Raw genomic sequence first — 55,641 nt, forward strand, 5'->3', positions numbered from 1 at the left:
ATGCTATCGGGCGAGAATGTTCATAACGTCATGATTGGCCCGCTCGGATATATCACGTAGCTGCCAATGGCCATGATTTTCTCCTTGTTCGGGGATGTCGAGATTCAAAAACGCTATTCCGTCATACCCGATCAATCGTCCGGCGCCGTACAGCTTGGCCCCCACATCCAACAATTGCTGTGCGGCCGCATTCCACTTTTCTTCTAGGGCGTAATGAGCCACATGCAAGGCAGAGCGTTCAAGTTTCTTGTACTCCTCTTCAGTTTCAATAACGTGTTTGTCCACTGTCACCAGTTCCTCTTCAAGCGCAGTGATCATCAGTTGCTGCCGCCGATTATGTTCAGTAGCTGCCACGAGGTTTTTTGCGGCTTTCTGCGCATCATCATTCGCATTCTTTTCACCCTCTTCATCACCCCAGGCGACCGCCCGCGCATAAGCTGATGCGGCCTCTGTTTCGGCTTGTCGGGCCTTGCCCATATCCTCCAGAGCTTTCTTGCTGACCTGCTCCAATCGGACGCTCAGACTCTCGCGTTTGGCGAGAAGCTCTTCCTTATCGGCCTTCCAGTTTTCCATGCCAGAGATGTACTCGGCTATCCGAGCGTCCTGCTCAGCAACGGCCTCTCGGCGATGCAGCTTCTGATCGATTCGAAAGATCTCGAACTTGATCGAATCGATTCGGCGCTTGCGCGCATTGAACTCGTCTCTGATCGCCCTTTCCTGATCGCGATCTATACCTTCGGGAATTTCCAGCGCGGCTTCAAAAGGGAGCAATTCTGACTCCAGCTTTTCCAACTCAGGGCACAGGGCTTCACGCTGATCTTTGAGTTCTTGAATACCATTCATGATTGCTCTTTCCTGATCGTGGTCTATGGCTTCGGGACTTTCCAGCGCGGCCTCAAAAGGGAGCGATTCTGCTATCGGTTTTTCCAATTCAGGAAGCAGGGCTTGGCGTTTATCTTTGAGTTCTTGATTACCGTTCATGTGTTTTTATCCTGCGTGATTTGATTGTCTGATTGGGATAGGGCTGGCGAGGCCGGGATTCAGCCGGCATTACCTCCGAAGGCCGATCGCTAGGCCGCCTGTGCCTCGCCTTCATCCGTCCCCGGTACCGTCTTCACCACATAGCAACGCTGAGTGCCCAGGCCGGGCAAGCGGACGGCGCAGGAGGCTTTACCGTCCGTCCCGGGCTCAAGAACACCTCGGCGTATCAGCTCCTTGTTCACGGCGTTGATGTTCATGCCTTTGAACACCTCGGAGCGCCAAGCCTCCGGCAACACGTAGTAGGTGTTGGTGGTGTGCAACGCGTCACCGAGGCCATGCTCCAGCGTCTTGCGAAACCCCAGACGGTCAATGGTGCGTGGACCGTGCTCATCGATCTTCGCGGCGGCCGACTCCCAGCGGGTGAAACGGCTTTCACCGAAGCGTTCGATGACCTGACGCAACCGCGCCAAGATCGCGTCCCCTTCCAAGTTGCCAGCACCGCCGCGCTCATTCATCCAGGCACTGAGGCACACCCGAGCTGCGGTGGTGGCGGCGCCATCGGGCCAGCCGGTAATCCCCATCGCGGTGGCCAGTTCGCCGGCTGCTGCGGCCAGACCGAAACGGGCCGCCGCACGATGCGCCTGACCGCTGGCCGAGGCAGGTAGCGCCTTGGCGATGAACCCCTCCAAGGTGTGGCGCAGGATCGCCGACCAGCCATGTCGCTTACCGGGTTCACAGAGGGCCGACAGGAAGGCGGTGAGCGGTGTGCCGTAGTACTTGGCCACTCGTGCCTTGAGTGCATCGGAGAGGGCGGCGGCGTCATCAAAGCCGTTCAGAACGTCGAACATACCGAGGCCTTTGCTGGCGTCTGCCGGCACGGCGAGCATGCGTACTTCCATACCGGCTTTCAGTTCCTTGTTGGCTTCGGCCATGTGCTGCGCCAAGGTTTTCTCGCCAGTTGAGAGAAACAGCAAGCGCCACTCCTGCACCTGGCGGCCTGCTTGTCCACGATCATTGGCGCGAGCCTTCCCGGTGCCGTTGCCGAGCATGTACACCGTTTCGCCAATGATGCGTGGGTCGCACATGCCGATTTCATCCAGCACGAGGAGCCCGTCCGAATGCGCGGCTGCGATGGATTCCAAGGCGTTATCCGTCGAGCGCCAAGAGCGCACCAAACGCGGCCCGCCATAGATCGATGCGGCCACTTGCAGGTGGGTGGTCTTGCCGCCCGAGCTGTCACCGTAGAGGTGAAAGCCACCGGACTCATGGCCGAGCATGTGCAGCAGCGGACCGGCAAACGCCACGCTGACCACAAACGCCAAGCGGTGATTGCCGATGCACAAGGCACCGATTTGCTCTTGCCACTGTTCCAGAGTGCCGGCTTCGCTGATCGGTGGGAGTTGTGCGCCGGCCTCGTAGAAGTGCAGGTGTTCGGCGTGCGAACCGACCTGCTGCTCGGGCAGCAGGAAGGCGCTGTCATGCCAGCCTAGACGGGTGACTAGCCGTGCCCTTTGAGCGCTGTCGAATCCGCCGAGATAACTCTGCAGGTCGTTGCGGGCATTGCGACCGGAGCGACTGCCGGCCAGACGCAAGCCCATGTCCACCAATGGGCCGAGCACGTCCTTGCCAAAGTCGCCGGTCATGGTCCGCGCTGGGATGTTCCAACGTTTTTTCGCCCCGTCGGGATCGTCGAATTCAACCAACAAGCCCCAGTTTTGCCCCTGTGCATCACGAGTGCGCGCCAGGATCTCCAGCGGTGAACACACCGGGCGTGCCTCGCCATCGTCACCGGAATAAAACACGCCTTCGGAAGTCAGGCGGAAGCCGCCGGGCAGCAGATCGTTTTTAGGTTTTGCGGCGCGCTTTGTCGTTGGTTTGGTTTTAACTTCGGGTGGTTCGGCCGGTGATTTTTCCGGCTCAACACCGAACAGTTCGCCGCTGCGTTCCAGCTCGGCAAAATGCACCGTCGTCCAGCCTTTAGCTTGGGCATCGGCCGCGTCGTCACCGTCATCCCATTGACCACCCTTGGTGTAGGTCGGCTGGTCATTCTTGAGCGTGGGTTTGCGTTTGAAGACGTCCAAGACGATTACGCGCACCGAAGCGGCGCCGATCTGTTGCAGTTGTTCGGCGACGGCGTCCATGCAGTTCTTGCCACTGGCGTCGTTGTCGGGCCACAACACCACGGACCGACCTTTCAGCGGTGTCAGGTCAGCTTTGTGCCAGGAGTTCGAGCCGTTCGGCCAGCACGTGGCCACGTAGTTGGGCAGTAGCTCCGCCGCGGCGTCGGCAGCCTTTTCTCCTTCGCACAGAATGACCGGAGCCTCTGCGCGTTGCGCCAGTTCATTCAGGCGCAGCAGAGGACGCGGCTCCGACAGACCTTGCCAACGCCATTGCTGAATTTGGCCGTCGGCTCGTTGGCACCAGGTCAAGGGGGCAAACACTTTGCGCGGTTTGCCGTCTTCGTCCGGGCCCAAATCGAAACGATAGAGCGCCATGACCGGTTGGCCTTGAGCGTCGCGATACATCCAGACTTTGGACGGTACACCGTGTTGCCGGTGCTTGGCCGGGCACTTGTTAATGGCCTCGGTCGGGATCGGCCGAATTGCCAGCCATTCCGGTGTTTTGCTTTTGCTGGGGGTCGGTTTCGATTGAGCTGCCCCAGCGGTAACGTGGAGCAGATCGGCCAGCTTGTTGCAGGCCTCGACGTCGGTGCCGCCATCCAGATAGCGCACCAGATCAATTAGGTCGCCACCTTTGTCTCCGGTGGCAAAATCCGCCCAGGTGCCTTTGCTCAGGTTGACCTTGAGAGAGCCGGCGCGCTTGTCAGCGCGAGTTGGATTGGCGGCGGTGTATTCCTTGCCGCCGTCCACACGTTTGCCGTTGGGTAGCCAATGGGCCAGTACCCGGTCGATCTCTTTCAGAGAGACCGCTTTCACGTCGGCGAAGCTGGGGCGTTTCGCGTTATTAGTCATGGCCAGCCTCCACTCGTAGGAGGGAGCTGGTTACATCGTCGATCACGGCTTTGCCCATTTCGCTGAGGTAATGAGCGGCCATCGCGCATTGCTCAGTGTTGTCGCCGTGGGTGGCCAGAAGTGTCATGCGATTCGCGCAGCTCAGCAGGTCAGAGGCGTATTCAAGTGCGTCAGATACCGGCACGCCGGAACTGAGCCGAAACAGCGTTTGATTGGGTTGCCCGCATTGCGCAAAAGTAGTCGCGCCTTGGGTGGTGATGCTGGCTTGAATGCTCATTGCGCACCCCCGGTTTTAGCCCGAGGAAGAGAAGTCGCATCGCCGTGCAGGGTCAGGGTTTTGATCAGGCCCAGTGTTCCGCGCACGTCCCAAATAACGGCCGCCAGTACGTGATTAGCCAAGCGAGGTCTGTCACCTTCGCTTTCAAAGTGATCTTCAAGTAACGTCAGCACCGAGTCGGCGCGGGCAATGGCACAGGTGATGGCGTCAATCGGAATGCCAGCTTCGACATTGTTGCTGACGTCGAGCAGGTCTTCAGGCAGGCAGAAACTCAGGGCGTTGTTCATTGGGTACCGCCTGCGGCTTCTAGCGCGCGGGCTTTGGTCATATGGGCGTTGTAGCGGGTGAGGCGTGTGGCGAGGCTGGAGTTGGCGTGTAAAGCGGCGAGGGCCATCGCACGATGGGCAGCGGCGCGATTTTTGGACGGATTGAGGGCATGATTCATGCTGTGAGGCTCCTAACGTTGAGGAACCGCCACGACTTGCTGCAAAACAAGATTGGGTGGCGGCTGTACGCAGGTTTGCAGACCGGGACGTTAGGCACCCGGCGCGCTCGAAAGCGCCCCACGCACAGCCACCATAAAACGAAGTTGCAGGCATGAAAAAAGCGCCAGCTTTCGGAACGGTGGCGCTCATGCGCCTAACGATGTTCGGGCTGCAAAACCCGGTCGCTGAATTTGCAGCGACGAACGAAGAGTAACGTCCGTTTTTTGAAAGTGCAACTGTGGTCATAGCTTGCGGATTTTTTTGATGCGGCATAAATTGATCAGGCATGTAGATTTACCTCAACGCCTCCGGTTGCCGCCGGGGGCGTTTTCATTTCAGGCATGGACTTCCCAGCTCAGGGAAACAAAGGGCAAGAAGTCGCTATCTAGGCAGGCGCGTGCATCCTCGTAGGCGTCGATTTGTTGGCCTTGGTCGACAATGATTGCTTGAGGGGCTTGGCAGGGAACTGACAATGCGCACCAGATGCCATCGGCCCATCGCATCACCATCACGTCCCGATTCAGGCGTTTTTGCTCTGTGCGGTAGCGCTCAAAACGCTGCATACCTCGTGATGAGAAACCCACTTTTCTGAGTACAGAAAAGGGCTGCAAGATGGCCCTATTGGCAACACGACTTTTCATGCTGCCACCTGATCGCGGGCTGCGATGCGTGCCCGTGTCCATGCCTGAACTTCCCCCAATACCCACGCAACCGGAGCGCTTCGGGCATTGCTGTTACTCAGCTTTACCGGCAACGGGAATCCGCTTTCAGGTTGACGCATCAGCTTGTAGATAGTCGGGCGTGCGAGCCCTACGATTGAAATGACCTCGGGCATGCGGATGAGGGTCATTGAGGGATCATGCGAGGGAATTGCTTTTAATACGGTAGACATAGCGAGCTAACCCTTTGTTAATTGAGACAACGGGTCATACGCTACGCAGGGGAGGGGGAGTGGACTGTGTCTACTCCCTTTTATTTCAGAGGTCTAAGGCCTAGAGCGGTCAAATGCTCTCGAATGGTTTTTTTTGTTCCGTTGCCCGCCTGATCGAAAAGCAGATTGGTCAGTTCAGCATCGGTGATACTGCGCTTTTCATTTTTCCGACCACTGATGATTTGCTCTGCGGCTGCCTTGATTTTCGCTCGCCTATCCATAGCGGCGGTTTTTATCGCTGAGCTGGGATTGCGGTTCCCATTGCCTGCTTCCTGGCCCCTCTTCGTCGCCTTCGTCGAAAATGCGTCGTCGAGAACTCGATGCATCAGGCTTGATGTATTGAAGCCTTTTTTAAACACATCCATCTGCTCCACTTGGCGATAAAGACTCGCCATCAGCAGCGCTTGATTCGCCTCGCCTAGTAAGGTCGCGAATTCTTCTCGTGCCCTGATCTCATTCCCGCTGCTGCGGTCCCGCTCTTTTTCGATCAGAGCAAGGTACTGGCGGGGTGAGTCATGTCTCAGTTGCTCTATCAGGTCTGCATCAATGTCGTAGGTCGCGAGTTCAAGGTCGAATAGCCAATTTGCGAGCGTCTCAACGGCCTGCGTTCCAAGTACCAGGGCGTAGGTAGCCACGAGCTGTGAATCTGCTGCGGAACAGCTGACCCGAAGGAGCCATCGAATCACGCTTGGCAATGAGCCTGCTTCCCCAGAGTCGGCATGGTCGTAGATGGCATCACGTAGGGAGTAAAGGGTTCGTGTGATCAATTCTGCACCTGGGGAGTAGGAACCCTCCTCAAGCCAGAACGATGTGGCGGTGTTGATTAGATCGAAGGCACCTTTGAAGTGTTCTTTGAACTGCGGAAACAGCGCAAGACTGCGAACGGCTGCCTCAACGTCGTCCTGATCCCATACCAGGCACGTTACATCGAAGCCTGCGATTTCGAGCTCAAGCTCTTCTGCATCGATGTCCTGCTCAAAGTCCATTTAGATCTCCCCGCCGCCCCGAAGGCGATAGGCCGTTACAGCGATTCGCAAACGGAAACGCCGATGCCAGCAGGGTTGCAGGTGTGGCTTTTCTGTAACACGACTGCTCGATGTAACACGTGGCGCTCAGAAGCTTTGCAGTGCGTGTAACGCTAAATATATTCAATAAATACAATGGGTTATTGGTTGTTGTAACACGCGTAACACCCGTAACACGACTTTTGACGGGGTGTAGGTTTAACGACTTCATACAACCTTCCCTAATTGACCTTGCACCACATTTCCTGCTTCTAGGGAATCGAGATGGTCGGCGTACCATTGCATCATCTGTGTGCGCTGCTCAAGGTACTGAGCCTTGTTGTAAATCCCTCGAACACCTTGTGCCTTGTGGCTGAGTTGGGCCTCGATATGGTCAGCAGGATAGCCATGCTCGTTGAGGATTGTGCTGGCGATGTGGCGGAAGCCATGACCTGTCTGGCGGCCTTCGTAACCAAGGCGCCGGAGTGCCATAAGAAAAACGGTATCACTTCGGGGTTTGGTGCGGTCGCTTCTACCTGGAAACAGGAGTGGGTAAGCGCCGGTTAGTTGCCGAAGCTCTATCAGTGCTTCCACTGCTTGAGTGCAGAGTGGCACCAGATGCTCACGACCTTTCTTGCGACCCTTGCGCTCGACTGGAACGGTCCACAGTCTTTTGTCGAAATCGAACTCTACCCATTGTGCCTCTCGGAGTTCGCTGGGGCGTACAGCCATCAAAGTCAACAGCCTCAGGCCGAGCTGAACATCTTTGGCGTGGGGGTAGGAGCGTATCGCTCGGAGTAACCCTGGAAGCTCATCGGGGGATACATGGGCATAGTTCTCTGCCTTTCCCGAGGACAGAAATTTATGCACACCCTCCAAAGGGTTGTTGACGGCTCTGCCCGTCACGCGAGCCAAGTCATAAATATCTTTGCAGTAAGCCCTCACACGGCTCATCTGTTCAAGAATCCCCTGACGCTCAAGCCCTCTCAATAGCTCCATCCACTCCATCGACATGATAGAGGTGTAGGGGCGTTTACCGAGCGAGGGGAATACATGGCGTTCGAGTGCGCCAAGTATCCTTTTGGCCGTACCAGCATCCCAGCCGCTCAGGCGAGACGTGTGCCACTCCCTTGCCAATGCTTCAAAGGTGTCGTTGGCCGCATCGATCTCGGCGGCTTGGCGAGCTTTCTTGGAGGTGATCGGGTTCTTACCTTCCGATGCGTCTGCGCGTAGATCAGCTGCTTTCTGCCGAGCGAAAGCGCCGCCTACTTCCGGGTAGCCGCCAAGACCAAGCCATGACCATTTGCCGTCTGGCTTCTTGTAGCGTAACTCCCAGGACTTTTGACCGTTTGGCTTGACCCTGAAATACAGCCCTGGGCTGTCTAGTTCGCGGTATGCCCCGGCCTCAGGCTCCAGGCTGGAAAGTGTAGTGTCAGCGAGAGGGCGCCGCTTGATATCGGTACGTTTCATCCTTGTATGCCTTCAGTTCAATTATTTATGAAGCATACACGTGGGCATACACGGTGGGGAAGGATAGGGGTAGATAGAGGTGGACAGCCAGAAACAAGAAAGCCCGCACTAGGCGGGCTTCTTGAGGTGATTCATAGACTGCTGTAGACATCTATGGATCGGTACTTGGTGGCTACACAGGGACTTGAACCCCGGACCCCAGCATTATGAATGCTATGCTCTAACCAACTGAGCTATGTAGCCAAGTGGCGCGCATTATTCGCGTAGAACGGGAATGCGTCAAGCGCTTTTTTTGAAAATTTATCTACGCTATCAACTGTTTAACGGAAAGCAGTGGGTAAGGCGACGAGTGGCTTGGGGTTTTTCACCGTTCTCAACATCACAAAATCTTCTGTGGGAGCTGGCTTGCCTGCGATACAGGCGCCTCGGTGTATCAGTGATACCGGGTTGATGTCATCGCAGGCAAGCCAGCTCCCACATTTGATCGGTGTTAGCCGTTAGGTTTTACGCGGATGCAGGCACTCTATCGAGCGGTCGACCATGGCCTTGGCGATTTCCAGCAGGTGCCACACGGCGAGCACTTTGGCGCGTTCGGGGCTTTGCAGGTGTTCGCCGCAGTCGAGCGCGGTGGCCGAGGCGCTGTGCAGCAGGTCGGCGGTGTAGAGCAAGGAGTCTTCGAAGCTGATGTCGTCGCTGATGGCGTAGAAGTGGGTCGACGGTTGCGGTGGGTCGGTCGGCAAATAATGGTCGAGCGCACGGTGGAAGGCGGCGCGGTCTTTGGTTTTATCACGGGGTGGATCGGGGACGATCTTGAACATGGTGTAGCTCCTGATTAACTTGGAGCCGGTCCGCTCGCGACTAAACGAAGGGTGGCGGCTGTACGCAGGTTAGTCGACCGGCTAATCAGGAAAACCCGGCGCACCCGAAGGTGCCCTGCGCACAGCCACCATGAAACCTCATGAGAACATGCGCCTGATATAAGTCCGGGCGACTAAACCCGATCACTGAAAACCAGTGACGGACCGAAGACTAGTCACCGACTCCCCCAGGCACAAGGCCGAAAGATTCTCTAGGAAACGTCCCTCAAATTAAAGGGATTCATCTTGCTGGCCCTTTACAAACCATGACCACCGCATCGACTTACCTACTCGTTAGCCTCCTAAGGGTATGGCCTTCCTGCCCCCAAAAGTGGCACATTGTCGCACCTGCACCTGTGCATCCATCTGTTGTACGGAAATCCTCTCCATGGCTCTTAGCAATTCCCAGCCCTCTGTGGCTACGGCGCCTGCTGCCGGGCAAACCAGCCCGTTGGTCATGCGTGTCATCGGTGCGGTAGCGCTGGCGCATTTGATCAATGACCTGATCCAGTCGGTACTGCCGTCGATCTACCCGATGCTCAAGGCCAACTATGGCCTCACATTCACCCAGGTCGGGCTGATTACCCTGACGTTCCAGCTGACGGCGTCCCTGCTGCAGCCGTGGGTGGGTTATTACACCGACCGTCATCCCAAGCCGTACCTTTTGCCGTGCGGGATGATCTGTACGCTGGTGGGTATTTTGATGATGTCCCAGGTGGGCAGCTTCCCGCTGATTCTGCTGGCGGCGGCGCTGATTGGGGTGGGTTCCTCGACCTTTCATCCGGAAGCATCCCGCGTGGCACGCCTGGCATCGGGTGGGCGCTATGGCCTGGCACAGTCGACGTTCCAGGTAGGCGGTAACGCCGGCTCGGCCTTTGGCCCATTGCTGGCGGCGGCGATCATCATTCCTTTCGGCCAGGGCAATGTGGCCTGGTTCGGTCTGTTCGCGGTGTTTGCCTTGTTTGTGCTGTATGCCATCAGCCGCTGGTACAGCCACCACTTGAACCTGTTCAAACTCAAGCAAGGTCAGGCGGCAACTCATGGCCTGTCTAAACGCCGGGTGCTGAGTGCGTTGGTGGTGCTGGGACTGCTGGTGTTTTCCAAGTACTTCTACATGGCCAGTTTCACCAGTTACTTCACCTTCTACCTGATCGAGAAGTTCGACCTGTCGGTGGCCAGCTCCCAGTTGCATCTGTTCCTGTTCCTCGGAGCGGTGGCGGCAGGCACGTTCTTCGGTGGGCCGATTGGCGACAAGATCGGCCGTAAGGCGGTGATCTGGTTTTCGATCCTCGGTGTTGCGCCATTCACCTTGCTGTTGCCCCATGTCGACCTGTTCTGGACCAGCGTGCTCAGTGTGGTGATCGGCTTTATCCTGGCCTCGGCGTTCTCGGCGATTGTGGTGTACGCGCAAGAGTTGGTGCCGGGAAATGTGGGGATGATCGCCGGGGTGTTCTTCGGTCTGATGTTTGGGTTTGGCGGGATTGGTGCGGCGCTCCTGGGGCACCTGGCAGACATCCATGGCATCGAGTACGTGTACACGCTGTGCTCGTTCCTGCCTCTGTTCGGCGTGTTGGCAATCTTGTTGCCGCGCTCCAAAAAGGCTTGATCTCAAGTCGATCAGGTCGGGCAGATATCCTTGCTGCCCAACGCGTGCGATCAAAGGTTAAATCGAGTGCTCCTGCGATGGGCCTCGGCGTAATGCCGGGGGCCCCGATTTACGGATGCAGCGGGTGGTGGGTGGCCCGTTTGAGCTGTTCGCGTGCACGGGATAGGCGCGAGCGAACAGTGCCAATGGGGATTTCCAGTACGTCGGCGGTGTCCTGGTAACTGCCATCGGTTTGCAGTGAGGCATACAGCGTTTTGCGCATTTCCACTGGCAGGTGCTTGATCGCTCTCAGGGTTCTTTCAAGCCTGCGGTTGACCTCGAACTCCCAATCCAGATTGTTGTTTTCTTCCTGGCCATGCCACAGCGCTTCATCGAATTCGCAATGCACAGGTTTGGCGTACAGGCGCCGAAAGTGATTGCGGATCAAGTTCTGTGCGATGCCGCACATCCAGGTGCTGAGCGTTGCCTGCCCACTGAAACGATCCTTGTTGCGCCAGGCCTCCAAATACGTCAACTGCAGAAGATCGTCCGCATCTTCCGGGTTCAGTACACGTTTATGAATGAATCTACGGAGTTTTTTATGGTGGTCGTCCGACAGATCGAGGATGGATTGGGGCGAGTCAGGGGGAAGGTGTCCCTTTCTGAAATCGATACCTGCGGTTGTTGCCGGCCCCCAGGAAGATGAACTTCGGCTGTCGCTTCACGGTGACCCTGGGGGCTTCGAGGGTCGTGGGTTACCTGTGGCTGGCTCCCGAGAGCCTGCTGGCGTTATACGAGGCCGGCCCTTGGCAACCGACAGCGGGCCCGCTGCCGGCTTCGTTTCGGTGGGCAATGGCGGTGACCCTGGGGCGGCTGCAATTGTCGATCACGCAGTTGCGCAGCGTACGTGCCGGTGATGTGCTGATGCTCGAACAACCCTTTTTCGATGTGCAAGGCAGTGGTCACTTGCACATGGGCAGGCATCGGCTGCACGGGCGTATTGACGATGAATCCGGGCCGTTGTGCCTGACGCTTATTTCGATCGAGGAAACGTCTGTGGACGAAGATTTGGCAACACAACAGTACCCAGGGCATGAGGATGATCAACCCGTGGTGGATGTCTTCGGCCATGAACCTTTTGATGAGTTGAGCATGGCCCTGACGGTGCGCTGTGGAACCCTGAACCTGACCCTGGGTGAACTGCGCAATCTTGCCCCCGGCGCGGTATTGGGCATCGCCGGGTACGCTCCCGGCATGGCCGGGCTCTATTACGGCGACCGGCCGATTGGCCAGGGGCAGTTGGTGGAAGTCGACGGGCGCCTTGGGCTGCAGTTGTCCCGTGTGATTTTCGCTAGATGATACTCCAGGGGATTGACCCCCTTGTCCTGGCGTTGTTTCTCGGCTCATTGTCGTTGATGCCGATGCTGTTGATCATCTGCACGTCTTTCTTGAAGATCGTGATTGTGCTGATGATCACCCGCAACGCCATCGGCGTGCAGCAAGTGCCGCCGAGCATGGCCATCAATGGTATAGCGCTGGCCGCGACGCTGTTTATCATGGCGCCCGTGGGCTATGAGATTGCCCAAAACATCAAGGCTTCGCCCGTGGATACGAGCAGCGTACAGAGGCTGCTGGATACCGGGCTTGAGGCCATACAGCCGTTGCGCGCGTTCATGCTGCGCAACACTGATCCGGATGTGTTGACTCACCTGCTGGAAAACAGTGCGCGGATGCCCTTTGGCATCAAGCTGGTTGCGGTGGGCATCACGCTGGTATTAACGGGCCGCTGGATCGGCCTGGAGTTGATTCAACTGATCAACCTGATGTTCGACATGATCGCCCGTTCGGCACTGAACTGAGGGAATGCGCGTGCTGCTGTATCTTGAATTTCTGCCAAGCCTGCTGGTTGCCATGGCGCGTATTTATCCTTGTGCCTTTTTGGTGCCGGCGTTCAGTTTCCAGCATATACGCGGCATGCCCCGACATATCATCGTGATGGTCATGGCCTTGATTCCTGCTCCCGGCATTCACGCCGTACTGGCTGGCCAGGATTATTCCGCGCTGATGATCAGCGGGCTACTGATCAAGGAGGCTGCCTTGGGTTTTTTGCTGGGCATCTTGTTAGCCATGCCGTTCTGGATGTTCGAGTCAGTGGGTGCGCTGCTGGATAACCAGCGCGGCGCCCTGGCGGGTGGCCAGCTCAACCCTTCGCTGGGGCCGGACGCTACTCCCATCGGGCATCTGTTCAAACAGTTGGTGATTTACCTGCTGATCGCCGTCCTGGGTCTGAGCGTCCTGACCCAGGTGATCTGGGACAGCTACCTGATCTGGCCGGCCACCGCCTGGCTGCCGCTACCGGCAGTCAATGGCTTCAGTGTTTTCCTCGGTATACTCGGCGATACCTTTACCCACATGATGCTCTACGCTGCGCCCTTTATTGCGGTGCTGTTGTTTCTGGAGTTCGGCTTCGCCGTGCTGGGACTGTACAGTCCGCAACTGCAAGTCTCTACTTTGGCGACGCCGGTAAAGAGCCTGGTGGGGCTGGGGATTCTGCTGCTTTACTTTCCGCTGTTGCAGGACTTGATCGTCACACGCCTGGCGTTTTTGGGGGACCTCAAGCATTCCCTCGCACTGATGTTCAGGGTTTCGACACCATGAGTGATTCGGGGGAGAAAAAACACGCCGCCACGCCCAAGAAGCTCAAGGATCAGCGCAAGAAGGGCCAGGTCGCCCAAAGTCAGGACATCGGCAAATTGCTCGTACTGACCACCCTGAGCGAAATCGCCTTGTTCACCGCCGAAACCAGCATGCAGCGCTTTCAGCAATTGATGGTGATGCCCATGTCACGCATGGGGCAGCCCTTTGTGCGGGCATTGGAAGAAGTGCTCATGGAGAGCCTGATGGTGTTTTTCTCGTTCGCGCTGCTGATGGCCGGGTTGGCGATTACCGTGAAGCTGATCAGCGGCTGGATGCAGTTCGGATTTCTGTTTGCGCCGGAAAGCCTGAAGCTGGACTTTAACCGCCTCAATCCCCTCAATCAGGTCAAGCAGATGTTCTCTGCCAAGTCGGTGATGAACCTGTTGATGGGGTTGGCCAAGGCGTTGCTCCTTGGCGTGATTTTGTATGTCGTGATCGGCCCGTCACTGGGCGCCTTGATCAACCTGGCCACCAGTGATCTGCAGAGCTATATCCTCGCGTTGATCATCTTGTTCCGCTATCTGCTGCACGCTTGCCTGGGTCTGTTGCTGGTCTTGGCGCTTATCGACATGGCGTTGCAAAAACACTTCTTTGCCAAGAGCATGCGGATGACTCAGGTGGAGGTCATCAAGGAGTACAAGGACATGGAGGGCGACCCTCACGTCAAGGGACAGCGCCGTGCCCTGGCTCAGCAGTTGGCCCAAGAGGAGCCGAAGGTCAAGCTGCCCAAGCTCGAAGAGTCCGACATGCTGGTGGTTAACCCGACGCACTATGCCGTCGCGCTGTACTACCGGCCGGGTAAAACGCCGCTGCCGCTATTGGTAGACAAGGGCACGGACGCCGACGCCCGCAAACTGATCGATAGGGCCAAGGCAGCCGACGTACCCGTCATCCAGTGCGTATGGCTGGCACGTATGCTGTATGAGAAAAAGCTTGGGGCGAACATTCCTAGGGAGACGCTACAAGCGGTAGCGTTCATCTATCGCACCCTGCGTGAGCTCGACGATGAAGCTAAGCGCGAGACCCTTGAGCTGCCGGAGTTGGAGCGGCGCTAAGGACGCTACGACGTTAGCTATTTCGGTGTGTATCCAGTGCTTCAAGGGTGGCCAGTGACAGCATCCGGCTGATGATGTCATTGAGCCTATTGGTGTCAGCCACCAGCGCGTGCCAGATCACCAGGGCGCCCTTGGCATCGAGATAGACAAAGCAGCCATCGAACGCCAGCGCTTGTTCAAAACGCCGCTCCAGCACGCGCTCCAACTGTCCGGTCTGCAACGCCTCTGGTTGGATCTGCAAGGCCAGCCCCGGTTGGACGCCGGCTTTCAATGGGCACAGGCCAATACCCGGAATAAGAGGCAGGTGGGCGTCATTGCCACCCACCAGGTTGTCCAGGAATACCTGGCGATGCGGATCATCGTCTGGCAATCCCATGGCCTTCATCGCTCCAGTGAAACTGTCTGGTAATCCGCCCGCTCCCCGGCCGGGCCGGGTTCAGCGCGCATCTGCGGTGGCCACCAGACCACCAGCTTATCGGCGCCCGATTGCGGGCGAGAACAGGAGTCGCCCTTGCACGTTGGCGTGCAACCGACAATGAGCAGGGCCAGGCCGACCAGGGTGATGCAGGACAGTCTATGGTTCATTGGGCGTTGTTCCGGGCAGGAGTGAGCAGGGAGGGACGGGGCACGCTGATGTGTTCATCTTTGATCACCGGACGCATGGCAATGAAGACTTCGGCTTCTTCACCCGGCTTGAGCCAGGCACGCGGCCAAACGCTGACCGCCAGGGTCTGCGAATTGCTGCATTCTTTTTCATCGATACGCACGTTGCGGTTGAATTGATTGCGCAGCACCACCACGGCCACGTTGAACTGCGGGCCGGCATACCATTGGCTGCGTTCGGTGTTCAGCGCCAACAGGTCTCGGGTGGCGCACAAGGTGTCCAGGCCCAGTGGCATCGGTGCAGCCTTGAAGGCCTTGGGTACTTGCCCGGTGACGAGGTGAGCCAGGGTGCTGGTGATGTCGCTGCGCTTGACCACCGGTTGGTGTTCGGCATAACGCCTGGCCAATGGTTTGAGTGCGGCCTGCAGTTCCACCTGATCTTCCTGCGGCAAGTAACGTGAAGGGTCTGCCTGATCACCGATAACGCGGGGAGTCAGGATAAACAGACGTTCGCGCCGATTGTTCTGGCGTTCGGTGGAGGAGAACAGGGCCTTGCCCAGTAACGGGATATCGCCCAGCAAGGGGATCTTGCTTTGCTTGTCAGTGCTTTCAGTGACATGGAACCCACCCACCACCAGCGAGCGTTTTTCCGCCATCACTGCCTGGGTGCTGACCTTGCCCCGGCGTACATCGGGGCCGATACGCTCGGGGTTGGACTCGTCGAAGTTGCCGTCCTCAATATCCACCACCAGATGGATCTGGTGCTGGCCCCGGGTGGTGATCACTCTGGGCACTACCTGGAAACTGGTGCCGACGGTAATCGGCAAAATCGTTGCGTTTTCTGTTCCGGCTGTCAGGTACTGGGTGCGGTTGAAATCAATCACCGCGGGTTGGTTTTCCAGGGTGAGCACCGATGGGTTGGAAACCATAGTGGCCAGGCCGCGTTGTTCCAACGCCCGTACATCGGCATAGAAACGGTCGCGGTGTTCAATCGACAGTTGCGATGAGGTGCCGGGTGCCATGTTCACACCGCCACGGAAGCGGCTGTTTTGAAAGCCCCAGTTGACCCCGAATTCGCGCAGTTGAGTGCGTTCGATATCGAGGATGATCGCGTCGATTTCTACCAGCTTGCGCGCTACGTCGAGCTGGGCGATCAGCTCGCGGTACATCGCCTGGCGTTCCGGCAGGTCATAGATCAGCACGGCATTGTTGCGCACGTCGGCCTCGACGCGGATTTTGCTTGTGGAAACCGGTGCCCGCGGGGGGAGCGGAAGGCCGGTGTCCAACTGCCCAGGGTTCATCCCCTGGCCGAGCATTTGCCCCAGCATCGGATTGCTCAGACGGGGAAAGGCTGAGGTTATGGGGGAGGGTTGTGATGAGGCGACGGGGCGTTGGCTCATCCCCGAAAGCGTTGAGGCCGTGCGAGGTTCCAGCAACCCCCGCAACATGCTGGCAACGCCTGGGATGGTTAGGTTTTCGCCGCGATAATCAATCTGGCGGTCCGCCGCGTTGGCAAATTTCAGTGGGTAGGTCAGCACGCTCTGCTTTTCATCGGGAGATTTGCGCTGGCTGCTGAACTGCTTGATCTGTTCGATATAGCGCTTGGGACCTGACACCAGCACGACACCATCCTCGGACAGCTCGCCCCAGCCGAAACGGCTATCCAACAGGCCAATATCGGTCAGCGCCTGCTTGAGGTCGGCGATGGTTTCGGATGAAACCTCCAGGCGTGCGGACTCTTGCTGGTCCAGGGTGCTGATGTACAGGGTGTTGTTGTACAGATACCACTGGAACCGGTGCTCTACGCCCAGCCTGTCCAGCAGCGACTGTGGGGTATTAGCGCGTATCTTGCCGTTGACGTTGCCTTCCAGAAGGCCATCGATTTGCAGTTGGGTACCGAAGGTCTGGGCGAAATCCTCCAGCACATCCCGCAGGGGCTTATGCTCGGCTTCATAGGCATAGGCGGTGTTTTTCCATTCGGTGGGGACGGCGGCGAGGGTGCTTTCCAACGGGGTCAGCAACCAGGGCATGAGGATCAGGCAGCGCCAACGGGCTCGTTGTACGGTGACTGCAGGCGAGTTGGGGGGCAAGCGGGTGTGCTTGTCGATCTTGTTAGACATGGAGAGTTCTCTGATTAGTGCGGCAGCGAGCGTAGCGAAGTGGGCGTGAGTTTCTGGGTGGGCCTGGCTAGGCGTACGGCCATGGCGCGCCAGGTATCACGCTGGTTGAGCAGGGTTTCGAGTTTGGTGACCAAGTGGGTCAGGGCACCATCACTGGGGAGTTTTTGAAGCAGCCAGAGATGGCCATTTATTGCTTCTTGCGCCAAGGCTCCCTGGAAATGTCTCAGGCTTGCTTGTCCAAGGCGCATCCACGCCTCCAAGGTCTTTTTGTCTACGCGATGGTGAGTTAGTTGAGCGCTGATCAACAAAATTTGTTGGTCGCGCTGCACCTTGATTTCGTCATCATCTTCAAACAACGTGATCTGCGGTTCGTTGCTACTCAACCAACGACCTAATAACTCGTCCACTCACTGTATGCCTTCGATAACGGTTTTGGCTGTTTCACTCATGTAATTGGTGTAGGTTGAACTGGCCGATAAAGTGGCAGCGAGGAAGATTTTTTCGTCGTTCATTGCTGCCATGGCTTCGTCATCGTCCAATCCGTCTCGTTCTATCTTTTCAAAGCGTTTTTGCGAATTTTCCAGTTTCCTATAGAGGTCTGCTTGCAGGCGATGATCAAAGCTCATTGGTTTTGCTCCAGAGGATGTTACGTTCTGTGTGGCACGACTTGTGATTCCAGTTCCATGAGTGTTTCGTTAAAAATCAATCCTCGCTGAACCGCAGCCTATCCCCGTTATTTCGTTGAACCTGCCTCCTCGGCATTCAATAAGGTTTCCACCATCGAGACCCAGTCGATACGAAATCCACCTTCGGCCGTTTCCAGAACGAGCATTTGAGGTGCGATATTCTCCTCGGAGCGCAGGGTCCAGGGGAGCCCGGTGTGTTTGTTCAGCCACTGGTCTACGTTTTTACGGTCCAGTGGATTGCAGATGAGTGTGGCTTCGATTCGCGGGACTTGGGTGGCCAGTAATTGTTTGAGCAGGGCACTTAGGCGTTGGGGCGAGGCTGTTTCCTCGAGCAGACTACGAATGGCCAGGCTTGTGATGGAGGCGGCAATGGGTTCAATGTTGTCGCAGATTGTCTGGCGCTCAATCTCCCAGCGTTGCAGTTGAGCGTTGGCGCGCTTCCAGAACTCACGGCTGGCATTTGTGTGTAGTGTGGCGCACTGCTCCTCGGCTTGGCGCAGTAGTTCAATCGCCTCGGCTTTGGCGTTAGTCAGTAATGTGCCCGCTTGAGCACAGTCAATCAGCGTCTCTCGGGCGATCAGGGTTTGTGGCAGGCCTTGGCCTTTAGTCAGCTCAATTTTGTGTCGGCATAACATGCAGATTGTTTTCTCTTGGTTAGGGCCACGCGCCATCGTTCGTCATGGCGGTCGCTCGCCAGATGACGGCTTGCCACAGGGTGTTCAACCGACCATGACTGTCGGGCAGGTTGGAGTATTTCTCCAGGCCGAGTACTCGCTGATTCGCAAAGCCAATCCGTAGGCGTTGCCATACGGCAGGCTCAACCCAGGCGCGCAAGTACTGCAGCGGATCGTCTATGTTCAGCATCAATGAATCCGGTGGGAGCGCTTTGGCAAGGCGCTGACACCAGAGGTATTCATTCTCTTCCAGTGAATTGTCGCGTACAGCCTGGCAGACACTGCCGATCAGCGTCAGCATGCGGTCACGTTGTCGTGGGGAGGCCTGTACCAGATGCAGCAAGGCTGGGGAGGGTGAAGGTGGCAGGCAGGGCTTTATAGCTAAGGCGGTGCTCACGCGCTCATGCTGGCTGCGACATAGATCGGTCGATGTGACGTACGGGCCGAGGACCTCCCAGTCACACTCAGACATCGCCCACGGGCAGGCCCACCATCGAACCCACTCCAGGTGATTACTCATGAGCGGAAGGATTTAGTGGTGCGTGAGCCGATACGGCAGATGAGTTTTGTTGCAGATGTATCCCCCGTTTGCGCCAGAGAACCGCGCCAACCCCTGCGAGTGCTAATAGCATGAGCAATAGCGTAAGACTTATACGCCAGAAACCGAGATCGCTATCTTGAACCAGGAACGGACCAAAATAGGTCAGGCGCTGTCGCTCCAGATAGGCCGCAGCAGGCACAAAGACTACAGTTAGCTTTTGAGTATTTTCTACAGCGGCTGCCATGCCGGGGATACTACTGGCCACCATCCTGCGCACTCGGGGCCGAATATTATCAGGCTCAAGTCGCGGATCATGTTTGATGAATACCGAGGCTGATGCTGGTTGTACGGGTTCACCCGGTGCAACCCGTTCGGGGAGCACGACATGGACTCGAGCGACGATGACCCCGTCGATGTTCGACAAGGTTGCCTCTAACTCCTGAGACAGTGCATAGATGTAACGGGCACGTTCCTCCAGTGGTGTGGAGATAACGCCTTCTTTGCGAAATATATCACCCAGTGTTGACCGGGCTAATTTCGGCAGGCCGGCAGCTTCGAGCGTTCGGACCGCCCTGCTGATGTCCGTCGCGGTAACACGCACAATAACGCCGTCTTTGGTCGGCACTTTTTGGGCCCGGATTTGTTTATCCGCAAGCTCTGCAACAACCTCATTAGCCTCTTGTTCCGACAGTCGGCTATGGAGTTCTACTTTTTCACCGCAGCCTCCGAGCAGCAATGCCAATGATAAAACCAACGGGGTGGTGATACAGCGGAGCATGATTTACCTACTGTAGGTTGGTTATTTTCTCGCAACATTGCACGGTTTTGCTGATCACCTTGACTGACATGGACAACTCTCGATGAGCGTCTGAAAGTGACTTGGCAATTTCGTGCATGTCTTGTGATTTTTTGTTAATGCTCAGGTCGCGCAAACCTTTGGTCGCACGTTTTGATAGCTTTGTTAAGTGAGCTGATTGTTCGGATAACGCATTCGTACCGACTGTGGCATTTTGGCTCCATGGGGAAGGAGCGGTATCATCCAGTCTGGCTTGAAAAAAATTCATGTCGGAAGCAGCGGGAGTAACGCCCGGCGATTCAACGGCTCGTGGAACCAGGCGGTCTGTGAAACTATCAGCGAGCACACGCATGTAGGCCTCCGGCAAGACGTTATGAACGTTCTTGTTGGTTTGTGAATGTTCTGTATAGCGGGAAAGGTAAGCAGCTTCCTCTATGTTTAATAGAGGAAGCTATAGTTTAAAATCTAAGTTTGCTAATGTTTTCTAGTTCTTTTGTCATTATTTCGTTTTTAATCTCCTCTTTCTTTAGTCGACGCATTTCAGCTTTTTTCGCAGCGTCAAGATCGGCGTTTTCGCCGCCACCAATACCGCTACCGCTAGAACGAGAGGGGCTGGAAGAACCAATAGAACTCATAACATCACCTTTGGGTTTCTTGATTTACATGTTGTGTGCGCTTTTAAACGCCGACGTATAGCCAGAAACATAGATCGATCGCTGCCTATCCGGTGTTTAAATAATACACATAGCATCACCGTTGCATTGAGGCTTGATCGACAGCGTTGATGATCATGTAGGTGGCCCTTCCTTGAGTGGTTAAATGAAGAGTTCGGTTCCAGAAACCTTAATAATGCTTCAACGTTTTTTGGAAAGAGCTTCTTGTTCGCGTACGCTAACCCGGTGCTTGGTATTGGCGATCTCCCTGTCCTGCGTTCAATCGGTACCGCTCAGTGATATTTCCAGTTGTTTCATCCTGTAGTACAGCGTGCGCTTGGCAACCCCCAATTTAACTGCCACCACATCCACATTGCGCCGGTGCCGGCGCAACGACTCTTCAATCAGTGATTTCTCGATTTGCTGCAGCCGCTCCTTGAGGCCGATTTCGATATCTTGATGGTCCATTATCGACTCTGAAAGCAGCGGAAGGTCCAACACAAAACGCTTGGCTGTCGAACGCAGTTCACGGACGTTGCCTTGCCAGGGATGGCACAGCAACTGTTGCAGCAGCGAGCTGGATGCCAGGGGAGCCGGGCGCTTAAAGTGCTCGGCTTCTTGGTCGACCATATTCAGGAACAACGGAATAATCCGCTCCCGACGTTCGCGCAAGGGAGGAAGCTTGATGCTGACTACGTTCAGGCGAAAATACAGGTCGCGCCTGAATGCTCCTTGCTCGACCATTTCATGCAGTGACTGCTGGGCAGACGCGATAACGCGCATGTCCACCGGGATAAACCGGGTTGAGCCCAGGCGTTCAACGCCTCTGGACTCCAGCACCCGCAGCAGCTTGGCTTGCAGGGTAAGTGGCATGCTGTCTATTTCGTCAAGGTACAACGTCCCCAAGTGAGCCGCCTCGACAAAACCTGCCCGTGATTGCATCGCACCGGTATAGGCGCCGCTGTTGACACCGAATAGCTGGCTTTCCGCAAGGGTTTCCGGAATAGCGGCGCAGTTGACGGCAACGAAATTTCCCCGTCGGCCAGACAAACGATGGACGCGTTGAGCCAGGGTATCTTTGCCGGTACCGGTTTCCCCCAACAAAAGGATATCGATGTTCAATGCCGCTGTGTTGTTGATGGTGCTTTCAATGGTCAGGCATTCAGTGAGCGGATCATCCGTTTCAAATTCGTTCTGATAGGACGCCGACATATTGCTGTTGCTCCTATTATGTGTCGCGGCACTTTACTGGACATGGGTGTCCTTCTGAATATTGTTAAGTAGATCGGACTTTCTCTGGTTTGTCATTGTGTTGAGGAGTGCGAAGTGGATACTTGTGAAGTGTGAAATGTTTAAGTTGATTGTGTTAAGAAATATTCAAGTGCTTGCGACTTGTAATTGTCTTTTTATCTGTCGGAATAATCTTAAAGAGTTCGCGATTTTCGTAAGCTTGCCGTGTTTGCGTATGAGTAGATGTGTTTTGTGTTTTTATGGGTGTGAGTATAAAACTTTAGTGGATATTTCATGGTGCAAATATTGTTATTACACAGAAACATCGCCCACAAAAAAGCCGATGCAATGCATCGGCTTTTTGTTTTACGGCGTGGGCCGCAGGTAGCGCTTACACGTTAAAACGGAAGTGCATCACGTCGCCATCCTTGACGATGTATTCCTTGCCTTCCAGGCGCCATTTACCGGCTTCCTTGGTACCAGCTTCACCCTTGAACTGAATGAAGTCGTTATAGGCGATGACTTCGGCGCGGATAAAGCCTTTTTCGAAGTCGGTGTGGATAACGCCAGCGGCTTGTGGTGCGGTAGCACCGACCTTGACGGTCCAGGCACGGACTTCTTCAACACCTGCGGTGAAGTAGGTCTGCAGGTGCAGCATTTCATAGCCCGCACGGATCACGCGGTTCAGGCCTGGCTCTTCCAGGCCCAGGGCCTCGAGGAACATGTCTTTCTCTTCGCCGTCTTCCAGCTCGGCGATTTCCGCTTCGATCTTGTTGCAGACCGGTACGACCATCGCGCCTTCTTCTTCGGCAATGGCCATGACCACGTCGAGCAACGGGTTGTTTTCGAAACCGTCTTCAGCCACGTTGGCGATGTACATCACCGGCTTAGTGGTCAGCAGGTGGAAGCCCTTGATCACCGCTTTTTCGTCGGTGCTCATGCTCTTCATCAGGCTGCGTGCCGGCTTACCCAAGGTGAAGTGAGCGATCAACTGCTCAAGCAAGGCTTTCTGGACTACTGCGTCTTTGTCGCCGCCCTTGGCGTTGCGCGTGACCTTTTGCAGTTGCTTCTCGCAGCTGTCCAGGTCAGCGAAGATCAGTTCCAGGTCGATGATCTCGATGTCGCGTTTCGGGTCGACGCTGTTGGAGACGTGAATCACGTTCTCGTCTTCGAAGCAGCGGACCACGTGGGCGATGGCATCGGTCTCGCGGATGTTGGCGAGGAATTTGTTGCCCAGGCCTTCACCTTTCGACGCACCAGCCACCAGGCCTGCGATGTCGACGAACTCCATGGTGGTTGGCAGGATGCGCTTGGGATTGACGATGGCCGCCAGTGCCTCCAGACGTGGGTCTGGCATTGGCACGATACCGGTGTTCGGTTCGATGGTGCAGAAGGGGAAGTTCTCCGCCGCAATACCGGACTTGGTCAGGGCGTTGAACAGGGTGGACTTGCCGACGTTAGGTAGGCCGACGATGCCGCAATTGAATCCCATGGTGTTTCCCCTCGGGTAAAGAGTCAGGCCTTCTGGCTGTGCAGGTTTTTCATCGCACGGTTCCATTCACCGGCGAAGATATCCGGCAGCACGCCGAGGGCAAAATCGATGCTGGCATCGAGTTTTTCCTGTTCGGCGCGTGGCGCACGACCCAGGACGAAATTTGAAACCATACTGGCAACGCCCGGGTGACCAATGCCAAGCCTCAGGCGGTAAAACGTATTCTGATTGCCCAACTGCGCGATGATGTCCCGCAGGCCATTATGACCGCCATGCCCGCCGCCTTGCTTGAGCTTGGCAACGCCGGGTGGCAGGTCCAGTTCGTCATGGGCCACCAGAATTTCTTCGGGTTTGATCCGGAAGAAGCCCGCAAGCGCCGCGACAGCCTGGCCGCTGCGGTTCATGTAGGTGGTGGGAATCAGTAGACGAACATCCTGACCCTGATGCAAGAAGCGTCCGGTCAGGCCAAAATATTTGCGATCGGCCACAAGATTGACGCCTTGGGCGTGGGCGATACGCTCAACAAAAAGGGCCCCCGCGTTATGCCGGGTCTGTTCGTATTCGGCGCCTGGATTTCCCAGGCCAACGATCAGTTTAATGGCAGTCACGACAGGGGCCCTTCCTTTGGAGTTGTGGATAACATCGCCGCAACCTGGGTGCGGCGAAAGTGGACGACAAGAGCTAACTTATCCAGAGATAAACTTCGCGTTGTCGCCCGCTTTCTCGCTACGTTCCGGTCCGCGATGTTTCCTCAAGCTCCGGCATTACAGAGTGAATTACTCTGCAGCGCCTTCTTCAGCTTCTGGAGCAACACGTGGAGCGTGGACGTTGGCAACAGCCTTGTCATCACCGTGAGCCAGAGCAACAAACTCAACGCCTTTAGGCGCTTTGAGGTCGGACAAGTGAATGATCGAACCGACTTCAGCGTTGCTCAGGTCGACTTCGATGAACTCAGGCAGGTCCTTCGGCAGGCAGGTTACTTCGATCTCGGCAACAACGTGCGAAACTTCGCCGCCTTTCTTGATCGGAGCCGCTTCGCCAACGAAGTGCACAGGCACGATAGCGGTCAGTTTCTGACCGGCGACTACGCGTACGAAGTCAGCGTGCAGCACGTGGCCTTTAGCTGGGTGACGTTGCAGTGCCTTGATGATGACGTTCTGCTTGGAACCACCAACGTTCAGCTCGATGATGTGGCTGTAAGCCGCTTCGTTTTCGAGCAGTTTGGCGATTTCCTTGGCCAGCATGCTGATGGATTCAGGGGCTTTTTCGCCACCGTAAACTACAGCTGGAACCAGGCTAGCGAGACGACGCAGGCGGCGGCTCGCACCTTTCCCCAGGTCGGAACGCAGTTCAGCATTCAAAGTAAAATCGTTCATGTTGTATCTCCAAAATAACCACATTCGCCCCAGCGTTTGCGACCAGCGCTAAAGGCGATATGGGCAAAAAAGCCCCGCCCCAACAGAATGCTGGGGCGGGGCGCTTTTCGTCAGTGAGATGCTCCGAAGGTTTGACCCTTAGCGGAACATCGCGCTGATCGATTCTTCATTGCTGATGCGGCGAACCGCTTCGGCAACTACCGGTGCGATATCCAGTTGACGGATACGCGAACAGGCTTGAGCAGCAGCGGACAACGGGATGGTGTTGGTCACCACCAGTTCGTCCAGCATTGAGTTCTCGATGTTCTCGATCGCTCGGCCTGACAGCACAGGGTGTGTGCAGTAGGCGAAGACTTTTGCTGCACCGTGCTCTTTCAGGGCTTTCGCCGCGTGGCACAGGGTGCCGGCGGTGTCGACCATGTCATCAACCAGAATACAGGTGCGCCCTTCGACATCACCGATGATATGCATCACTTCAGAGTGATTGGCTTTCTCACGGCGTTTGTCGATGATCCCGAGATCAACACCCAGGGATTTGGCAACAGCCCGTGCACGCACGACGCCACCAATGTCCGGGGACACGATCATCAGGTTTTCAAAGCGCTGATCTTCAATGTCATCCACCAGAACGGGGGAGCCGTAGATGTTATCTACTGGAATATCGAAGAACCCCTGGATTTGGTCAGCGTGCAGGTCAACCGTGAGAACACGATCGATACCTACCACGGTCAGCATGTCAGCAACGACTTTCGCGCTGATAGCTACACGTGCGGAACGCGGACGGCGATCCTGACGGGCATAACCAAAGTAAGGGATTACAGCTGTGATTCGAGTCGCTGAGGAGCGGCGGAAGGCATCAGCCATCACGACGAGTTCCATCAGGTTATCGTTGGTCGGAGCGCAAGTCGGCTGAATAATGAAGACGTCTTTACCGCGGACGTTTTCATTGATCTCGGCGGTAATTTCGCCGTCGGAGAATTTACCGACAGAGATGTCACCGAGAGGGATATGCAGCTGACGTACAACACGCCGAGCCAGATCGGGGTTAGCATTCCCCGTAAAGACCATCATCTTGGACACGCGCAGTACCTAGAGGCTGAGGGTAACCTGGATGAGTATAGAAAATGGCAGGGGCGGCTGGATTCGAACCAACGCATGGCAGGATCAAAACCTGCTGCCTTACCGCTTGGCGACGCCCCTGTATCTGTTGCAACGAGTACCCAGTACTCGGTTCCTTTTAGAGCAGACTTTGCAGCTTGCGATGCAACATCGAAACGTTGCTTCCCTTTGCTACAAACCCTGTAAGGGTCTCTGTCAGAAGGGCCGAGACTTTATCAGCTTCAGCTTTGCTTGGGAAGCCCCCAAACACACAACTTCCAGTGCCGGTTAATTTTGCTTCGGTAAATTTACCTAACAAATTCAAAGCGTTACGTACCTCTGGATAACGCCTTGCTACAACCGGTAAGCAGTCATTTCGACTGTTTCCCTTGGGAACGGGGCGCACTTTAATGGGAGGAGAGTTACGTGTCAACAGTGGATCTGAAAAAATTTCTGCTGTACTTACAGATACTTGCGGAACAAGCACGACATACCACGGCTCTTCGGGGTCTACAGGGGTGAGTTTTTCGCCCACGCCCTCGGCAAAAGCCGCGTGCCCACGCACGAAAACCGGGACGTCGGCGCCCAGTGTCAGGCCCAGCGTGGCCAGGCGATCCTCGTCCCAGCCCAGCTGCCACAAGTGATTCAGGCCGAGCAGGGTAGTGGCGGCATTCGAGCTGCCGCCACCGATTCCACCGCCCATGGGCAGGATCTTGTCGATCCAGATATCGATGCCCAGCGAGCAACCGGATTGCTCCTGAAGTTTTTTCGCAGCCTTCACGATCAGATTGCTGTCGTGAGGCACACCTTCAAATTCTGTGTGCAGTTGAATCACGCCATCGTCGCGAACCGCGAAGGTCAATTCATCGCCATAGTCGAGAAATTGAAACAGCGTCTGCAGCTCGTGATAGCCATCTTTACGGCGACCGAGGATATGCAACATCAGATTGAGTTTGGCCGGGGAGGGCAGGGTCAGGCGTTGCGCAGTCATCTCATTGCCCCAGCTTGCGAGGTTGCCAATCCTTGATCACCAGCGTGACGTCAAGGTCGGTGCCGTGCAGCTTGATGCGCTCGGGCAGCCAATAACCGTTCTGTTGCACATAGCTCAAGTACTCGACCTGCCAACCGTCCTGTTCCAGCGATGCCAGGCGGCTGTCGCCATTGAGGCTCAGGCGACTCTTGCTGTCAGGCGCAGGCAAGCCGCGAACCCACCAGACCAAATGCGAGACCGGTAACTTCCAGCCCATTTGTTCTTCCAGCAGGGCTTCCGGTGTTGGCGCTTCATAGCGGCCCTGATTGGCCACTTCCAGGCTCACTTGCCCAGGTCGGCCGGTCAGGCGCGCGGCACCACGGCCCAACGGCCCGGAGAGACGAATGTCGTAATAGTCCTGGCGTTGCAGCCAGAACAAGGTGCCGCTGCCTGAGTCCTTCGGGGCGCGAATACCGACCTTGCCTTCAATTTGCCAGCCGTCGAGGCTACTCAGTTGGTCCTTGTGCTGTTTCCATTGCGCCGGATTGCCCTGGCCTTCAACGGACTCGCGAGCGCCAAAGCCCGCGCAACCGGCGAGCAGGGCGATAAAGCTGAAAACGATAACGTGGCGCAAAAACATAAGCTTAAAGGGTCTCGGATCCGGTCAGGCGCTTGATGGTGCTGCGCAGGATAGGGCTGTCGGGTTGTTCCTTGAGGAACTTGCCCCAGATTTGTTTGGCTTCGCGTTGTTTGCCTTGGGCCCAGAGCACTTCGCCCAGGTGAGCGGCGACTTCCTGGTCGGGAAAGCGCTCAAGGGCTTGGCGCAACAGACGCTCGGCTTCATCCAGGTTACCCAGGCGGTAATTCACCCAGCCCAGGCTGTCGAGGACGGCCGGGTCTTCCGGGTTGAGCTGGTGGGCCTGTTCGATCAGGGTCTTGGCCTCGGCGTAGCGTGTTGTACGGTCGGACAAGGTGTAGCCCAGGGCGTTCAGTGCCATGGCGTTGTCCGGGTCGCGCTTGATGATCAGGCGCAGGTCCTTTTCCATCTGCGCCAGGTCATTGCGTTTTTCCGCTTGCATGGCGCGGGTGTACAGCAGGTTCAAGTCGTCCGGGTATTGCAGCAACGCTTGTTGCAACAGTTTCCAGGCACGATCGCCCTGCTTGTTGGCCGACAGGGTTTCGGCCTGGATCAGGTAAAGCTGGATGGCGTAGTCCGGCTCGGCATCCCGGGCCGCAGCCAGACGCTTTTCTGCTTCGTCGGTGCGGCCATTGCTCATCAGGATGTCGGCTTGGCGCAACTGGGCGGGCAAGTAATCATTGCCGGGACCGACTTGGGCGTACTCGACCAACGCACCTTGCGGGTCATTGCGCTCCTCGGCAATGCGACCCAGGTTCAGGTGCGCCGAGTCGACGTGACTTTCACGGGTAATCAGGTCTTCAAGGTAACCCTTGGCCTCGTCCCAGGCCTTGGCTTCCAGGCATACCAGTGCCAGGGAATAACGCAGCTCGTCATCGTCCGGGTATTGCTGGACCAAATTGGCGAATTGCACCTTGGCGTCTTCCATGCGGTCTTGTTCAACCAGCATGCGGGCGTAGGTCAGGCGCAGGCGCTTGTCATCCGGGTACTTCTTGATGTTTTTTTCCAGCAGCGGCAAAGCTTCTTTGCCACGGTTGAGGTTCTGCAGCAGTCGCGCGCGCAGCAGCAGCGGGGCGATTTCACCGTCTTCCGGCGGGTTCTGCTCCAGCAGCGTCAAGGCCGCTTGTGCTTCATCATCTTGTTGCAGCAACAAGGCCTTGCCAAAAATCAGCTGGCCATTGTTCGGGTGTTTTTGCAGCAGGCGGTCGAAACCTTTCATCAGGCCATTGCGGGTGTCCTGATCGGTGTCGGCCGCCGACAGTGCGAGGAAGTCGAAATGAGTATCGCCCTTGCCTTGCAGGACTTTCTCCATATAGACCATGGAGTCGTCATAGCGCCCGGCGCGGGCCAGTTGTATGGCCGCCGCCCGCTGGGCTTCAAGATCGTCCGGTGCGTTTTTCGCCCAGATCAGCGAGCTATCCAGCGCCGCCTGATCGGCCCCCAGGTACTCGGCGATGCGAAACGCCCGCTCGGAAATCCCTGGATCCTGAGTGTTGATGGCCTGGGTCACGTAGTTATCCAGGGCAATGTCGAAACGATTGCGCTGGCCAGCCAGCTCCGCACTCAGCAAGCTGAAGACCGTCTCTTCACTGAACGAGGAATAAACTTTGGGCTTTTCAGGGGCGGGAGTGCTGTCTTCGACCGGCGACGAATCGTCCGGAGACACGGGTGCCATGGCCTGGCAGCCGCTGAGGAAGACAAAAGCAAGGAGCAACGCGGAAGATCTATTCATATAGGAAGAGGACGACTAACCTGCGGTCGGATCATCATGACACAAGCCTTCGGCCAAACATAACCGAGTCTCAATTGATGCCTTTATAGGCGTAAGGCATTAGGACAATAGACTACGGTGGTTGTTCTGGATCAGACGAAGTAGGACAATTGTCGGCTTCTCGACATCATCAGCGATATTGAATGGCCTTCCTTGCACTCGGTATTAACCACAAGACTGCTTCCGTAGACGTGCGCGAGCGCGTGGCGTTTACGCCCGAGCAGTTGGTTGAGGCCTTGCAGCAGCTCTGCCGGCTCACCGACAGCCGCGAAGCTGCGATCCTTTCAACCTGCAATCGCAGCGAGCTCTATATAGAGCAGGAACATCTGTCAGCGGATGTGGTGCTGCGCTGGCTGGCCGATTACCACCATTTGAACCTCGATGACCTGCGTGCCAGCGCTTATGTGCATGAAGAAGATGCGGCAGTTCGTCACATGATGCGCGTCGCCTCAGGGCTCGACTCTCTGGTATTGGGTGAGCCGCAGATTCTTGGTCAGATGAAATCGGCCTACGCCGTGGCCCGCGAGGCCGGTACCATCGGCCCGTTGCTGGGACGCCTGTTCCAGGCCACGTTCAACTCGGCCAAACAGGTGCGCACCGACACGGCCATCGGTGAAAACCCGGTGTCCGTGGCATTTGCCGCCGTCAGTCTGGCCAAACAAATTTTCAGTGACCTGCAACGCAGCCAGGCTCTGCTGATCGGCGCCGGTGAAACCATTACCCTGGTCGCCCGCCATTTGCATGAATTGGGGGTCAAGCGGATCGTTGTTGCCAACCGCACCCTGGAGCGCGCCAGTATCCTTGCCGAGCAGTTCGGCGCCCACGCGGTGCTGCTTTCGGACATTCCCGCAGAACTGGTGCGTAGCGACATCGTCATCAGTTCCACCGCCAGCCAGTTGCCGATTCTCGGTAAAGGTGCGGTGGAAAGCGCCTTGAAACTGCGCAAGCACAAGCCGATCTTCATGGTGGACATCGCTGTTCCCAGGGATATCGAACCGGAAGTCGGCGAGTTGGACGACGTTTACCTCTACAGCGTCGACGATCTGCACGAAGTGGTCGCCGAAAACCTCAAGAGCCGCCAGGGCGCAGCCCAGGCCGCCGAGGAAATGGTCAGCACCGGCGCCGATGACTTCATGGTGCGTCTGCGTGAATTGGCGGCGGTGGATGTGCTCAAGGCCTATCGTCAACAAGGCGAACGCCTGCGGGATGAGGAATTGATCAAGGCCCAGCGTATGCTTGCCAATGGCAGCAGCGCCGAAGACGTGCTGATGCAACTGGCCCGTGGCCTGACTAACAAACTGCTGCATGCCCCGAGCGTACAGCTTAAAAAACTGACTGCCGAAGGCCGCCTCGATGCGCTGGCCATGGCCCAGGAACTCTTTGCCCTCGGTGAGGGCGCGTCAGATAGCTCTTCGGATAAAAAACCGCAATGAAAGCGTCACTGCTCAATAAGCTGGATATTCTCCAGGATCGTTTCGAGGAACTGACCGCCTTGCTTGGCGATGGCGAAGTCATCTCCGATCAAAACAAGTTCCGCACCTATTCCAAGGAATACGCGGAAGTTGAACCCATTGTGGCCACCTATAAACACCTGCTCAAGGTTCAGGCCGATCTGGACGGCGCCCAGGCGCTGCTCAAGGACAGCGACCCGGACATGCGCGAAATGGCCGTGGAAGAAGTCCGTGAAGCCAAGGAAAAGCTGGTTGAACTGGAAGGCGACCTGCAACGCATGTTGCTGCCCAAGGACCCCAACGACGGGCGCAACGTATTCCTGGAAATCCGTGCCGGCACCGGCGGTGACGAAGCGGCAATTTTTTCCGGCGACCTGTTCCGCATGTATTCACGGTATGCCGAGCGGCGCGGCTGGCGTGTCGAGATTCTCTCGGAGAACGAGGGTGAGCACGGCGGCTATAAAGAAGTCATCGCGCGGGTCGAAGGCGACAATGTCTACGGCAAGCTGAAATTCGAGTCTGGCGCGCACCGCGTGCAGCGGGTGCCGGCCACTGAATCCCAGGGCCGTATCCATACCTCGGCGTGCACCGTGGCGGTATTGCCCGAGCCGGACGAGCAGGAAACCATCGAGATCAACCCAGCGGACTTGCGGGTCGACACCTATCGCTCATCGGGCGCGGGTGGCCAGCACGTCAACAAGACCGACTCGGCGATCCGCATCACTCACTTGCCCTCCGGCATTGTGGTGGAGTGCCAGGAAGAACGCTCCCAGCACAAGAACCGGGCGCGGGCGATGTCCTGGCTGTCGGCCAAGCTCAACGACCAGCAAACCAGCGCCGCCGCCAACGCGATTGCCAGCGAGCGCAAACTGCTGGTGGGCTCGGGCGATCGCTCCGAGCGCATCCGTACCTACAACTTTGCCCAGGGCCGGGTCACCGACCACCGGGTCAACCTGACCCTGTACTCCCTGGATGAAATCCTCGCCGGTGGCGTTGACGCAGTGATCGAGCCCTTGCTGGCCGAGTACCAGGCCGACCAACTGGCGGCGATAGGTGAATAAATGACCATTATTGCCAGCCTGTTACGCGCCGCCGACCTGCCGGACTCGCCCACTGCGCGTCTGGATGTGGAGTTACTGTTGGCCGCCGCATTGGGCAAGTCCCGTAGTTACTTGCACACCTGGCCGGAGAAAATCGTCAGCAGCGAAGACGCGCTGACCTTTGCCGATTACCTGCAACGGCGCCGCACGGGTGAGCCCGTGGCCTATATTCTCGGCCAGCAGGGTTTCTGGAAGCTGGACCTGGAAGTCGCGCCCCATACGTTGATCCCTCGTCCGGAAACCGAGATGCTGGTGGAAGCCGCCCTGGAATTGCTGCCCGCCACCCCCGCCAAGGTCCTCGACCTGGGCACCGGCAGCGGTGCGATTGCCCTGGCCCTGGCCAGCGAGCGCCCAGCGTGGAACGTCACTGCCGTCGACCGGGTGCTGGAAGCCGTAGCTCTGGCCGAGCGCAATCGCCAGCGTTTGCACCTGGAGAACGCCACGGTACTGAGCAGTCATTGGTTCAGCGCCCTGCAAGGCCACACTTACAACCTGATTATCAGTAATCCGCCATACATTGCTGACACCGATCCGCATCTGGTGGCCGGCGATGTGCGTTTCGAACCGGCCAGCGCATTGGTGGCGGGCCATGACGGATTGGACGACCTTCGCCTGATCATCGCCCAGGCTCCAGTGCATCTCGACGCCGGTGGCTGGTTGCTGCTGGAACACGGTTACGACCAGGCCCTGGCCGTGCGCGACTTGCTGCTGAACCAGGGCTTTGAGGAGGTGCACAGCCGCATCGATCTCGGTGGCCATGAGCGGATCAGCCTGGGGCGCCGGCCATGCTGAATGACCAGGAGCTGTTGCGCTATAGCCGACAGATTCTGTTGCAGCATGTCGACATCGAAGGCCAGTTGCGCCTGAAAAACAGCCGCGTGCTGATCGTGGGCCTCGGTGGCTTGGGCGCGCCGGTGGCGTTATACCTGGCGGCGGCCGGTGTGGGCGAGTTGCATCTGGCGGACTTCGATACCGTCGACCTGACCAACCTGCAGCGCCAGATCATCCATGACACTCACAGTGTCGGCCTGGCCAAGGTTGACTCGGCCATGGGCCGACTGACGGCCATCAACCCTGAGGTCCTGTTGGTCGCCCATCGCACCGCGCTGGACGCCGATTCCCTGGCGCAGGCGGTAGGTGCGGTGGACCTGGTCCTCGATTGCAGCGATAACTTCTCCACCCGCGAAGCGGTGAATGCCGCCTGTGTCGCCGCCGGCAAACCTTTGGTCAGCGGCGCGGCGATTCGTCTGGAAGGGCAACTCTCGGTCTTCGACCCGCGTCGTCCCGAAAGCCCTTGCTACCACTGTTTATACGGGCACGGCAGCGAAGCCGAACTGACCTGCAGCGAAGCCGGGGTTGTCGGCCCGCTGGTGGGGTTGGTGGGCAGTTTGCAAGCCCTGGAAGCATTGAAGCTGCTGGTCGGTTTCGGTGAACCACTGGTAGGGCGCTTGTTGTTGATCGATGCCTTGACCACTCGCTTTCGGGAGCTGCGGGTCAAGCGTGACCCAGCCTGCAGCGTGTGTGGCGCCGCCCATGGTTAAGGACGCGCCGATTGGAGTATTCGACTCCGGTGTTGGCGGCCTGTCGGTGCTGGCCGAAATCCAACTGCTGTTACCTCATGAGTCCTTGCTGTATGTGGCGGATGGCGGGCACATCCCTTACGGCGAGAAAACCCCGGAGTTCATCCGCGAACGTTCTCGGCGGGTTGCCGGATTTTTCCGCGAACAGGGTGCCAAGGCTTTTGTGATCGCCTGTAATACGGCGACAGTGGCTGCTGTCGCTGATTTGCGCCGGGATTATCCCGACTGGCCGCTGGTGGGTATGGAGCCCGCCGTAAAACCGGCCGCAGCAGCGACCCGCAGCGGCGTGGTCGGTGTACTGGCGACTACCGGCACATTACAAAGCGCCAAATTTGCGGCGTTGCTCGACCGTTTCGCGACCGACGTGCGGGTCATTACTCAGCCGTGCCCGGGTCTGGTGGAGTTGATCGAAACCGGCGACCTGGACAGTCCGGCCCTGCGCCTGTTGCTACAAGGTTATGTCGACCCGCTGATCGCTGCCGGTTGTGACACCATCATCCTGGGCTGCACACACTACCCCTTCCTCAAGCCATTGCTGGCGCAGATGCTACCGGCGACGGTCATCTTGATCGATACCGGAGCCGCGGTGGCGCGTCAGTTGCAGCGCCTGCTGGGCGAGCGTGAATTACTGGCCGAGGGCACTCCTCAAGCCACCCGGTTCTGGACCAGTGGCGATACCGAGCACCTTAGAAGCATCCTGCACACACTATGGACATCGTCTGGAGTTGTGCAAAGTTTTGACGTGTGACACGGCCAGCCCCAACGAGCTCCGTGTTCAACGTCAGCGATACACCGTGGTAATCCCCTGACGTTCCTCGATGCACTCCGGCGCGCCCATCTCGAACTCCCGACAGATCAGCGGCCGTTTCTCATAAATAGTGCACATCATCGTGTTGCGATCCAGGGCCGCGCACCAGCCGTCGTCCAGGCGCAGCATCACTTCACCGCCCCAATCGTCAGTGTCGATAAAGCGATCGGGAACGCCGGTGTCGGTAATCAGCATGACTTCCAGCTGGCAGCAGCACGCGGCGCAGCTAGAGCAGGTGACGGCGGGTTCGGCAATTTGGGTGTGGGGGATGTTGGTCATAGGCGCGCAGTGTAAGGCAACGCGGGTGTGTGCGTGTGAAAGGTCTGACGGGCGTTATTCAATGCAACTGATCGGGTGACCACTATGCAACCACGCATGGGTAAACCTGGTAATGCAGCTGCCGATAATCGTAATTGTTATAGGTCATTCTTGCGTGGCGGAGGGTTGCGCAGCATATGTTTGTCGAGGGGCTGCTGTGGAGTGGCCGGTAGTGTCGGCAACGGCCACAGGACGGCTAGAGACAGCGCCGGGAAAGCAATTTCTGATGGGCGACCTTGCAGCTTGGCGACAATATGCCGAGCAGCCTTGTGGGCTGACCAGTTCAAGGGCATCGGGAAATCATTGTCCTCGGTCAGTGGCGTATCGACAAACCCCGGGCTGACCACGGTGATATCCATATTTTTGGATGACTGGTCAGCGCGCAGGGATTCGAACAGATGGCGCAGGCTGGCCTTGGATTCGGTCAAGGGCATTGGCAAATAGGTCACAGCACTGGCAATGCCCACCAGATGGGGTGTTCGGCCGGGCCGCAATAGCGGCAATGCCGCTTCGATGCAGTAACTGCTGGCAAGCAGGTTGGTGCGCGCCACGCACTCGATGATCGAGGAGTCGAACTGCTTGGCGTCCACGTATTCACAGGTGCCGGCGTTGAGGATAACGGTATCCAGCGCCCCCCAGGCCTGGGCAATCTGCTCGCCGATTTCGCGTACGGTCTGGCTGTTGGTCAGGTCGCCCGCCATCACCAGTACCTGACCTGGATACTGTTGCGCAAATTGCTCCAGTGGCTCCCGAAAGCGAGAGCTGAGTGCTACGTGAGCGCCGCTTTTGAGCAGTTCTTCGGCCAACGCAGCGCCGATCCCGTTGCTGGCACCGGTCAGCCAGTAACGGCGTGCAGGCGTAAGGTTCATCCGACTCTCCCAGAGGGCAGGCTGCGGAAGGCGGCGAGGGCGCGATCCCGGGATTTTTTCAGATCGACAATGGGGCGTGGGTAATCGGTGACGCCAAACAAGTCGCCTGCTGTTTCTGGATGGTGTACTTCTTTTTTACTTAGTGTCGACAATTCAGGTAGCCAGTGTTTGATGAAGCGCCCATCGCCGTCAAACTTTTCTGACTGACTCAAGGGGCTGAAAATCCGAAAGTACGGTGCCGAGTCGGTGCCGGTGGAGGAACTCCACTGCCAGCCACCGTTATTGGCTGCCAGATCACCGTCGATCAAGTGGCGCATGAAAAAGCGTTCGCCTTCACGCCAGTCGATCAACAGGTTCTTGGTGAGGAACATCGCCACGACCATGCGCAGGCGGTTGTGCATCCAGCCGGTTTCGAGCAATTGGCGCATGGCTGCATCAATGATTGGCAACCCGGTGCGGGCTTCTTGCCAGGCGACCAAGTCCTCGGGAGCGTTGCGCCAGGGGACGGCTTCGGTTTCTGGACGAAAGGCCCGGTGGCGGGAGACCCGTGGGTAGCCCACCAGAATGTGCTTGTAGAACTCGCGCCAAAGCAGCTCGTTGATCCAGGTGATGGCGCCGATATCACCGCTTTCGAATTCGCCCTGATTGCTTTGCAAGGCCGCATGCAGGCACTGGCGCGGCGAGATGACACCAGCGGCCAGGTAGGCCGACAACTGACTGGTGCCGGGTTTGGCGGGGAAATCACGCTCATTCTTGTAGTCACTGATTTGCTCATCGGCAAACTGTTCAAGGCGACGCCGGGCTTCGTCTTCTCCTGCTGGCCAAAGGGCCCGCAAGCTTTCATCCGGCGTGGCGAAGCCGCTGATGTGTTGGGGGATCAGGTCGCTTTCCACCGCCAGCGCCGCCTGAGCTTTGGGCGTCTCCACCAGGCGCGGCAGGGCTGCGTGCAGGCGTGTGTAGCAAACCTTACGGAACTGACTGAAGACCTGAAAGTAGGTGCCGGTCTTGGTCAGGACGCTGCCGGGCTGGAACAGCAGTTGATCCAGATAATGATGGAAACTGACGTTCCCAGCCTCCAGCGCACTGGCCACGGCGGCATCGCGGCGGCTTTCATGGATGCCGTATTCGTCATTGACGTGGACCGCCTCGATCGACAGTTCTCGGCACAACTGCGCCAAAGCTTGCGGTGCCTGATCCCAGGTGGCGGCATGACGAATCAGCAACGGAACGTTCAGATCCCCCAGCGCCCGGCTCAACTTGCTCAGGTTACGCAACCAGAAATCCACCTTGCACGGCGCATCGTCGTGGGCCAGCCATTGCCCGGGCGTGATCAGGTAAACAGCCACCGTGGGGCCGCGCTGGGCAGCGGCGGCGAGGGCAGTGTTGTCATGTAGGCGCAGGTCACTGCGCAGCCAGATCAATTGCCTGTTCATTACTTATATGAGTCCGTGCTGGATCAGCGTCTGATGAGCCGATAGGGGATTTTCGGCCAAGAGCAAATCAGGGATTTCATGGGTTAATACGGATAACTCGGCCTGGTGGATGGATACCGTTGGCCCGGCGATCAATTTTGGGCAACTGACGCCGCTCAGAAGTTTTGTTAACGCCTGCACGTTGATCGCCTTGCTCGAATACAGCAGCACCCCACGGGGTTGCAAATGCTCCACTGCCAAGGCTAGTTCGCCGGCGGGCAATGGCCAGTCGAAGACCTCCACCGGACAGTTGGCGTTGCTGACCAGCCAGGCGGTGAGCCACAGGTGAGGCTCCAGGGGCAGGTCTGACTGGTTGATCAGCAACAGCGGCGTGCCATTGAGCTGGCGATTGTTGTGATAGATCCGTGCGCCGAACTTGCTGCGCAACCAGGAATGGAAAAACACCCGCTCCATTTGTGCACCAAATTGGCCCTGCCAGCGCTGTTCAAGGTCTTCGAGCAGCGGCAGTAGCAGTTGCTCGCACAAGGTGCGCGGTGGATACAGTGCCATGGCTTGGTTGAAGGCCGCGTCGACCCGACGTTCGGCCAGTTCGCTGATGGCTTGCAGCAGGTTCTGGCGCAGGCTGTGCCATTCGCTTGGGGTTTCGTCGTTGCTGGTTGGTGCGGTGTCGATCAGTTTTTTAACTTGGCTGACCGGTACGCCACGGTTGAGCCAGGTGAGGATGGAATGGACGCGCTGCACATGTTCGAGGCTAAACAGGCGGTGCCCCTTGGGCGTGCGTTGGGGCACGATCAGGCCGTAGCGCCGCTCCCAGGCCCGCAAAGTCACGGCGTTGACGCCGGTCTGGCGCGCCACTTCGCGGATTGGCAACCAGCCTTGTTCCAGGGCTTGGGCGAAGTCGTTGCCGACATCGATATCGTCTTGCACAGAAGTACTCATGGTTTAAATCGCATTACGCAGGCCGAGGTTTTCCGGATGCGGTTGCAGGTAGGCCTGCTGCGCGATGTAACGGTCCGGGTGTAGGCGAAAGTGGTGTTTGAGCAGGGTCAGCGGCACCACGAGCGGCACGACGCCTTGGTGATATTGGCTGATGACGGTCTGCATTTCCTGTTTGTCTTCGGCGCTGATGGCCTGCTTGAGGTAACCGCTGATGTGTTGCAGCACGTTGGTGTGGGTGCCACGGGTGGCGCTTTTTTTCAGGGCGGTCATCAGTTCGCTGAAATAGCTGGCGGCCAGCAGGTCGAGGTCGTCACCCTTGGTCATGCTGCCCAGCAGGTTGCCCAGGCTTTTGTAGTGAGCCGGGCTGTGGGCCATCAGCAGGTATTTGTAGCGCGCGTGGAATTCCAGCAGGCGATGGCGAGTCAGGCCTTCGGTGAGCAGTTGTTGCCAGGAGGAATAGATGAAAGACCGGGTCAGAAAGTTTTCCTGAAGCATGGGGTCATTGGGCCGAGTCTCTTCTTGCGCCGCCAGATTCGGGTGGCGGACGCAAAACGGGCAGGCACTGCTGGCGATGTTTGGTTTGCGGGTGACGGACGGGGTGCTGGACATGGCCAAACCTCTACAAAATTCCTGTACAGATCCATATTTTTGTACAACTAAACCTCATCATAGGTTTGATGCTGTACAAGTCAAATATTCTGTATAGGTATTTGCGGCGAGATGGCGACTCAGGACATACCCCCGTAGTTGTCGAGCGCCAGCGAGGCTATGTATCCCGCACCACCATTACAGCCCAGACTACGTACGGGTGCCAAGGCCGTTCCTGATGAGTTTCGATGGAACCCGACAGTGCTACAGATGCGCGATCAATCGCCGTGCCGCTTCCTGGCCACTGAGCCAAGCGCCCTCGACCCGGCCTGAGAGGCACCAGTCTCCGCACACGTACAGCCCAAGGTCGGCGTCGGCCAATACGCCAAATTCATGGCTGCCGGACGGTCGAGCATAGAGCCAGCGGTGGGCCAGACTGAAAATCGGGGCAGGCATGGCGCTGTGCAGCAGTTCAGCAAAGGCACCGTGCAACTGTTCGATCACTGCCTCTTTGGGCAAGTCCAGATGCTGCTTGCTCCAGGCACTGGTGGCGTGTAGCACCCAGGTGTCGAGGGTGGTGTCGCGTCCCGGTTTGCTGCGGTTGCGGGCCAGCCAGTCGAGTGGGCTGTCCTGTACGAAACAGCCTTCCATGGGGGTGTCCAGCGGGGTGTCGAAGGCCAGGGCAACGGCCCAGGTCGGGTCCATCTTCACGCCGGCGGCGACACTTGCCAGTTTCGGTGCGGCGGCCAGCAGCGCGGTGGCTTGCGGCGCCGGGGTGGCGATGATGACGTGACTGAATGGGCCGTGGTTACCACCGTCGGCGTCCAGCAGGTTCCAATGCTGTGTGCCCTGGAACACATCGGTGATCCGGCAACCGAACTCTACCGGCAGGTCATCCAGCAACGCCCGAGTGATAGCGCTCATGCGTGGGGTGCCGACCCAGCGGGTCTGTTCATCCGGTGAGGGGCTGAATTGACCGGACTTGAAGTTGTACAACTGGGGCTCCCACTCTGCGGCCCAACCATTGGCCTGCCAGCGTTGTACTTCATTGACGAAGCGCCGGTCACGGGCAGTGAAATACTGGGCCCCCAAGTCCAGTGCGCCGGCGTCGCTGCGCTGGCTGGACATGCGGCCACCGCTGCCATGGCTTTTATCGAAGAGTTGTACAACATGCCCGGCGTCTTTCAACGCTCGAGCGGCGGAGAGTCCGGCGATGCCGGTACCAATGATCGCGATGGGAACAGTCATGGGAGGCCTCGTTTTACCGTTGGGTACAGACTACGCCGACACCAATAGCTGTACAATATTGTTTTTTGGTATAAGTTTTGGCATGCCTGATCGTTTGGCGTGTTCTATGGTTAAACCTGAGGGTTAAACCAACGTTGCGCCCGATTTAAAAGATCCCTGTCTATAAAATAGACCAGTGGTGGACGGCGAACGTTACACGAGGAAAAACTCATGCATATTTTGCTGACGGGCGGTACGGGTCTGATCGGCCGCCAGCTCTGCCAGTACTGGCAGGCTCAGGGGCATCGCTTGAGTGTGTGGAGCCGTCATCCGGAGCAAGTGGCCAAGCTCTGCGGTGCCCAGGTGCAAGGCGTCGCCCGTCTGCAGGACATTAACGAGCCGGTGGACGCGGTGATTAACCTGGCCGGCGCACCCATTGCCGGTCGGCCCTGGACCCACAAACGCAAGGCATTGTTGTGGAGCAGCCGGATCGGCCTGACTGAAACCCTGCTTGCCTGGCTCGATGGCCTTGAGCACAAACCGGGGGTATTGATCTCCGGTTCTGCCGTGGGTTGGTACGGTGATGGCGGTGAGCGCGAACTGACCGAAGACAGCGGTCCGGTGCTGGACGATTTCCCCAGCCAGTTGTGCATTGCCTGGGAAGAAACCGCCCAGCGTGCGGACGCTATTGGCATTCGAGTTGTACTGGTGCGTACCGGATTGGTCCTGGCCGCCGAGGGCGGCTTTTTGTCACGGCTGCTGTTGCCGTTCAAACTGGCGCTGGGCGGGCCTATCGGCAATGGCCGGCAGTGGATGCCGTGGGTGCATATCAAGGATCAAATCGCCCTGATTGATTTTCTTCTGCACAAGACTGACGCCCGGGGTCCTTATAATGCCTGCGCGCCGCAGCCGGTGCGCAATCTTGAATTCGCCAAGACGCTGGGCAACGTGCTGCACCGCCCAGCGTTCATGCCCATGCCGGCCTTCGCCTTGCGTATCGGCCTGGGCGAGTTGTCCGGCTTGTTGCTGGGTGGCCAGCGGGCGATTCCCCAGCGGTTGTTGGCCGCCGGTTTCACTTTCCAGTTTACTGAGTTGCAGGCGGCCCTGGACGATTTGTCCAGCCGCCTCTAGAGATAGGATGTTGCATGACGGATCACGCGTTGTTACTGGTCAACCTGGGTTCACCGGCCTCCACTTCGGTGGCCGATGTGCGCAGCTACCTCAATCAATTCCTGATGGACCCTTACGTGATCGACCTGCCATGGCCGGTGCGACGGTTACTGGTGTCACTGATCCTGATCAAGCGTCCCGAGCAATCGGCCCATGCCTATGCCTCGATCTGGTGGGACGAAGGCTCGCCTCTGGTGGTCCTTAGTCGTCGCTTGCAGCAGCAAATGACGGCGCAGTGGACTCAAGGCCCGGTGGAGTTGGCGATGCGCTACGGCGAACCGTCCATTGAGAGCGTGCTGACCCGGCTGGCTGCCCAGGGCATCAAGAAAGTCACCCTGGCGCCGCTGTACCCGCAGTTTGCCGACAGCACCGTGACCACAGTGGTTGAAGAAGCCAAGCGTGTGGTACGGGACAAGAAGCTGGCGATCCAGTTTTCGATTTTGCAGCCGTTCTACGACCAGCCGGAATACCTCGACGCTCTGGTAGCCAGTGCCAAGCCACACTTGCAGCAGGACTTCGATCACCTGTTGTTCAGCTTCCATGGGCTGCCCGAGCGACACCTGAAAAAACTCAATCCGGGCCATGAGTTCGACGGTGCTACCAATTGCTGCGCCAATGCCTCGCCGCAGGTGCGAGCTACCTGTTATCGCGGTCAGTGTTTCAGCGTTGCCCGGGACTTTGCCGAGCGTATGGGTTTACCGCAGGGCAAGTGGTCGGTGGCGTTCCAATCGCGACTGGGGCGGGCGAAATGGATCGAACCCTATACCGAAGCGCGGCTGGAAGCATTGGCCCGGCAAGGGGTGAAGAAGTTGCTGGTGATGTGCCCGGCATTTGTGGCCGATTGCATCGAGACGCTGGAGGAGATAGGTGATCGCGGGCTGGAGCAGTTCCGCGAAGCGGGTGGTGAGGAGTTGGTGCTGGTGCCGTGTTTGAATGATGACGAGCAGTGGGCAGTGGCGCTCAATACCTTGTGTGAAAGAGCGCCAGTAGCGCTGTAGTCAAGCCGAATGAAGATCCAAATGTGGGAGCGGGCTTGCTCGCGAAAGCGGTGTTTCAGTCAATATATCCGTTGACTGGCACACCGCTTTCGCGAGCAAGCCCGCTCCCACATTGACTACTGTGCTCACTCTGAGTCAGCGGGGTTATTCGTGGTGCGGTTCGCCAAGGAACGTCAGCGAACTGAATAGTCCGCGAGTCGCCACGTCGGCATTATCTTTCAGCGGGATTTCCACCTGCGCCGCAATCACATTCAACCCTTCATTACGCACCAGTACCTGGGCACGGCCTTCAGCGTCGGTCTCGGTGCTCAAGGTGTTGGGTGCATTGCGGTAGTCGCCAATCAACTTGATTCCCGCCGCCGGCTTGCCATCGAGCAGGACTTGCACCGGCAAGGATTTGCCCGGGCCTACGGTCAGAGGGTCAACTTCCGGCAGGATCAGCAGCTTGATCTGATCCAGCTTGGGCAATTTCGCCCCGGGTTGGTAAATCGCCAGGCTGTATTTGAAGGTCTGGGTAGACTCGACCGCGCCAGGCACTTTACTGCGGCCCTGGTTGATCCACTTGTTATCCGCAGTCTTCGACCACATCCCGTTATCCAGCGCTACCGCCAGCACGGCGGGTGGTTTGAGCGGTTGCAGGCGGGCATGATCGTCCAGACGTTGTACCGTGACCGGGATCATTTTTCCGCCCGCATCGTAGGCCCAGGCGCCACTGATTTTCTGGGCCTTGAAGGCATTGTCCTCGGCGCCATGGCCGTAGATGACTTCGATATTGCCGCGTCGTTGTTCGGTCCACAGGCCATGGGCCGATACCTGGGTGGCAAACAGTAGGCCCAGCACTGCCAATGATTTGAGAGGGAGCATGGTGACGTCCTTTTACAGGTTGAGGGTCAGGCTGACGGTGAAGTTGCGCGGTTCCCCGGGCATGACCCAGTAGTTGCTGTAGGACCGCTCGTAGTATTTCTCATCGAACAGGTTGTTGAGGTTCAGGCCCACGGTGACGTTGTCGCTGGCCTTGTAATGGGCCAGCAGGTCGACGGTGTGGTACGCCGGCAACTCAAAGCTGCCGCCGGCTTCACCCGAGCGATCACCGACGTAGGTGAAAGCGGCGCCGAGGTCGGATCCGCGCAGCAGGCCGTCCTGAAACTCATACACCCCCAACAGACTGCCGCTGCGCTTGGCCACGCCGAGAATCTGGCTGCCGGAGGGGATGGTTTTGTCGCCCTTGGTGACTTCGGCATCGATGTAGGCAAAGGCGCCGATAACCCGTACGGCATCAGTCAATTTTCCGGTCAGTTGCAGGTCAAAACCCTGGCTGCGGGCCTTGCCCATGGCTCGGTCGGTGTCGGTAGCCGGGTCCCTGGCCAGGACGTTCTCCTTTTCGATATGAAAGGCGGCGAGGGTGGTGCTCAGGCGGTCGTCGAACAGTTCGCTCTTGATGCCGACTTCGTAACCTACGCCTTCTTCCGGCTTGAAGGATTTACCGCCGGCGTCCAGGCCATTGTTGGGTTTGAACGAGGTGGAGGCGTTGGCGAACACGCCCATTTGCGGCGTCAGTTGGTAGAGCAACCCGGCACGTTGAGTCAGGACATCGTGGGTTTGTCGGCTTTTGGCGTGGTTGCGGGCGTAGTCGTCGGTACGTTGTTCGAAGTGCTCGAAGCGCGCACCGATCATGCCCCGCAGGCGGTCGCTGAAGACGATCTGGTCTTGCAGGTTCAGGGCCTGGCTTTTCACGTGCTCATAGAAGTCGGTACCGGAGCGCTCGCCATTGGGCTTGGGCTGGCCGTAGATCGGCTTATAGATGTCGATCGCGTAGTTGCTGCCACCGATGGCGGTCACCCGTTCTTTCTTGCGGTAATCCTCGTACTCAGTACCAATCAGCAGCTCGTGTTGCCAACTGCCGATGTCGAACAGGCCACGCAGCTCCAGCTGGGTAATGCTGTCGTGCCAACCGGTGGAGCGTTCACGGTAGCGGCGGTTGATGGTGTGACCATCGGCATTCAGCGCGCGACTCTCCGAGGCGTCGCCCCACAGGCTGCCTTGTTTGTAATGGCTGGCCAGGCGCAGCTTCCAGGCATCGTTGAGGTGATGCTCAAGGGTCGCTTGCAGGCGGTTGTTGTGGTTGCGGATATCGCCATCGTTGGGTTCGCCGAGGAAGGTCGAGCGGGAGACGCCGCCCCAGCGGTTGTTGGGCGCGACGACGCCTCGGTCGAAGGTCGAGCTGTGGCGCACGAATTCGCTTTCCACCAGCAGGCTGGTGTCCGGGTCCAGTTGCCAACTGAAAGACGGTGCGACGAACACCCGCTTGCTTTGCACGTGATCACGGAAGCTGTGATTGTCCTCCACTGCCAGGTTGACCCGCGACAGCACGCGGCCTTCGCTGTCCAGTGGCGTGTTGACGTCAAGGGTGGTGCGGTAGCGATCCCAGCTGCCGGCGCTGGTCTGCACAGTGGTGAAGGCTTCGGGCTGCGGCTTCTTGGTGACGATATTCACGGTGCCGCCGGGATCACCACGGCCATATAGGCTGGCGGCGGGGCCCTTGAGTACCTCGACACGTTCGATGTTGGCCGCGTCCGGGGTGCTCGGGTAGCCGCGGTTGGCGCTGAAACCGTCCTGGTAGAACTCCGAGGTGGTGAACCCGCGCACGCTGTATTCGTAAAGAGTCAGGCCGCCGAAGTTGTTCTGCTTGGACACGCCGCCGGCAAATTCCAGGGCGCGTTCGACGTTGGTACTGCCCAGGTCTTTAAGCACCGTGGCGGGAATTACGCTGATGGACTGTGGGATGTCGCGTATGGCGGTGTCAGTTTTGGTGGCGCTGGCGGAACGAGTGGCGCGATAGCCTTTAACGGGACTGGTGGCGGATTCGTATGCCTCACTGGTGACGCTGATGGTGTCCAGTTCAACGGTGGAGGCGTCTTCGGCGTAGACCGGGTCCACCAGCAAACCCAAGGCGATTCCGGCCAAGGGTGCAAATTTTCGAGACGGCATGGTAGAGCGTTCCAATAGCGATATTGAAACAACATAACATAACCGATGAGAATGAATGCTTATTGAAATGTTGGGTTACAGGAGCCTGCGCACAGGCTCCTGCAAGCCGCGGGTTATTCCTCTTCTTTCACCGGTGCCGGCGGCGGCCGCAAGCCGATCTCTGCCGACAGCTTGAGCTCTTTGCCATTGCGCATGACCTGGATGGTGACCTTGTCAGTGGGTTTGATCCGCGCCACCTGGTTCATCGATTTGCGCCCATCACCCGCCGGCTCGCCGTCGATGCTGAGGATCACATCACCCAATTGCAGCCCGGCTTTCTGCGCTGGGCCGTCGCGGAAGATCCCGGCGACCACGATGCCAGGGCGACCGGTCAGCCCAAAGGACTCCGCCAACTCCTTGGTCAACGGCTGCACTTCAATCCCCAGCCAGCCACGAATGACCTGGCCATGTTCGATGATCGACTTCATCACTTCCATGGCCAGCTTCACCGGGATCGCGAAGCCGATGCCCTGGGAGCCGCCGGATTTGGAGAAGATCGCCGTGTTGATCCCGGTCAGGTTGCCGTTGGCATCCACCAGCGCACCGCCGGAGTTGCCGGGGTTGATCGCCGCATCGGTCTGGATAAAGTCTTCGTAGCTGTTGAGGCCCAACTGATTGCGCCCGGTGGCGCTGATGATGCCCATGGTCACCGTCTGGCCGACGCCGAACGGGTTGCCAATGGCCAGCGCTACGTCGCCGACCCGCAGGCTTTCGGAGCGGCCGATGGTGATCGAGGGCAGGCTCTTCAAATCGATTTTCAGCACTGCGAGGTCGGTTTCCGGGTCACTGCCGACTACGCGGGCCAGGGTTTCCCGGCCGTCACGCAGGGCCACGACGATCTGGTCTGCACCGGTGGTCACGTGGTTATTGGTAAGGATGTAGCCTTCCGGGCTCATGATCACCCCGGAGCCCAGGCTCGACTCCATGCGTCGCTGCTTGGGCGAGTTGTCACCGAAAAAACGCCGGAACTGCGGGTCTTCAAACAGTGGATGGGCCGGTTTGTTGATGACCTTGGTGGTGTACAGGTTGACCACCGCAGGCGCTGCGATGACGACGGCATCGGCGTAGGTCACCGGGCCTTGTACCACCGCGCTGGTTTGCGGTGCTTGTTGCAGGTTGACGTCAAAGGTCGGCAGGCCGACCCATTGTGGATAACGCTGAATAATCAGCATCGCGATCAGCACGCCAGCCAACAATGGCCATCCAAAAAAACGCAGTGCCTTGAGCATTAAGAAAAATCCTGACAGGTTGCAGGGGGCGCAAGAGCGCCCATAATGTCGCGCATTATACGAGGCCGCGAGCGCCTCCGAACGGGATATTTAGGAGTCTTTTATGGCCGTCGCCCTGAGCACCTTAGTCGAGGAAGCAGACCGCTACCTCAACAGCGCGAAAATTGCCGATTATTGCCCCAATGGCCTGCAGGTCGAGGGTCGACCCCAGGTGCGGCGCATCGTCAGCGGCGTCACGGCGAGCCAGGCGCTGTTGGACGCGGCGGTCGAAGCCCAGGCCGACCTCGTGCTGGTGCACCATGGCTATTTCTGGAAGGGCGAAAGCCCGTGCATCACCGGTATGAAGCAGCGGCGCCTGAAAACCTTGCTCAAGCACGACATCAGCTTGCTGGCCTATCACTTGCCCCTGGACCTGCACCCCGACGTCGGCAACAACGTGCAGCTTGCTCGGCAACTGGACATCACCGTCGAAGGCCCGCTGGACCCGGATAACCTTAAAATTGTCGGCCTGGTGGGCTCGCTGGCTGAGCCTGTGTCACCCCGCGACTTTGCCCGCCGCGTGCAGGACGCCATGGGCCGTGAGCCATTGCTGATTGAAGGCAGCGAGATGATCCGCCGTGTCGGCTGGTGCACGGGTGGCGGCCAGGGTTATATCGATCAGGCCGTGCTGGCCGGTGTTGACCTGTATTTAAGTGGCGAAGCGTCGGAGCAGACCTTCCACAGTGCGCGGGAAAACGACATCAGCTTCATTGCCGCCGGTCACCACGCCACTGAGCGTTATGGCGTGCAGGCGCTGGGGGATTACCTGGCCCGACGCTTTGCTCTCGAACATCTATTCATCGATTGTCCCAACCCGATCTAGCTGACGACATAGAACAATTGTGGGAGTTGTCGAGCCTCAGCGAGGCTGCGATGGCATTACCTCGGTGTACCTGTCAAACCGCAGCGATCCCATCGCAGCCTCGCTGGGGCTCGACAACTCCCACATTTACCGAGTTCGGCCGGCCCATGTGGCCAAACCCACCGGTATATTCATATACCGTTTCGTTCTAGCTGGCTCCCTGAATAGAAGCAGGTGCTGTGCTAGCATGCCCCGCTCGAACACGGCCCGCTGGCCGTCCATAAGATCGTTTTTCCGTGAGTAGCCATGGTCGACAAACTGACGCATCTGAAACAGCTGGAGGCGGAAAGCATCCACATCATCCGCGAGGTCGCCGCAGAGTTCGATAACCCGGTGATGCTCTACTCGATCGGTAAAGACTCCGCCGTGATGCTGCATCTGGCGCGCAAGGCATTTTTCCCGGGCAAGCTGCCGTTTCCGGTGATGCACGTCGACACCCAGTGGAAATTCCAGGAAATGTACAAGTTCCGCGACCGTATGGTTGAAGAGCTTGGCCTGGAGCTGATCACCCACGTCAACCCGGACGGCGTGGCGCAGGGTATCAACCCCTTCACCCACGGCAGCGCCAAGCACACCGACATCATGAAGACCGAAGGCCTGAAACAGGCCCTCGACAAGTACGGTTTCGACGCTGCTTTCGGCGGTGCCCGTCGCGATGAAGAGAAATCCCGTGCCAAAGAGCGCGTGTACTCGTTCCGCGACAGCAAACACCGCTGGGACCCGAAAAACCAGCGCCCGGAGCTGTGGAACGTCTACAACGGCAACGTCAACAAGGGCGAATCGATCCGTGTGTTCCCGCTGTCCAACTGGACCGAGCTGGATATCTGGCAGTACATCTACCTTGAAGGCATCCCGATCGTGCCGCTGTACTTCGCCGCCGAACGCGATGTGATCGAGAAGAATGGCACGCTGATCATGATTGACGACGAGCGCATTCTCGAGCACCTGTCCGACGAGGACAAAGCCCGAATCGTCAAAAAGAAAGTGCGTTTCCGTACCCTTGGCTGCTACCCGTTGACGGGCGCGGTGGAGTCCGAAGCTGAGACGCTGACGGACATCATTCAGGAAATGCTCCTGACGCGAACTTCCGAGCGCCAGGGCCGAGTCATCGATCACGATGGCGCCGGCTCCATGGAAGATAAAAAACGTCAGGGTTATTTCTAAGGGGTTGTCATGTCGCATCAATCTGATTTGATCAGCGAGGACATCCTCGCCTACCTGGGCCAGCACGAACGCAAGGAAATGCTGCGCTTTCTGACCTGTGGCAACGTCGACGACGGCAAGAGCACCCTGATCGGGCGCCTGCTGCACGACTCCAAGATGATCTACGAAGACCATCTGGAAGCCATCACCCGCGATTCGAAGAAAGTCGGCACCACCGGTGACGATATCGACCTGGCATTGCTGGTCGACGGCCTGCAGGCCGAGCGTGAGCAGGGCATCACCATTGATGTTGCCTACCGCTATTTCTCCACCGCCAAGCGCAAATTCATCATCGCCGACACCCCTGGCCATGAACAGTACACCCGCAATATGGCCACCGGTGCCTCCACCTGTGACCTGGCGATCATTCTGATCGACGCCCGCTACGGCGTGCAGACCCAGACCCGTCGCCACAGCTTTATCGCCTCGTTGCTGGGCATCAAACACATCGTGGTGGCCGTCAACAAGATGGACATCAATGGCTTTGACCAACGTGTGTTCGAGTCGATCAAGGCCGATTACCTGAAGTTCGCCGAAGGTATCGCGTTCAAGCCGAGCACCATGGCGTTTGTGCCGATGTCGGCCCTCAAGGGCGACAACGTGGTGAACAAGAGCGAGCGTTCGCCTTGGTACACCGGCCAGTCGCTGATGGAGATCCTCGAAACCGTCGAGATCGCCAACGATCGCAACTACACCGACTTGCGTTTCCCGGTGCAGTACGTCAACCGTCCGAACCTGAACTTCCGTGGTTTCGCCGGTACCCTGGCCAGCGGCATCGTTCACAAGGGCGACGAAGTCGTGGTGCTGCCGTCGGGCAAGAGCAGCCGCGTCAAATCCATCGTCACCTTCGAAGGTGAACTGGAGCACGCCGGCCCCGGCCAGGCCGTGACCCTGACCATGGAAGACGAGATCGACATCTCCCGTGGCGACCTGCTGGTGCATGCCGACAATGTGCCGCAAGTGACCGACACCTTCGACGCCATGCTGGTGTGGATGGCCGAAGAACCGATGCTGCCGGGCAAGAAATACGACATCAAACGCGCCACCAGCTACGTGCCGGGTTCCATTACCAGCATTGTGCATCGCGTGGATGTGAACACCTTGGCCGAAGGGCCTGCCAGTGCCTTGCAGTTGAACGAGATCGGCCGGGTCAAGGTCAGCCTCGATGCGGCCATCGCCCTCGATGGTTACGCCAGCAACCGCACCACGGGTTCGTTCATCGTCATCGACCGTTTGACCAACGGCACCGTGGCGGCGGGCATGATCATCGCGCAGCCTGTGACTCACGGCAGCGCGGCGCAGCACGGCAAGTTGGCGCACGTTGCCACTGAAGAGCGCGCCCAGCGCTTCGGCCAGCAACCGGCTACCGTGTTGTTCAGCGGTCTGTCTGGCGCCGGCAAAAGCACCCTGGCCTACGCGGTTGAACGCAAGCTGTTCGACATGGGCCGTGCGGTGTTTGTGCTCGATGGGCAGAACCTGCGCCATGATCTGAATAAAGGTTTGCCACAGGACCGGGCCGGGCGTACCGAGAACTGGCGTCGTGCTGCTCACGTTGCGCGTCAGTTCAACGAAGCCGGCTTGCTGACGCTGGCCGCCTTCGTTGCCCCAGATGCTGAAGGTCGTGAACAGGCCAAGGCGCTGATCGGCGGCGATCGTTTGCTGACCGTGTACGTGCAGGCTTCGCCGCTGGTGTGTGCCGAGCGTGATCCGCAAGGCTTGTATGCAGCGGGCGGGGATAACATCCCGGGCGAGTCCTTCCCGTATGACGTGCCACTGAATGCCGATCTGGTGATCGACACCCAGGTGTTGTCGCTGGAAGAAAGCGTCAAGCAAGTGCTGGAGCTGTTGCGTCAGCGCGGCGCGATTTAAGCTTCAGAGCTGCACAAAAAAGCCCGCCATCGATCACTCGGTGGCGGGCTTTTTTGTGGGGCCTTGAAAACAACTCGGTCAAATGTGGGAGCGGGCTTGCTCGCGAAAGCGGTGTATCAGTCATACATGTATTGGCTGACACTCTGCTTTCGCGAGCAAGCCCGCTCCCACATTTTAATTACCGTTTGCCTGGCAAATCTGTGTGCAATTTGGCGAGCAATTCGTCTTTCTCCTCCCACAACCCATTGATCCACCCCTGGAATTCCAACCGATATTCCCCATCCTGCTCATAGTTCTTACCAATGAACTGCACAGGGATCTGCACTTCTTCAAACTGCACCACCACGTCTTTCACATTCCCGCACAGCAAATCCCAATACCCGGGACGCCCGCCAGGGTAGTGAATGGTCACGTTCACCAGCGACTTCAGCTGTTCACCCATGGCATCCAGCACAAAGGCAATGCCACCGGCCTTGGGCTTGAGCAAATAGCGAAACGGCGACTTCTGCTGTGCATGCTTACCCACGGTAAACCGAGTGCCCTCGGCAAAGTTGAAAATCCCCACCGGGTTGTCGCGAAACTTTGCGCAGGTCTTGCGGGTGGTTTCCAGGTCCTTGCCTTTCTTCTCCGGATGCTTTTCCAAGTAGGCCTTGGTGTAGCGCTTCATGAACGGGAAGCCCAAAGCCCACCAGGCCAGACCGATCACCGGGACCCAAATCAACTCCTGCTTCAGGAAAAACTTCAGCGGACGGATACGGCGGTTAAGCACGTATTGCAGCACCATGATGTCGACCCAGCTCTGGTGGTTACTGGTCACCAGATAAGAATGCTCGTAGTCCAACCCCTCAAGGCCGGTCAGGTGCCAGCGGGTGCGGCGCACCAGGTTCATCCAGGCCTTGTTGTTACCGATCCATGCCTCGTGGGTGTGGTTCATCAGCCATTCGCTGAAGCGCTTGGCAAACGGCAGCAGCTTGAACAACGCCACGATAAACAGGAACGAACACAGCAGGATCGTGTTCAACGCCAACAACAGCGAGGCGATCACCCCGCGCACGGCGGCAGGTAGAAAATCCAGCATTTAGACATCCATAGGTCGGTTGGCGGCTTGAATCGCAGTCAGAGCGATGGTGTACACGATGTCGTCCACCTGGGCCCCGCGGGGCAGGTCGTTCACCGGTTTGCGCAGGCCTTGCAGCATCGGCCCCAGGCTGACGCAATCGGCACTGCGTTGCACCGCTTTGTGGGTGGTGTTGCCGGTGTTCAGGTCGGGGAACACGAACACCGTGGCCTTGCCGGCGACCAGGCTGTTGGGGGCCAGTTGCCGGGCAACGGTTTCGTTGGCGGCGGCGTCGTATTGCAACGGGCCGTCGATCAGCAGCGAGCTTTGGGCTTCGTGGGCGAGCAGCGTGGCTTCACGAACCTTTTCCACTTCTTCGCCGCTGGCCGAATCACCACTGGAATAGCTGATCATCGCCACCCGAGGCGTGATACCGAATGCGGCAGCCGAGTCGGCACTTTGCAGGGCAATTTCCGCAAGCTCTGCGGCGCTTGGGTGGGGGTTCATCACGCAGTCGCCGTAGACCAGCACCTGCTCGGGGAACAGCATGAAAAATACCGACGACACCAAGGTGCAGCCTGGCGCGGTTTTAATCAGCTGCAAAGCCGGGCGGATGGTGTTGGCGGTGGAGTGGATGACGCCGGAGACCAGGCCGTCGACTTCATCCAGCGCGAGCATCATGGTGGCGATCACCACGGTGTCTTCCAGTTGCTGCTCGGCCATCGGAGCGTTGAGACTTTTGCTTTTGCGCAAGGCCACCATGGGCTCGACATAGCGTTGGCGAATCAGGTCCGGGTCGAGAATCTCCAAGCCTTCGGGCAGCTCGATACCTTGCGCCCGGGCTACCGCTTCCACGTCCGCAGGTTTGGCCAGCAACACGCAACGGGCGATGCCTCGTGCCTGGCAGATCGCGGCGGCCTGCACGGTCAACGGCTCGCTGCCTTCGGGCAGGACGATGCGCTTGTTGGCCGCCTGGGCGCGCTGGATCAATTGATAACGGAACACCGCCGGCGACAGGCGCATCTCCCGAGGCGTGCCACAGCGTTGGTGCAACCAGCGGGCGTCGAGGTGGCTGGCGACGAAGTCGGTGATGATCTCCGCACGTTCGCGGTCATCAATCGGGATTTCCTTGTTCAGGCTGTTGAGCAGGTTGGCGGTGTCGTAAGAGCCAGTGCTTACCGACAACACCGGTAGCCCGGCCTGGAAGGCACCACGGCACAGGTCCATGATGCGTGGGTCGGGCAGGGTGTCGCTGGTCAGCAGCAGGCCGGCCAGGGGCACGCCGTTGATGGCGGCGAGGCTGACGGCGAGGATGATGTCATCGCGATCCCCCGGCGTTACCACCAGCACACCAGGCTTGAGCAGCTCCACGGTGTTGCGCATGGTGCGGGCGCAGATGATGATTTTGGTCATGCGCCGGGTTTCGTAGTCGCCGGCGTTGAGGATTTGCGCGCCCATCAGGTCAGCCACGTCGCGGGTGCGCGGGGCGTTGAGTTCCGGCTGGTAGGGAATGCAGCCCAGCAGGCGGAAATCACCGCTGCGCAACAATGGCGAATGCTCTTTGAGCCGCGCGGAGAACGCCTCCATGCTTTCCTCGGTGCGCACCTTGTTGAGGATCACACCGAGGACTTTCGGGTCTTTCGGGCCGCCAAACAGTTGGGCCTGCAGTTCCACGCGGCCGGACAGCTCGGTCAGCACTTCGTTTTCCGGCGCCGAGACCAGAATCACTTCGGCATCCAGGCTTTTCGCCAGGTGCAGGTTGACCCGTGCGGCATAGCTGGCGCTGCGGGTTGGCACCATGCCTTCGACGATCAGCACGTCCTTGCCCACGGCTGCTTGCTGGTAAAGGGTGATGATTTCTTCCAGCAACTCATCCAACTGGCCGTCGCCGAGCATGCGCTCGACGTGGGCCAGGCCCAGCGGCTGTGGCGGTTTCAGGCCATGGGTACGGGCTACCAGCTCGGTAGAACGCTCCGGCCCCGTATCGCCGGGATGCGGCTGGGCAATGGGTTTGAAGAAGCCGACTTTCAGTCCGGCCCGTTCAAGGGTGCGCACCAGCCCAAGGCTGATGGAGGTCAGACCCACACCAAAATCGGTGGGCGCGATAAAAAAAGTCTGCATGCGAATTCTCTGGAGGTGCATGGCTTCGGTGGCTGTCTATAGCTGATGGCCTACCGGGGGAATCAAGTGCCAAGGTTATCTCTATCTGAGTCCTGCGCACACCAGCCACACGCAAAGGGCCGGCCTATTTTTTCAAGGCGTTGCGCAGGGTCATTGACCCAGGCCCGGGATTGCCACGGCGGCTGGTGGCGCAGGTGTTGGGTGTGGCCGCAGGAAAGCTCGACGACCCAGTGTTGGTCTTCATCCTGATGAAAACCCATGACCGTCGAGTCGCTTGTTCGACCCCGTTTGTCCGGGTTCTGTTCGCTTTCGGGCAAATCCTTGTTTAGACTTGTCCGTTCTTCATTCTTATGCAAAAGGTCTCGCCCCATGCCGATCGCCGCCAATAAGGCTGTCTCCATTGACTATACCCTGACCAACGACGCTGGTGAGGTCATCGACAGTTCTGCCGGCGGCGCGCCGCTGGTCTACCTGCAAGGCGCAGGTAACATTATCCCGGGCCTGGAAAAGGCTCTGGAAGGCAAAGAGGTCGGTGATGAACTGACCGTTGCCGTAGAACCTGAAGATGCCTACGGTGAATACTCCGCCGAACTGGTCAGCACCCTGAGCCGCAGCATGTTCGAAGGTGTTGATGAACTGGAAGTGGGCATGCAGTTCCACGCTTCCGCTCCAGATGGCCAGATGCAGATCGTCACCATCCGTGACCTGGACGGCGACGATGTCACCGTTGACGGCAACCACCCGTTGGCTGGCCAGCGCCTGAACTTCCAGGTCAAGATCGTGGCTATCCGCGACGCTTCCCAGGAAGAAGTGGCCCACGGTCACGTCCACGGTGAAGGCGGTCATCACCATTAATTGATGGGCTAAGGTCTGTCAGTTGGAAAAAGGCGCCTTCGGGCGCCTTTTTTGATCGGCAGCTATTATTGCCGACTTGGCGGTTGTAATCTCAAACCGCTGTTACGCGAAGAACATGGATATCTGGAGTTCGTCATGAGTGCTTTCCACGACCTTAATCTGACTGGCCTCAATGGTCAGGAGCTGCCTCTGGCGCCCTTCAAGGGGCAAGTCGTGCTGGTGGTCAACGTCGCCTCCAAATGTGGGCTGACACCGCAATATGCGGCGCTGGAAAACCTCTATCAGCAATACAAGGGCCAGGGTTTCACCGTGCTGGGCCTGCCGTGCAATCAGTTTGCGGGCCAGGAGCCGGGTACCGAAGAGGAGATCCAGGCGTTCTGCAGCCTTAACTATGGCGTGAGCTTTCCCCTGGGCAGCAAGCTTGAGGTCAATGGGCCTGAGCGTCACCAGTTGTACCGTTTGCTGGCGGGCGAGGGCGCCGAGTTTCCTGGGGATATCACCTGGAACTTCGAAAAATTCCTGCTGGGCAAGGACGGTCGGGTACTGGCGCGTTTCTCGCCCCGTACTGCTCCGGATGATCCGACCATTGTTCAAGCCATCGAAAAAGCCCTGGCCTGATACACCATTGTTGTAGTGGGGGCTTGTTGTGGCGAGGGGCTTGCCCCCGTTGGGCTGCGAAGCGGCCCCAATAAAGTCACTGCATACACCAGAGAGAACAGGTTGCCCGGCTTAGGGCCGCTGCGCAGCCCAACGGGGGCAAGCCCCCTCGCCACAGTCCTTCGTGCTTTTACCCCTTAATCACCACAATCAATAGTGCTGTTCAGCGCCGCGCACTGCCCATATTATCCACGTCATAAAACCCCTTTCTCGTGGAGTGCTCCCATGCCTGTCCAAGCCTTGTTCAAACCCTTCCAGCTCGGTGCACTGCAATTGTCGACCCGCGTGGTCATGGCGCCCATGACCCGTTCGTTTTCCCCGGGTGGCGTGCCCAATTCGAAAGTTATCGAGTACTACCGTCGCCGTGCCGCAGCCGGTGTGGGTCTGATCATCACCGAGGGCACCGTGGTCGGCCATCAGGCCTCCAATGGCTACCCGAACGTACCGCATTTCTACGGTGAAGCTGCGTTGGCCGGCTGGAAGAAAGTAGTCGACGCCGTGCACGCCGAAGGCGGCAAGATTGTCCCGCAACTGTGGCATGTGGGCAGTGTGCGTCGCATCGGCACCGAGCCGGATGCCAGCGTTCCGGGTTATGGGCCGACCGAGAAACTCAAGGACGGCAAGGTCGTGGTCCATGGCATGACGGTCCAGGACATCAAGGAGGTGATCGCTGCCTTCGCCCAGGCCGCCAAGGATGCCCAACGCATCGGCATGGACGGTGTGGAAATCCACGGCGCCCACGGTTATCTCGTGGACCAGTTCTTCTGGGAAGGCAGCAACCAGCGTACCGACGAGTACGGTGGCAACCTGGCCAACCGCTCGCGCTTTGCCATTGAATTGATTCAAGCGGTCCGCGCCGCCGTGGGCCCGGACTTCCCGATCATCTTGCGTTTCTCGCAATGGAAGCAGCAGGACTACACCGCGCGCCTGGTACAAACCCCTGAAGCCCTTGGCGATTTCCTCAAGCCATTGGCTGATGCGGGCGTGGATATCTTCCACTGCTCCACCCGCCGTTTCTGGGAGCCGGAGTTCGAAGGCTCCGACCTGAACCTGGCCGGCTGGACCCGCAAGCTCACTGGTAAACCCACCATTACCGTGGGCAGCGTCGGCCTGGATGGCGAGTTTCTGCAGTTCATGGTCAACACCGACAAGATCGCCCAGCCAGCGAGCCTGGAAAAACTGCTGGAGCGCCTGAACAACGACGAGTTCGATCTGGTGGCGGTCGGTCGTGCGTTGCTGGTGGATCCGGATTGGGCGGTGAAGGTCCGCGAAGGGCGTGA

The 55,641-nt window shown here is 58.1% G+C and carries 57 protein-coding genes, 2 tRNA genes and 2 pseudogenes (1 of these 61 cut by a window edge); 18 read left to right on the top strand and 43 right to left on the bottom strand.

Features of this window, described 5'->3' with window-relative positions:
* Positions 1 to 3 precede the first annotated feature (3 nt).
* From HKK55_RS00935 to HKK55_RS00985, 11 genes are all read right to left on the bottom strand, one after another.
* Positions 4 to 981, bottom strand: a complete 978-nt coding sequence (locus HKK55_RS00935; RefSeq protein ID WP_237151308.1) for a chromosome segregation protein SMC — start codon at positions 979 to 981, stop codon at positions 4 to 6.
* Between the two features lie 89 nt (positions 982 to 1,070).
* Positions 1,071 to 3,953, bottom strand: a complete 2,883-nt coding sequence (locus HKK55_RS00940) for a DUF927 domain-containing protein (protein WP_169352949.1) — start codon at positions 3,951 to 3,953, stop codon at positions 1,071 to 1,073.
* Positions 3,946 to 4,230 (bottom strand): DUF3077 domain-containing protein, encoded by a 285-nt coding sequence (locus tag HKK55_RS00945; protein WP_169352950.1) that lies wholly within the window; start codon positions 4,228 to 4,230, stop codon positions 3,946 to 3,948. Before HKK55_RS00945 ends, HKK55_RS00940 begins: the two co-directional genes overlap by 8 nt.
* Positions 4,227 to 4,517 (bottom strand): hypothetical protein, encoded by a 291-nt coding sequence (locus tag HKK55_RS00950; RefSeq protein WP_169352951.1) that lies wholly within the window; start codon positions 4,515 to 4,517, stop codon positions 4,227 to 4,229. Before HKK55_RS00950 ends, HKK55_RS00945 begins: the two co-directional genes overlap by 4 nt.
* Positions 4,514 to 4,675: a hypothetical protein gene (locus HKK55_RS00955; RefSeq protein ID WP_169352952.1), complete on the bottom strand. Its 162-nt coding sequence runs from the start codon at positions 4,673 to 4,675 to the stop codon at positions 4,514 to 4,516. Before HKK55_RS00955 ends, HKK55_RS00950 begins: the two co-directional genes overlap by 4 nt.
* A gap of 375 nt (positions 4,676 to 5,050) precedes the next feature.
* A complete protein-coding gene (locus tag HKK55_RS00960; protein WP_169352953.1) occupies positions 5,051 to 5,356 on the bottom strand; it encodes a hypothetical protein in 306 nt (101 codons plus the stop codon).
* Positions 5,353 to 5,607 (bottom strand): AlpA family transcriptional regulator, encoded by a 255-nt coding sequence (locus tag HKK55_RS00965; protein ID WP_169352954.1) that lies wholly within the window; start codon positions 5,605 to 5,607, stop codon positions 5,353 to 5,355. Before HKK55_RS00965 ends, HKK55_RS00960 begins: the two co-directional genes overlap by 4 nt.
* A gap of 80 nt (positions 5,608 to 5,687) precedes the next feature.
* Positions 5,688 to 6,632 (bottom strand): hypothetical protein, encoded by a 945-nt coding sequence (locus tag HKK55_RS00970; protein WP_169352955.1) that lies wholly within the window; start codon positions 6,630 to 6,632, stop codon positions 5,688 to 5,690.
* Between the two features lie 246 nt (positions 6,633 to 6,878).
* Positions 6,879 to 8,120: a tyrosine-type recombinase/integrase gene (locus tag HKK55_RS00975; protein WP_169352956.1), complete on the bottom strand. Its 1,242-nt coding sequence runs from the start codon at positions 8,118 to 8,120 to the stop codon at positions 6,879 to 6,881.
* A gap of 166 nt (positions 8,121 to 8,286) precedes the next feature.
* Positions 8,287 to 8,363, bottom strand: a tRNA-Met gene (locus tag HKK55_RS00980).
* A 254-nt stretch (positions 8,364 to 8,617) separates the two neighbouring features.
* Positions 8,618 to 8,938 (bottom strand): hypothetical protein, encoded by a 321-nt coding sequence (locus tag HKK55_RS00985; protein WP_169352957.1) that lies wholly within the window; start codon positions 8,936 to 8,938, stop codon positions 8,618 to 8,620.
* A gap of 427 nt (positions 8,939 to 9,365) precedes the next feature.
* On the opposite strand from HKK55_RS00985, the gene HKK55_RS00990 reads away from it, so the two are divergent.
* Complete coding sequence (locus HKK55_RS00990; protein ID WP_169352958.1) at positions 9,366 to 10,583, top strand: MFS transporter; 1,218 nt, start codon at positions 9,366 to 9,368, stop codon at positions 10,581 to 10,583.
* A gap of 109 nt (positions 10,584 to 10,692) precedes the next feature.
* On the opposite strand, the gene HKK55_RS00995 is transcribed toward HKK55_RS00990, so the two are convergent.
* Complete coding sequence (locus tag HKK55_RS00995; protein WP_169357755.1) at positions 10,693 to 11,235, bottom strand: RNA polymerase sigma factor; 543 nt, start codon at positions 11,233 to 11,235, stop codon at positions 10,693 to 10,695.
* Here HKK55_RS00995 and sctQ point away from each other — a divergent pair.
* The 4 genes and pseudogenes from sctQ to sctU form a co-directional block, all read left to right on the top strand.
* Positions 11,235 to 11,921, top strand: a pseudogene (gene sctQ, locus HKK55_RS01000) (type III secretion system cytoplasmic ring protein SctQ); the annotation flags it as partial. The gene HKK55_RS00995 and the pseudogene sctQ overlap by 1 nt on opposite strands.
* On the top strand, positions 11,918 to 12,421 hold the full coding sequence (locus HKK55_RS01005) for a hypothetical protein (protein ID WP_169352959.1): 504 nt from the start codon (positions 11,918 to 11,920) through the stop codon (positions 12,419 to 12,421). The pseudogene sctQ and the gene HKK55_RS01005, both read left to right, overlap by 4 nt.
* A 10-nt stretch (positions 12,422 to 12,431) precedes the next feature.
* Positions 12,432 to 13,220, top strand: a complete 789-nt coding sequence (gene sctT, locus HKK55_RS01010; RefSeq protein WP_169357756.1) for a type III secretion system export apparatus subunit SctT — start codon at positions 12,432 to 12,434, stop codon at positions 13,218 to 13,220.
* Positions 13,217 to 14,314 carry a type III secretion system export apparatus subunit SctU gene (gene sctU / locus HKK55_RS01015; RefSeq protein ID WP_169352960.1) on the top strand — a complete coding sequence of 366 codons (1,098 nt, stop codon included), beginning with the start codon at positions 13,217 to 13,219 and terminating at the stop codon, positions 14,312 to 14,314. Before sctT ends, sctU begins: the two co-directional genes overlap by 4 nt.
* Positions 14,315 to 14,327: 13 nt before the next feature.
* Here the strand turns inward: sctU and HKK55_RS01020 are convergent, their stop codons facing one another.
* The 19 genes from HKK55_RS01020 to HKK55_RS01110 all read right to left on the bottom strand — a co-directional run bounded on the left by HKK55_RS01020 (position 14,328) and on the right by HKK55_RS01110 (position 28,922).
* On the bottom strand, positions 14,328 to 14,690 hold the full coding sequence (locus HKK55_RS01020; RefSeq protein ID WP_169352961.1) for a transcriptional regulator: 363 nt from the start codon (positions 14,688 to 14,690) through the stop codon (positions 14,328 to 14,330).
* 5 nt (positions 14,691 to 14,695) lie between these two features.
* The gene (gene hrpT, locus HKK55_RS01025; RefSeq protein ID WP_169352962.1) at positions 14,696 to 14,899 is read right to left on the bottom strand and encodes an HrpT family type III secretion system protein; all 204 of its coding nucleotides are present in this window, start codon (positions 14,897 to 14,899) and stop codon (positions 14,696 to 14,698) included.
* Positions 14,896 to 17,037: a type III secretion system outer membrane ring subunit SctC gene (sctC, locus tag HKK55_RS01030; RefSeq protein WP_169352963.1), complete on the bottom strand. Its 2,142-nt coding sequence runs from the start codon at positions 17,035 to 17,037 to the stop codon at positions 14,896 to 14,898. Before sctC ends, hrpT begins: the two co-directional genes overlap by 4 nt.
* Positions 17,038 to 17,051: 14 nt before the next feature.
* On the bottom strand, positions 17,052 to 17,444 hold the full coding sequence (locus HKK55_RS01035; RefSeq protein ID WP_169352964.1) for a type III secretion protein: 393 nt from the start codon (positions 17,442 to 17,444) through the stop codon (positions 17,052 to 17,054).
* The gene (locus HKK55_RS01040) at positions 17,445 to 17,663 is read right to left on the bottom strand and encodes a hypothetical protein (RefSeq protein ID WP_169352965.1); all 219 of its coding nucleotides are present in this window, start codon (positions 17,661 to 17,663) and stop codon (positions 17,445 to 17,447) included.
* A 107-nt stretch (positions 17,664 to 17,770) separates the two neighbouring features.
* Positions 17,771 to 18,358 (bottom strand): type III secretion system stator protein SctL, encoded by a 588-nt coding sequence (gene sctL / locus HKK55_RS01045; protein ID WP_169357757.1) that lies wholly within the window; start codon positions 18,356 to 18,358, stop codon positions 17,771 to 17,773.
* 19 nt (positions 18,359 to 18,377) lie between these two features.
* On the bottom strand, positions 18,378 to 18,698 hold the full coding sequence (locus HKK55_RS01050) for a type III secretion protein (RefSeq protein ID WP_169352966.1): 321 nt from the start codon (positions 18,696 to 18,698) through the stop codon (positions 18,378 to 18,380).
* Between the two features lie 211 nt (positions 18,699 to 18,909).
* Complete coding sequence (sctJ, locus tag HKK55_RS01055; protein WP_169352967.1) at positions 18,910 to 19,716, bottom strand: type III secretion system inner membrane ring lipoprotein SctJ; 807 nt, start codon at positions 19,714 to 19,716, stop codon at positions 18,910 to 18,912.
* Between the two features lie 7 nt (positions 19,717 to 19,723).
* Positions 19,724 to 20,086, bottom strand: coding sequence for a hypothetical protein (locus HKK55_RS01060; RefSeq protein ID WP_169352968.1), 363 nt, complete (start codon positions 20,084 to 20,086; stop codon positions 19,724 to 19,726).
* 106 nt (positions 20,087 to 20,192) lie between these two features.
* Positions 20,193 to 20,369 carry a hypothetical protein gene (locus tag HKK55_RS01065; RefSeq protein WP_169352969.1) on the bottom strand — a complete coding sequence of 59 codons (177 nt, stop codon included), beginning with the start codon at positions 20,367 to 20,369 and terminating at the stop codon, positions 20,193 to 20,195.
* A 297-nt stretch (positions 20,370 to 20,666) separates the two neighbouring features.
* A complete protein-coding gene (locus tag HKK55_RS01070; RefSeq protein WP_169352970.1) occupies positions 20,667 to 21,599 on the bottom strand; it encodes a sigma 54-interacting transcriptional regulator in 933 nt (310 codons plus the stop codon).
* 409 nt (positions 21,600 to 22,008) lie between these two features.
* Complete coding sequence (gene ychF, locus HKK55_RS01075; protein ID WP_169352971.1) at positions 22,009 to 23,109, bottom strand: redox-regulated ATPase YchF; 1,101 nt, start codon at positions 23,107 to 23,109, stop codon at positions 22,009 to 22,011.
* Positions 23,110 to 23,132: 23 nt separating this feature from the next.
* Positions 23,133 to 23,717 (bottom strand): aminoacyl-tRNA hydrolase, encoded by a 585-nt coding sequence (gene pth, locus HKK55_RS01080; RefSeq protein WP_169352972.1) that lies wholly within the window; start codon positions 23,715 to 23,717, stop codon positions 23,133 to 23,135.
* A 168-nt stretch (positions 23,718 to 23,885) separates the two neighbouring features.
* Complete coding sequence (locus HKK55_RS01085) at positions 23,886 to 24,485, bottom strand: 50S ribosomal protein L25/general stress protein Ctc (protein WP_155581847.1); 600 nt, start codon at positions 24,483 to 24,485, stop codon at positions 23,886 to 23,888.
* Between the two features lie 138 nt (positions 24,486 to 24,623).
* Complete coding sequence (locus tag HKK55_RS01090; protein WP_003208392.1) at positions 24,624 to 25,565, bottom strand: ribose-phosphate pyrophosphokinase; 942 nt, start codon at positions 25,563 to 25,565, stop codon at positions 24,624 to 24,626.
* Positions 25,566 to 25,610: 45 nt separating this feature from the next.
* Positions 25,611 to 25,685: transfer RNA gene (locus HKK55_RS01095), tRNA-Gln, on the bottom strand.
* 37 nt (positions 25,686 to 25,722) lie between these two features.
* Entirely contained in the window at positions 25,723 to 26,574 is an 852-nt protein-coding gene (gene ispE / locus HKK55_RS01100; protein ID WP_169352973.1) for a 4-(cytidine 5'-diphospho)-2-C-methyl-D-erythritol kinase, read from the bottom strand.
* Position 26,575: 1 nt separating this feature from the next.
* Positions 26,576 to 27,193: a lipoprotein insertase outer membrane protein LolB gene (gene lolB, locus HKK55_RS01105; RefSeq protein WP_155581845.1), complete on the bottom strand. Its 618-nt coding sequence runs from the start codon at positions 27,191 to 27,193 to the stop codon at positions 26,576 to 26,578.
* Between the two features lie 4 nt (positions 27,194 to 27,197).
* On the bottom strand, positions 27,198 to 28,922 hold the full coding sequence (locus tag HKK55_RS01110; RefSeq protein WP_169352974.1) for a tetratricopeptide repeat protein: 1,725 nt from the start codon (positions 28,920 to 28,922) through the stop codon (positions 27,198 to 27,200).
* A 182-nt stretch (positions 28,923 to 29,104) separates the two neighbouring features.
* Between HKK55_RS01110 and hemA the strand changes: the two genes are divergently transcribed.
* Genes hemA through murI form a run of 5 tightly spaced genes read left to right on the top strand, consistent with a single transcriptional unit; the run spans position 29,105 to position 33,840 of the window.
* The gene (gene hemA / locus HKK55_RS01115; protein ID WP_169352975.1) at positions 29,105 to 30,394 is read left to right on the top strand and encodes a glutamyl-tRNA reductase; all 1,290 of its coding nucleotides are present in this window, start codon (positions 29,105 to 29,107) and stop codon (positions 30,392 to 30,394) included.
* Positions 30,391 to 31,473, top strand: a complete 1,083-nt coding sequence (prfA, locus tag HKK55_RS01120) for a peptide chain release factor 1 (protein WP_169352976.1) — start codon at positions 30,391 to 30,393, stop codon at positions 31,471 to 31,473. Before hemA ends, prfA begins: the two co-directional genes overlap by 4 nt.
* Entirely contained in the window at positions 31,474 to 32,304 is an 831-nt protein-coding gene (gene prmC / locus HKK55_RS01125; RefSeq protein ID WP_169352977.1) for a peptide chain release factor N(5)-glutamine methyltransferase, read from the top strand.
* On the top strand, positions 32,298 to 33,053 hold the full coding sequence (locus HKK55_RS01130) for a molybdopterin-synthase adenylyltransferase MoeB (RefSeq protein WP_169352978.1): 756 nt from the start codon (positions 32,298 to 32,300) through the stop codon (positions 33,051 to 33,053). Before prmC ends, HKK55_RS01130 begins: the two co-directional genes overlap by 7 nt.
* Positions 33,046 to 33,840: a glutamate racemase gene (gene murI / locus HKK55_RS01135; protein WP_169357758.1), complete on the top strand. Its 795-nt coding sequence runs from the start codon at positions 33,046 to 33,048 to the stop codon at positions 33,838 to 33,840. Before HKK55_RS01130 ends, murI begins: the two co-directional genes overlap by 8 nt.
* 33 nt (positions 33,841 to 33,873) lie before the next feature.
* Here the strand turns inward: murI and HKK55_RS01140 are convergent, their stop codons facing one another.
* The 6 genes and pseudogenes from HKK55_RS01140 to HKK55_RS01165 form a co-directional block, all read right to left on the bottom strand.
* Positions 33,874 to 34,179, bottom strand: coding sequence for a YkgJ family cysteine cluster protein (locus HKK55_RS01140; RefSeq protein ID WP_169352979.1), 306 nt, complete (start codon positions 34,177 to 34,179; stop codon positions 33,874 to 33,876).
* A 137-nt stretch (positions 34,180 to 34,316) separates the two neighbouring features.
* Complete coding sequence (locus tag HKK55_RS01145) at positions 34,317 to 35,087, bottom strand: SDR family oxidoreductase (protein ID WP_169352980.1); 771 nt, start codon at positions 35,085 to 35,087, stop codon at positions 34,317 to 34,319.
* Entirely contained in the window at positions 35,084 to 36,520 is a 1,437-nt protein-coding gene (phrB, locus tag HKK55_RS01150; protein ID WP_169352981.1) for a deoxyribodipyrimidine photo-lyase, read from the bottom strand. Before phrB ends, HKK55_RS01145 begins: the two co-directional genes overlap by 4 nt.
* A 3-nt stretch (positions 36,521 to 36,523) precedes the next feature.
* The gene (locus HKK55_RS01155) at positions 36,524 to 37,459 is read right to left on the bottom strand and encodes a MerR family transcriptional regulator (RefSeq protein ID WP_169352982.1); all 936 of its coding nucleotides are present in this window, start codon (positions 37,457 to 37,459) and stop codon (positions 36,524 to 36,526) included.
* A gap of 3 nt (positions 37,460 to 37,462) precedes the next feature.
* Positions 37,463 to 38,011: pseudogene (locus tag HKK55_RS01160) on the bottom strand (YbgA family protein); the annotation flags it as partial.
* 300 nt (positions 38,012 to 38,311) lie between these two features.
* The gene (locus HKK55_RS01165) at positions 38,312 to 39,295 is read right to left on the bottom strand and encodes an NAD(P)/FAD-dependent oxidoreductase (RefSeq protein WP_169352983.1); all 984 of its coding nucleotides are present in this window, start codon (positions 39,293 to 39,295) and stop codon (positions 38,312 to 38,314) included.
* Between the two features lie 210 nt (positions 39,296 to 39,505).
* Here HKK55_RS01165 and HKK55_RS01170 point away from each other — a divergent pair, with 210 nt between their 5' ends.
* Positions 39,506 to 40,405, top strand: coding sequence for a TIGR01777 family oxidoreductase (locus HKK55_RS01170; protein ID WP_169352984.1), 900 nt, complete (start codon positions 39,506 to 39,508; stop codon positions 40,403 to 40,405).
* Between the two features lie 14 nt (positions 40,406 to 40,419).
* Positions 40,420 to 41,442, top strand: a complete 1,023-nt coding sequence (gene hemH, locus HKK55_RS01175; protein WP_169352985.1) for a ferrochelatase — start codon at positions 40,420 to 40,422, stop codon at positions 41,440 to 41,442.
* A 144-nt stretch (positions 41,443 to 41,586) separates the two neighbouring features.
* Here the strand turns inward: hemH and HKK55_RS01180 are convergent, their stop codons facing one another.
* From HKK55_RS01180 to algW, 3 genes are all read right to left on the bottom strand, one after another.
* On the bottom strand, positions 41,587 to 42,306 hold the full coding sequence (locus HKK55_RS01180) for a DUF4198 domain-containing protein (protein WP_169352986.1): 720 nt from the start codon (positions 42,304 to 42,306) through the stop codon (positions 41,587 to 41,589).
* Between the two features lie 12 nt (positions 42,307 to 42,318).
* Positions 42,319 to 44,430, bottom strand: a complete 2,112-nt coding sequence (locus tag HKK55_RS01185) for a TonB-dependent siderophore receptor (protein WP_169352987.1) — start codon at positions 44,428 to 44,430, stop codon at positions 42,319 to 42,321.
* 113 nt (positions 44,431 to 44,543) lie between these two features.
* Complete coding sequence (algW, locus tag HKK55_RS01190; protein WP_169352988.1) at positions 44,544 to 45,698, bottom strand: Do family serine endopeptidase AlgW; 1,155 nt, start codon at positions 45,696 to 45,698, stop codon at positions 44,544 to 44,546.
* Between the two features lie 103 nt (positions 45,699 to 45,801).
* Between algW and HKK55_RS01195 the strand changes: the two genes are divergently transcribed.
* The 3 genes from HKK55_RS01195 to cysN all read left to right on the top strand — a co-directional run bounded on the left by HKK55_RS01195 (position 45,802) and on the right by cysN (position 49,671).
* Positions 45,802 to 46,560, top strand: a complete 759-nt coding sequence (locus tag HKK55_RS01195; protein WP_169352989.1) for a Nif3-like dinuclear metal center hexameric protein — start codon at positions 45,802 to 45,804, stop codon at positions 46,558 to 46,560.
* Positions 46,561 to 46,845: 285 nt separating this feature from the next.
* Positions 46,846 to 47,763 (top strand): sulfate adenylyltransferase subunit CysD, encoded by a 918-nt coding sequence (gene cysD / locus HKK55_RS01200; RefSeq protein WP_169352990.1) that lies wholly within the window; start codon positions 46,846 to 46,848, stop codon positions 47,761 to 47,763.
* Positions 47,764 to 47,772: 9 nt separating this feature from the next.
* Positions 47,773 to 49,671: a sulfate adenylyltransferase subunit CysN gene (gene cysN / locus HKK55_RS01205; RefSeq protein WP_169352991.1), complete on the top strand. Its 1,899-nt coding sequence runs from the start codon at positions 47,773 to 47,775 to the stop codon at positions 49,669 to 49,671.
* Positions 49,672 to 49,849: 178 nt separating this feature from the next.
* On the opposite strand, the gene HKK55_RS01210 is transcribed toward cysN, so the two are convergent.
* The 3 genes from HKK55_RS01210 to HKK55_RS01220 form a co-directional block, all read right to left on the bottom strand.
* On the bottom strand, positions 49,850 to 50,749 hold the full coding sequence (locus HKK55_RS01210) for an acyltransferase (RefSeq protein ID WP_169352992.1): 900 nt from the start codon (positions 50,747 to 50,749) through the stop codon (positions 49,850 to 49,852).
* Positions 50,750 to 52,849 carry a phosphate acetyltransferase gene (pta, locus tag HKK55_RS01215; protein ID WP_169352993.1) on the bottom strand — a complete coding sequence of 700 codons (2,100 nt, stop codon included), beginning with the start codon at positions 52,847 to 52,849 and terminating at the stop codon, positions 50,750 to 50,752. It abuts the gene before it with no gap.
* 62 nt (positions 52,850 to 52,911) lie between these two features.
* Positions 52,912 to 53,250 carry a DUF3565 domain-containing protein gene (locus HKK55_RS01220; protein ID WP_169352994.1) on the bottom strand — a complete coding sequence of 113 codons (339 nt, stop codon included), beginning with the start codon at positions 53,248 to 53,250 and terminating at the stop codon, positions 52,912 to 52,914.
* Here HKK55_RS01220 and HKK55_RS01225 point away from each other — a divergent pair.
* The 3 genes from HKK55_RS01225 to HKK55_RS01235 form a co-directional block, all read left to right on the top strand.
* Positions 53,219 to 53,704 (top strand): peptidylprolyl isomerase, encoded by a 486-nt coding sequence (locus HKK55_RS01225; protein WP_017476012.1) that lies wholly within the window; start codon positions 53,219 to 53,221, stop codon positions 53,702 to 53,704. The genes HKK55_RS01220 and HKK55_RS01225 overlap by 32 nt on opposite strands.
* A gap of 135 nt (positions 53,705 to 53,839) precedes the next feature.
* Positions 53,840 to 54,322 (top strand): glutathione peroxidase, encoded by a 483-nt coding sequence (locus tag HKK55_RS01230; RefSeq protein WP_169352995.1) that lies wholly within the window; start codon positions 53,840 to 53,842, stop codon positions 54,320 to 54,322.
* Positions 54,323 to 54,586: 264 nt separating this feature from the next.
* A protein-coding gene (locus HKK55_RS01235; RefSeq protein WP_169352996.1) for an NADH:flavin oxidoreductase crosses the window boundary here: on the top strand, positions 54,587 to 55,641 show its 5' portion. It continues 49 nt past the right edge of the window; the window shows 1,055 of its 1,104 coding nt (coding positions 1-1,055); the start codon lies at positions 54,587 to 54,589; its stop codon lies beyond the right edge, outside the window.

Source organism: Pseudomonas sp. ADAK18, from assembly GCF_012935695.1.
Lineage (GTDB): Bacteria > Pseudomonadota > Gammaproteobacteria > Pseudomonadales > Pseudomonadaceae > Aquipseudomonas.

Bases quoted from the DNA above. Each gene is read 5' to 3' on its own strand.
- prfA (WP_169352976.1), top strand. From the start codon at position 30,391: ATGAAAGCGTCACTGCTCAATAAGCTGGATATTCTCCAGGATCGTTTC.
- HKK55_RS01180 (WP_169352986.1), bottom strand. From the start codon at position 42,306: ATGCTCCCTCTCAAATCATTGGCAGTGCTGGGCCTACTGTTTGCCACC.
- murI (WP_169357758.1), top strand. From the start codon at position 33,046: ATGGTTAAGGACGCGCCGATTGGAGTATTCGACTCCGGTGTTGGCGGC.
- HKK55_RS00985 (WP_169352957.1), bottom strand. From the start codon at position 8,938: ATGTTCAAGATCGTCCCCGATCCACCCCGTGATAAAACCAAAGACCGC.
- prmC (WP_169352977.1), top strand. From the start codon at position 31,474: ATGACCATTATTGCCAGCCTGTTACGCGCCGCCGACCTGCCGGACTCG.
- HKK55_RS01145 (WP_169352980.1), bottom strand. From the start codon at position 35,087: ATGAACCTTACGCCTGCACGCCGTTACTGGCTGACCGGTGCCAGCAAC.
- HKK55_RS01140 (WP_169352979.1), bottom strand. From the start codon at position 34,179: ATGACCAACATCCCCCACACCCAAATTGCCGAACCCGCCGTCACCTGC.
- HKK55_RS01020 (WP_169352961.1), bottom strand. From the start codon at position 14,690: ATGGGATTGCCAGACGATGATCCGCATCGCCAGGTATTCCTGGACAAC.
- HKK55_RS00940 (WP_169352949.1), bottom strand. From the start codon at position 3,953: ATGACTAATAACGCGAAACGCCCCAGCTTCGCCGACGTGAAAGCGGTC.
- sctJ (WP_169352967.1), bottom strand. From the start codon at position 19,716: ATGCTCCGCTGTATCACCACCCCGTTGGTTTTATCATTGGCATTGCTG.
- lolB (WP_155581845.1), bottom strand. From the start codon at position 27,193: ATGTTTTTGCGCCACGTTATCGTTTTCAGCTTTATCGCCCTGCTCGCC.
- HKK55_RS01110 (WP_169352974.1), bottom strand. From the start codon at position 28,922: ATGAATAGATCTTCCGCGTTGCTCCTTGCTTTTGTCTTCCTCAGCGGC.
- HKK55_RS00975 (WP_169352956.1), bottom strand. From the start codon at position 8,120: ATGAAACGTACCGATATCAAGCGGCGCCCTCTCGCTGACACTACACTT.
- HKK55_RS01170 (WP_169352984.1), top strand. From the start codon at position 39,506: ATGCATATTTTGCTGACGGGCGGTACGGGTCTGATCGGCCGCCAGCTC.
- HKK55_RS01165 (WP_169352983.1), bottom strand. From the start codon at position 39,295: ATGACTGTTCCCATCGCGATCATTGGTACCGGCATCGCCGGACTCTCC.
- HKK55_RS01130 (WP_169352978.1), top strand. From the start codon at position 32,298: ATGCTGAATGACCAGGAGCTGTTGCGCTATAGCCGACAGATTCTGTTG.
- hemH (WP_169352985.1), top strand. From the start codon at position 40,420: ATGACGGATCACGCGTTGTTACTGGTCAACCTGGGTTCACCGGCCTCC.
- HKK55_RS01060 (WP_169352968.1), bottom strand. From the start codon at position 20,086: ATGCGTGTGCTCGCTGATAGTTTCACAGACCGCCTGGTTCCACGAGCC.
- HKK55_RS01065 (WP_169352969.1), bottom strand. From the start codon at position 20,369: ATGAGTTCTATTGGTTCTTCCAGCCCCTCTCGTTCTAGCGGTAGCGGT.
- sctC (WP_169352963.1), bottom strand. From the start codon at position 17,037: ATGTCTAACAAGATCGACAAGCACACCCGCTTGCCCCCCAACTCGCCT.
- hemA (WP_169352975.1), top strand. From the start codon at position 29,105: ATGGCCTTCCTTGCACTCGGTATTAACCACAAGACTGCTTCCGTAGAC.
- HKK55_RS01185 (WP_169352987.1), bottom strand. From the start codon at position 44,430: ATGCCGTCTCGAAAATTTGCACCCTTGGCCGGAATCGCCTTGGGTTTG.
- sctU (WP_169352960.1), top strand. From the start codon at position 13,217: ATGAGTGATTCGGGGGAGAAAAAACACGCCGCCACGCCCAAGAAGCTC.
- ychF (WP_169352971.1), bottom strand. From the start codon at position 23,109: ATGGGATTCAATTGCGGCATCGTCGGCCTACCTAACGTCGGCAAGTCC.
- HKK55_RS01155 (WP_169352982.1), bottom strand. From the start codon at position 37,459: ATGAGTACTTCTGTGCAAGACGATATCGATGTCGGCAACGACTTCGCC.
- HKK55_RS00950 (WP_169352951.1), bottom strand. From the start codon at position 4,517: ATGAACAACGCCCTGAGTTTCTGCCTGCCTGAAGACCTGCTCGACGTC.
- HKK55_RS01005 (WP_169352959.1), top strand. From the start codon at position 11,918: ATGATACTCCAGGGGATTGACCCCCTTGTCCTGGCGTTGTTTCTCGGC.
- HKK55_RS01230 (WP_169352995.1), top strand. From the start codon at position 53,840: ATGAGTGCTTTCCACGACCTTAATCTGACTGGCCTCAATGGTCAGGAG.
- HKK55_RS01070 (WP_169352970.1), bottom strand. From the start codon at position 21,599: ATGTCGGCGTCCTATCAGAACGAATTTGAAACGGATGATCCGCTCACT.
- algW (WP_169352988.1), bottom strand. From the start codon at position 45,698: ATGCTCAAGGCACTGCGTTTTTTTGGATGGCCATTGTTGGCTGGCGTG.
- HKK55_RS00945 (WP_169352950.1), bottom strand. From the start codon at position 4,230: ATGAGCATTCAAGCCAGCATCACCACCCAAGGCGCGACTACTTTTGCG.
- sctL (WP_169357757.1), bottom strand. From the start codon at position 18,358: ATGTTATGCCGACACAAAATTGAGCTGACTAAAGGCCAAGGCCTGCCA.
- hrpT (WP_169352962.1), bottom strand. From the start codon at position 14,899: ATGAACCATAGACTGTCCTGCATCACCCTGGTCGGCCTGGCCCTGCTC.
- HKK55_RS00970 (WP_169352955.1), bottom strand. From the start codon at position 6,632: ATGGACTTTGAGCAGGACATCGATGCAGAAGAGCTTGAGCTCGAAATC.
- cysD (WP_169352990.1), top strand. From the start codon at position 46,846: ATGGTCGACAAACTGACGCATCTGAAACAGCTGGAGGCGGAAAGCATC.
- phrB (WP_169352981.1), bottom strand. From the start codon at position 36,520: ATGAACAGGCAATTGATCTGGCTGCGCAGTGACCTGCGCCTACATGAC.
- HKK55_RS01210 (WP_169352992.1), bottom strand. From the start codon at position 50,749: ATGCTGGATTTTCTACCTGCCGCCGTGCGCGGGGTGATCGCCTCGCTG.
- HKK55_RS00960 (WP_169352953.1), bottom strand. From the start codon at position 5,356: ATGAAAAGTCGTGTTGCCAATAGGGCCATCTTGCAGCCCTTTTCTGTA.
- HKK55_RS01220 (WP_169352994.1), bottom strand. From the start codon at position 53,250: ATGGAGACAGCCTTATTGGCGGCGATCGGCATGGGGCGAGACCTTTTG.
- HKK55_RS00935 (WP_237151308.1), bottom strand. From the start codon at position 981: ATGAACGGTAATCAAGAACTCAAAGATAAACGCCAAGCCCTGCTTCCT.
- ispE (WP_169352973.1), bottom strand. From the start codon at position 26,574: ATGACTGCGCAACGCCTGACCCTGCCCTCCCCGGCCAAACTCAATCTG.
- HKK55_RS01085 (WP_155581847.1), bottom strand. From the start codon at position 24,485: ATGAACGATTTTACTTTGAATGCTGAACTGCGTTCCGACCTGGGGAAA.
- HKK55_RS00955 (WP_169352952.1), bottom strand. From the start codon at position 4,675: ATGAATCATGCCCTCAATCCGTCCAAAAATCGCGCCGCTGCCCATCGT.
- HKK55_RS01050 (WP_169352966.1), bottom strand. From the start codon at position 18,698: ATGCTGACGCTGATCGGCAGTGTCTGCCAGGCTGTACGCGACAATTCA.
- HKK55_RS00990 (WP_169352958.1), top strand. From the start codon at position 9,366: ATGGCTCTTAGCAATTCCCAGCCCTCTGTGGCTACGGCGCCTGCTGCC.
- HKK55_RS01195 (WP_169352989.1), top strand. From the start codon at position 45,802: ATGGCCGTCGCCCTGAGCACCTTAGTCGAGGAAGCAGACCGCTACCTC.
- HKK55_RS01225 (WP_017476012.1), top strand. From the start codon at position 53,219: ATGCCGATCGCCGCCAATAAGGCTGTCTCCATTGACTATACCCTGACC.
- cysN (WP_169352991.1), top strand. From the start codon at position 47,773: ATGTCGCATCAATCTGATTTGATCAGCGAGGACATCCTCGCCTACCTG.
- pta (WP_169352993.1), bottom strand. From the start codon at position 52,849: ATGCAGACTTTTTTTATCGCGCCCACCGATTTTGGTGTGGGTCTGACC.
- HKK55_RS01040 (WP_169352965.1), bottom strand. From the start codon at position 17,663: ATGAGCTTTGATCATCGCCTGCAAGCAGACCTCTATAGGAAACTGGAA.
- HKK55_RS00965 (WP_169352954.1), bottom strand. From the start codon at position 5,607: ATGTCTACCGTATTAAAAGCAATTCCCTCGCATGATCCCTCAATGACC.